Source organism: Polaribacter reichenbachii (assembly GCF_001975665.1).
GTDB classification, from domain to species: domain Bacteria; phylum Bacteroidota; class Bacteroidia; order Flavobacteriales; family Flavobacteriaceae; genus Polaribacter; species Polaribacter reichenbachii.
Window position 1 is genome coordinate 1,787,373 of the sequence record NZ_CP019419.1, and the last position, 57,671, is coordinate 1,845,043.

Sequence of the window (57,671 nt, forward strand, 5' to 3'; positions counted from 1 at the left end):
CTTTTAAAATATAATAGAGAGTTTGGTAAGCATAGCCTTAATTCAGTTGCTGGTTTTGAGTATATGGAGTCACATAACTACAGACAAGAATCAGAAGCAGTTGGTTATACTAACGATTTTAATGATAATATAGCTCTTGCAGATGGTGGAACAACATACACAGATAATGCAAGCGAAAAATTGGTTTCTTATTTTGGTAGATTAGATTATAGTTATGATGATAAATACTTATTCCAATTATCATTACGTAGCGATTCAAGTACAAGATTTGGACCTAATACTAGAACAGGATTTTTCCCTGCTGCTTCTTTAGGTTGGATTTTATCAAACGAAAAATTCTTAGAATCTAACGATTTAATTTCTTTCTTAAAAGTAAGAGCAAGTTATGGTGTGTCTGGATCTAATAATATTTCTAATAATATTTTTGAGTCTTTATATAGATTCGAAGAAACGTATAGTACAATTAGTTATAATGGACAAACAGGTGTTAAAGGAACAACTTTAGCAAACCAAATTTTAGGTTGGGAAAAGTTAATAGAATTTAATCCTGGTTTAGATGTTACATTTGGTAGAGGTCTTGTAAATTTTACAGCAGATTACTATATTAGAACAAGCGAAGATTTACTGCTTTTAGCACCAGTTTCTGCTACTTATGGTACAGATAGTTGGCTACAAAACCTTGGTGAAGTTCAAAACGAAGGTGTTGAGCTAGAGTTAACTGCTCGTATTATGAGAAAAGATAACTTTAGATGGAGTGCTTCTGGTCAATTCTCATTAAATAGAAATACTGTAAAAAGTCTAGGTAACAATGAGCAAATTATTTCTAGAATAGATCAAGATACAAGACCAACAGAATTTATTGCAAAAGTAGGTCAGCCAATTACATCTTTCTATGGTTGGGTTTACGATAGAGAAATTCCTTTAGAGTGGGTAGATAATCCTTTCAATAGATTTAATAATGATTTTGCTGATGTTTATGTAAAAGATTTAAATGGTGATGGTATTATTGATGATGATGATAGAACAGAATTAGGTAGTCCTTATCCAGATTTCGAATGGGGTTTTAACTCAGATTTCTCAATATATGATTTCGATGTTTCTTTTCAATTCCAAGGATCTCATGGAGCAGAAGTAAGAGTAGCAGATTTAGATCAGTTGTATTATGCAAGTGAATCTGCAGTAAATGAAGTATCTAATTTTCCAGATAGAGATTTAACTGTTCATAGAAGATTTACAGACGATCATATTCAAGATGCATCTTTTGTAGCATTAAGAAACTTAACAGTAGGTTATACTTTTCCAGAAGCAATAACAGATAAGTTAAATTGTAATAAACTTAGATTGTATTTAACAGGAGAAAATTTATTGTTCTTTACTGCTAAAGGTTATGAAGGCTTTAATCCAGAAGCACAAGGGCAAACATCTAACAATGCTAACACGCCTTTAACAGCTGGTTATCAAAGAGGAGATGGTCCTGTAGTTAAAACAGTTTCAGCAGGTATTAACTTTCAATTTTAATTAATTATGAAAAATATATATAAAAATATAATAGTTTGTTTTTCTTTTATGACTTTATTGACAAGTTGTGAAACAGAATTAGACCTAAGCAACCCTACTGCACTTTCATTAGAAGAGTTGTTACAAACAGACGATGGTTTTATAGCATTATCAAATGGTGTTTTAGATGCATATCAAAAAGTACCAGCAAATGAATTCTATTTAACAGAATTAAGATCAGACAATTCAAGAGCAAATTCAGAAAACGGAAACTTTCCTTTAATTAGTTCTTATAATGTAGATCCTAATAACGGTGATGTTGCTACATATTATTCAAATAATATGCACACAATTAAACACGCAAATACAATTATAGACAATCGTTTCTTAGCTTCAGAAAGTCAGCAATACACAGTTGGTGAAGCTTATTTTATGAGAGCTTTATGTCATTTTAATTTAGTAAGAGCGTATCAAAATGTACCTTATATCGATAAAGTTTTAGATGTTACAACAGAAGAAGCTTTAGATTACCCTCAATTGCCAGAAGCAGAGGTTTATGCAAAAATTATTGATGATTTTAAAACTTCAATTGCTTATTTAGATGGAGCTGCGCAAAACAAATATCGCCCATCAAAAGGTGCAGCAATTTCTTTAGCAGCAAAAGCATATTTAAGTCAGCCAAGTCCTAATTATACAGAAGCAGAACTTTTATTAGCATCAGTTGTGCAAAATAATTCTGCTTATAATTACGAATTATTATATACTGATAGAGCAAACGCAGAAGATTTTGATGGAGATGGAATTGTTTCTGATAGTGAGTATTATGCAACTTTAGCAATTGATTTTGGTAATGTTTTTGGAAATGATTTTTCAGGCGGATATCAAGAAGGAGAAATAGTTTTAGATGCAGATTGGTTTAATAGTTCAGGTTTAGAATTAAATGATGAGGTAATCTTTTCAATTGCTTATGATTTAGTAAGTAGCGATAATTATGCAACTAGTGATAGTGGTTTAGACGATCAAGTAGAAACAGATTCAGAATCTCATAGTTTTTCTATGACTTTACAAGGGCCATCAAATGGTGTTAACATTGCAACTTTAGAACTTTTAGATGTAATGACACCTGTATTACAGCCTGTAAGATTTCCTGTTACTTTAGATGCAATTTCTTACAACCCAGCAGATATTACAAACGATACTTTTAATGCTAAGTTTCCTACGGATGGTGAAATAGGAGATAACGACTGGATTGTTTTAAGATATGCAGATGTGCTATTATTATATGCAGAAGCAATTTTAGCAGGTGCAGACTCAACAACAGATATTAGAGCAATCGATGCTTTTAATCAAGTAAGAGCAAGAGCAGGTTTAGAAGAAGTAGCAAACTTAACTAAAGCAGGATTGTTAGAAGAAAGAAGAGCAGAGTTTGTTTATGAAAACCAACGTTTATACGATTTAGTTAGGTTTGGAGAAGCAGATAATGTTCTTGGAGCTTTTTCAACAGCTAATAGTTTAAATTATACAAGTGGTAAAAAATACCTTCCTTTTCCTCAAAGAGAGATGGATAATTTACCAAATTTTTATTCACAGAATAATGGATATTAAAATCGCATAATTATGAAAAAATATTTAAACAATTTAAAATGTATAGTTTTAGGGATCTTTATATCTCTAACCTCTTGTGTCGATGATACTTTGCCAGATGTTGGCGATTTACCAGATTTAACAAGTCCAACACCTTTTTACAGTGTTGCAGATGTTTCTTCTTCTGAATTTGATTGTAGCGATGTTGAGTTATCAGCAAATTACGATTTTAATTTTCAGGCAGGTTCTAATTTAGCTGTAAATGGTACACAATATTTATGGTCAGTTACACCATCAGAGGGTTTAACATTAATCAATAAAGATTTACCAGTTTTAGAACAATCAATAGATGCTCAATTATCTGCAGTAGTAGCAATTGAAAGCGAAATTGAAAAGTTAGAATTTAAAATACCTTGTGAATCTAATCCTGATAAAGTTACAGTAATGGAAGCACAAATTGCAGAGCTAGAAGTAGCTTTACAAGAAGCAGAAGATGCTGTTACAGATGAGGTAAAAGAAAATGTTGCAGCTTTAGAAGCACAAATTTTGAGTTTACCTGCTGCAACTTTACAAGATCAAGAATTAATATTTTCTTTTCCTGGACCTGGTGTTTATACTGTTGGTTTAACAGTAACAGATGAATTAGGTAAATCAGAATACACAGAAAAAATAGTAACGGTTAACCAAGCAGTACCAACAATTCCTGTTCCAGAAATTAGTGAGCCTGGTTTCGAAGACAATAGTTTATTCGATGGTACAGGAGATGGTAGAGCATCTTGGAATGTGCCAAGCCCAAGAGCAGATTGGAATCCATTTGGTCAAGATTCATTCTCTGGAATCCAAATAAATACCAAAGTAGAAGGTGTATTACCAGAAGGTACACAAGCTGCTAAATTTCCATCTGATGGAGGTAGAGTTGCATATCAAGAAATTGAAGTTACACCAGGAGCAACATACGTGTTAACGTATTTTACTGGATTTAATGTAGATGCTTATGGTACAATGACGGTTTCAGTATTAACTCCAGAAACTTCTTCATATACAGAAGCTAAACAAGAAGCTAATATTTTAGGATCTAGAACAGATACAAATGTGGGTAGAGTTGCAGATGTTTTCAAAAAACATGCAATTACTTTTGAAGCTGGAGAAAATGAATCTGTTATAATTTTTGCAACCAATACAGGTGTAGAAACTAGATTAGATTTATTTGATATAGTTGTTAAACAATAAATAGTTTTTAAAATTTTATATTATGTTTTATAAATTAAATAAAAAAATAAATAAAAGTATTGCGCTAATACTTTTAATGTCTGTTGCTTTCGTGTCTTGTTATGATGATGGATATGAGGAGTTTGTGCCGCCAACAGGTAACATTAACGATATTCAGCCAACAACACTGTTTACTTCTAGTACAAGTGCAGACTCTAATTTAGAGTTAGTATTTAGAAGTTACTCTACAGATGCTGTTTCTTATGCTTGGGATTTTGGTGATGGAGGAACATCTTCAGAACCTAATCCAGATTATACATACACAACAGGTGGTTTGTATCAAGTTAATCTAACAACAACCAGTTCAGATGGTTTAGTGGCTCAAGATTCTGCTAAAGTAGCACCAATTTATGCTGATTTTAGTTTTTCTATTATAGACTCTCAAGTTACTTTCGATAATATGAGTACTGGAGCAAGTTCTTTAGTTTGGGATTTTGGTGATGGTACAACAATTTCTTGGGATGCAGCAGATGGAGTTACAGATCCAGATTTTAGTCCTGTACATACCTATGCTACTGCAGAAACTTTTGATGTAACTTTAACAGCAACAACATTTTTAGGTAAAGAAGTAACTGTTACTAAAAAGGTAGAAGGTTTAGTTTTAGCGGCAATTCCAGATTTTAGTTTTACTACAAGTTCTTTAACTGTTACATTTACAGATGCATCTCTTTTAGCTACATCTTACAGTTGGGATTTTGGTGATGGCAACACATCTGCAGATCAAAACCCTGTACACACATTTGCAACAAGAGGCACCTATAATGTTACCTTAACCATAACAAATAGTGCCAATGTACCTAGAAGTATTACAAAAGCTGTACCTGTAGGTGGTGTAGAGCCAACCTTTAAAGCAATTGTTTTAAATGGAACTGCAGACGTACATACATCAGATACAGGAGACAACGCAGATGCTTGGGATATGACACCAAATTCAACTGTAAAAGATGATGTTTTAGGAACTATAGATAGCCCTTATAGAGCTTTATGGTATAACTCAGATTTAGATAGCTGGTTAGAATCTGCCTTTGGCGATAATAGCGAGCAACCAGGATCTTCTAGTGATGGAAATAAGTTTGCAGGTTTAGGAGATAGAGGTGTTAAATTAAACGAAGCTAGTCGTAGATTATATCAAGTGGTAGAGGTAGAAGTAGGTGTAGAATATACATTTACTATCGATTCTCGTTCAGAAGCAGAAGGTGTAAATACTGAAGTTTTTATTTTAAATAACGAAATTACAAGCGAAGATGCAATTAACACAGAAGACGAAAGAAATAAAAATGCAGATGCTTACTTTTTAATTGATAATGATTTTAATTCATCTAAAGCTTCTTCTAGTAATGATACGTTTACAACTAATACATTTACATTTAAGCCCTCAACAACTAAAGTTGTAATTTATGTTAGAGCGCTTAATGCTGTAGATAGTTCTAACGAGGTTTTTTATGATAATATAGACATTATTACACCTGGTTTTTAATTTTTTCAAATCAAATAAAAAATGCTAATCAAAAATTCTAATTATCTTTGTACATTTTTTAATATAATTTTTTAACTATGAAGTTAGACATACTTACAAAATCGGAAAACTCTAATATTCAAAAGGATATTATTTCTAAAATTAAAGATTTAATAAACTTTAAAAATTTAGAGCCTGGTGATAAACTTCCCTCAGAAAGAATGTTATCAGAAAAATTTGAAGTAAGTAGAAGTAACATTAGAGAAGCGATTCAGAAATTAGAATTTTATGGACTATTAAAATCGATTCCTCAAAGTGGAACGTTTGTAGCAAATATTGGTGTTATTGCTATGAATGGTATGATTGAGGATATCCTTAGGTTAGATGAACCAGATTTTAAATCTTTAGTTGAAACTAGAATTTTATTGGAGTTAAAAACTGTTAGGTTAGCTGCAATGAGAAGAACAGACGAAGGTTTGTTAATGTTAGAAGATGCTTTAAATGCCTACAGTGATAAAGTAATTAACGGAGAAGATGCAGTGCAAGAAGATTTATTATTTCATTTAGCAATTGCTAAAGCAAGTGGTAATAGTACTATGAATACTTTTATGTTAATTATAACTCCAGAGATAATTACCAATTTTCAAAAGCATCACGTATGTGATGCTGGGTTATCTCAGAGAGGTATTACAGACCATCAAGCAATTTTTGATGCAATTAAAGCACAAGATCCACAATTAGCAAAACAAAAAATGAAAGATCATTTTAAAGAACTATACAACTATTGTTATAACGTAGAATAGTGCTTATTTAGCCTTTAAAAACAGCATATTTATTTTTTACCAAAATAAATCTAAAAAAAATATTTTTTTAGATAGTAGAATTTAATTTAAAAATGTTAAATTTGGTAAACCAAACTGGTAAACCAAATAATATATAAATCTTTAGATAATAATAATATGAAAGTTAAAGGATTAAGATGGTTTATTATAGGGCTAATTTTTATAGCCACTGTAATTAATTACATCGATAGAAGTGCCCTAGCAATTATGTGGGGAAGTAATGATCAACCTAATTCAATATCAGGTTCATTAGACCTTACAAAAAGTGACTATGGTTTAATCTTAAATATCTTTATGGTATTTTATGCACTAGGTCAATTATTTTCGGGTAAATTATTTGATAAAGTTGGTACTAGAATTGGTTATGTAATAAGTATTGGTGTATGGGGTTTATCTTCTTTTTTACACTCTACAGTTCGTGGTTTAGTAGGTCTTACCTTTTTTAGAAGTACACTTGGTCTTTCTGAGGCTGGTAACTGGCCAGGAGGTGTTAAAAGTAATGCAGAGTGGTTTCCTATTAAAGAACGTGCAATAGCGCAAGGTTTATTTAATGCAGGTGCTTCTATTGGTTCTGTAATTGCACCACCATTTATTGCTACACTTTTTGTAGCTTATGGATGGAGAACTACTTTTATGGTAGTTGGTTCTTTCGGAATCGTTTGGATAATTCCTTGGTTATTAATTAACAAAGCAGGGCCAAAAAAACACCCGTGGATTACACCAGAAGAACAAAAATACATTATAGAGGGTCAAAGTAAAGCAGATCAAGAAGCTACTGAAGATTCTAAAGGATTAACGCTTAAATCAATTTTATCTCATAAAGAATCTTGGGCTATTGTTGTTGGACGATTTTTCTTAGAGCCAATTTGGTGGCTATTTGTAGGTTGGATGCCACTTTATTTAGCTGATGTTTATGGTTTTAACGTAAAAGAGGTTGGTATGTTTGCTTGGGTGCCTTATGTAGGTGCAGCATTAGGTAGTATTGCTGGAGGATTTGTTTCTGGTAGAATAATTGCAAAAACAAACTCTATTGATAGAGGTAGAAAATTAACAATATTAATAGGTGGTGTAATTATGTTTTTAGGTTTAGTTGCCACAGTAATGTTTGGTGATTCTCCAGAGCGTTTTGTTGCCATTGTATTCTTTGTACTATTTGGTTTCCAGTTTGCTATTGGAAATGTACAAACACTACCAAGTGATTTATTTAGCGGTAAATCTGTAGGTTCATTAGCTGGTTTAGCAGGTATGGTTGGGGTTTTCTCTGTAATACTTATGAACTTTTTAGTGCCTATTATTCAAGACAAGTTTTCATATACACCAATTTTTGTTGCCATTGCAGCTTTTGTTCCATTAGGTTTAGGAGCTATCTATTATTTCGCAAGAGAAATTAAATCAGTAGAAGAATAAAAAACTAACAAATACTAATATATAAAAATAAGTAAAAATGAGTACATTAAAAGATAAAGTAGCTGTAGTAACAGGAGCAACAGGTGGTATTGGCTTCGAAGTAGCTAAAAGATTAGGAAAAGACGGTTATACTGTTATTTTAAATGGTATTGAAGATGAAGCAGGAGCAAAAAGAGTAGAAGAATTAACTGCAGAAGGTATTACTTCAGAGTATTATGGTTTTGATGTTACTAAAGATGAAGAGGTGACAGAAAACATCACTAAAATTGGTGAAAAGTACGGTCAAATAGATGTGTTAGTAAATAACGCTGGTGGTTTAGGTGGTAGATCTAGATTCGAAGAAATGACTACTGAGTTTTATAGATTTGTTATGGCTTTAAATCTTGATTCTGTATTTTTTGCATCAAGAGCAGCAATCCCTTTTCTTAAGAAAAGTGATAACCCATCAATTATAAATTATACATCTAATGCAGCATGGAATGCAGGTGGACCAGGAGCTGGTATCTATGGTACATCTAAAGCAGGTGTTCATGCAATTACAAGAGCATTAGCTAAAGATTTAGCTGAATATAGTATTAGAGTAAATGCAGTATCTCCAGGTACTATTGATACTCCTTTCCATGCACAGATCAAATCAACTAAACCAGAAGTTTTTGCTTCTTGGGCTAACAATATTATGTTAGGTAGATTAGGTCAGCCAGAAGATGTAGCAGGTGTAGTATCTTTTTTAGCTAGTAAAGATGCAGCATTTATTACTGCAGAAACAATTCAAATTGGAGGAGGACAAGCCTTAGGAATTTAGAGTTTTTTATTTTTTTATTATCATATAGCCATTCTGTATTAATACAGAATGGCTTTTTTATTTCTAGTATTTTACACATAACATTTTTTGGTTTAAGAAATTTCTTTGTCTTTAAATCTGTATGGTCTTTTCCTTTTTATAATTGATTAGATTTTAAGCATAAATCTATTTTTACTACCATTTTATTTACTCCTAATTACCAAATCCTCTTTAATATGCCCTTATTTTACTAAGTCGCCACAATGAATCTTAATATTTTATGAAATAATTAACAAAATGCTTTTTTATTATAAAATATGTATTTATATTTGGTAAACCAAACTGGTAAACCAAAATGGATAACCAGTATGGAAAACCAATTTAACTTAAAAAATATTCCTGCGTATGATGAAAAATATTTAATTAACTATAAACAAAAAAACAATAAACAATTAGGGTAAGTTTAACGAACCCGAAAAAAAAACTTAATCTTAAATAAAAGATTCAAAAACACTTAGTAATCAATTGCAGAATTTAGTTAAACTTCTTTCAGTATTTTATTACTCTGTAAACAAGGTTCATTCAAAACTTTGAATGAATTACATTTTTAAACATAAAATAATATTATGAAATTAAAATTTAAAATAGCATTATTGCTTATAATGTTGGTAAACATCTGCTCTTATGCACAAGATGGTTATACTGTAAAAGGTACTGTAACTTCTCAGGCAGATAACGAGGTTTTACCTGGGGTTACTGTTATTATACAAGGTACTACAAGAGGTACAGAGACAGATTTTGATGGAAATTTTTCTATTGAAGTAAAAAGCGGAGACGTTTTATCCTTTTCTTATTTAGGATATGCTCAAAAAAACGTTACAATTACTGATCAAAAAGTATTAAATGTAAGTTTAGCAGAAGATGCTAGTGAGTTAGATGAAATCGTTGTAGTAGGTTATGGTACACGTAAAAGATCTCAAATTTCTGGAGCCGTTGCAAAAATCGGTGGAGAAGATGTTGCTGCTGTGCAAGTAGCACGTGTAGATGACGCGTTAGCTGGTAAATTATCTGGGGTATTAATTCAGAATCAAGATGGTTCACCTGGTGCTGCTCCAAAAATTCAAATTAGAGCTGCTTCATCTATTTCAGGTGCTTCTAACCCTTTAATCGTTGTTGATGGTTATCCTATTTCAGGTGGTTTAGAAACTATTAATCCAAATGATATCGAAAGTTTAGAGATTTTAAAAGATGCGGCTTCTGCTGCTATTTATGGTTCTAGAGGTGCAAATGGGGTTGTTTTAGTAACAACTAAGAAAGGTAAAACAGGTGCGCCTAAATTTAGTTACAATACTTATTTTAGTGCGTCAAGTAAATATCGCGATAACATTTTAATGTCTGGGCCAGAATGGGCTTCTTATGCCAGATCAGAAATTGCTGCTGGTAATTGGGCCGCAACCGCAGATAATGATGCTACATTTTTAGAATATAGATTAAGCGCTTACGAAGATTCTCCAGGAGCAATAAGTCCAGAAGATTGGTTGTTTCAAACAGGTACAACTCAAAATCATGACTTTAGTGTAAGTGGTGGTACAGAAGATACTAAATATTTTGCTTCTGTTGGTTATCAAAATGCAGAAGGTGTAGTAATTACTCAAGGTTTTGAGAGAATGAATGCACGTCTTAATGTTGATGCTAATTTAGGTGATAAATTTAAAGCTGGTTTAAGCTTTAATGGTTTTGTGTCTGATAGAGATATTTTAGCACATGATATGAGAGATTTATTAAGATCTTATGGTGTGCACTCTATTTATCACACAGAAGAATCTATTGCATTTGTTCAACAATTAGATCAACAAGCACAAGCTTTAGGTTTAGAAGCTTTTGATGTTGGTTATAGAGGGTCTACTTACGAGGCTAGTAGTATTTATGAATTAGAGCCAGGTATGGCTGCACAAGATTGGCATTATGGTAGAAATAATAATGGTATTGGTGGTTCTGGTGATGCAGGTCCTGCTGCTAAACTAGATAATGTTGATAGCTGGCAAAAAACATTTTTTGGAAATGTAAGTGGTTATTTACAATACCAAATTATTGAAGGTTTAAATGTTAAAACTGTTTTAGGTGGAGATATGAAAGATACTCAAACCTATGCACACAGATTATTAGGTTATGATTCAAGAGCAAGAGATTCTCAAACTTTTATGGATCAAATAGATTTAAAAGTTTCTTCAGTATTAAGTGAAACAACATTAAGTTATGCTACTAAAATTGGTAAACATGATATTTCTGCTGTAGCAGGTGTAGAATTCCAAAATACTAGATTTATTGGTACAAGATTAGATGGTTCTAATGTGCCAGATGAAGCTATCCTTAATTATAACTTATTCGATCCTGCAGATATTATTGTTACAGAAAGAGATGAGACTAGAGTAAGAGAGAGTGTTTTTGGTAGAGTTAATTATGCTTATGATGATCGTTTTTTAGTTTCTGCTTCTTTAAGAAGAGATGGAGATTCAAGATTTGGAGCTAATAAAAGATATGAAACTTTCCCAGCAATTTCTTTAGGTTGGAATTTACATAACGAATCTTTCTTAAAAGAAAACGAATTATTAAGTAGGTTAAAAGTAAGATTTAGTACAGGTTCTTTAGGTACAACATCTTTCTTAGGTTCTTACGATTCTTTAAGTTTATTAGATCCTTCTGCTACTATTTATGGTACAGGATATTTAATTCCTTCAAATTCTAACAACCCAGATTTAACTTGGCAAACGAATACAGAAACTAACTTTGGTGTAGATTTTGGATTCTTAAACAACCGTTTTACTTTAGGTATAGATTATTATACATCTGATATTGAAGATATCTTAATTAATCAAGCACAATCAGAGGTATTAGGTAACCCAACTTCTATTTTAAATGTTGGTGATGTTAAAAGTTCTGGTTTAGAATTTGAAATATCTGGTAGCTTAATGAATACAGAAGATTTCTCTTGGAATATGGGTGCAAACTTATCTACTGTAAATACAGAAATTACTTATTTAGGTGGTTTAGATGAATTACCACAACAAATTTTTGGACAAAGTGGTAGAGGGGCAGTATTTAGAAACTACGTTGGTGGTGGAATTGGTGAAATGTGGGGATTAGAAACTATTGGAGATGTTGAAATGACATATTTAGCTGATGGTACTAGACACCCAAATAGTCAAACTGGAGAATCTTATGTAGTAGATCAAAATGGAGATGGTGTTATTGATAGAACTAGAACTGTAGAAGATGGTGGAGATTTAGTAATGATAGGACAAAACACTCCTGATTTTTACTGGGGTATGTCTCATAACTTTAGATATAAAGATTTTGATATGTCTTTCCAATTACAAGGTTCTCATGGTGCAGAGGTTTATAATATAGATCCTCTTTATTATGGTTCTCAATGGGGTGGTAGATTAGACTATGCTATGTTAGATGCAAATAGCGATGGAATTGCAGATCATAATGGAGAGTATTACGAAAGAAATAGAAACCAAACAGATGCTATGATTCAAGATGCTTCTTATGTAGCTTTAAGAAACTTAACTATTGGTTATACACTTAAATCAGATGTTACAGATAAAATTGGTTTTAGCTCTATTAGATTTTATGGTGCTGCAACAAACTTATTATATTTAATGGGTAGCGATTATACATCATACAACCCAGAAGGTGTAAATACAACAGACCCTACAGTTTATGGTGCTCAAGTTGGTGCTAGTCCAGTAGTAAGAAGTTTCACTATAGGTTTAAATGTTAACTTTTAATTAAAGAAAAATGAAAAAAATATATATATTATTAACGTCGTTGTTTTTGGCAACAGCATGTTCACCAGATTTAGAACAAGCTCCACCTAATTTAGCAAGTGCAGACTCTTTAACTGATTTTGAAGGTGTTTTAAATGCAGCATATTATTATCAATTAGGTAGTGTTACTCCATTAGCAGTAATGGGAGAATTTAGATCAGATAATGCAGAAATGTTCGAAGCTCCATATACAGAGTTTGACGTTTTTACGAATAACTTAACAACTATGGAGGATCAATTTTTTGGGCCTTTATATACTGCAATGTACAAGTCTATTTTAAGTGCAAATAATGTAATAGAAAACTCTTCTAACGCAACTCATATTGCAGAAGCTAAGTTTTTAAGAGCTTTATCTTATTATAAGTTAGTTAAATCTTTTGGTGCAGTAACAGTTAATTTATCAGCAGCACCAAGTTTAACAGATACATCAATTTTAGCTAGAACACCGGCTACAGATGTATATAACAATGTTATTATACCAGATTTAGAAGATGCTATTGCAGGTTTATCTGCAACTATAGATAATGGTAGAGCTTCTAAATATGCAGCACAATCTTTATTAGGTAAAGTATATGCAGCAATGGGTAATTATGCTAGTGCAGAGACTCATCTTGCGGCTGTTGTAAATGGTGCTTCTGGAGCAGGGATTGCTTTAAAAGATAATTTTAGTGAAATCTTTGGTGCAGCTAACGAGATTGAAAATTCAGAAATTATATTTTCTACACAAGTTTCTAGTTCTATTGTAGATGAATATTCTTTTGGTTCTGATTTCTGGAACTGGTTTGTTGGTGATGATTCTAAAGCAAATTTTCCTGTAGATCCAGATTTAGTTGCCGCTTTTGATGCAAGTGATGCAAATGGAGGAGGTACCGATTTAAGAAGAGCAGTTACTTTAAGTGATGTTGGTACAACTGCTATTAAATTCCCAAAAGAGGGAGGTCTTGGAGGAGAACATGATTGGATTGAAATTAGATTAGCTGATGTTATTTTATTATATGCAGAAGCATTAAATGAAAATGGAAATACTGCTGCAGCTGTTACTCAATTAAACAAAATTAGAAACAGAGCTGGGTTAAATAACTCTACAGCATCTACACAAGCTGAAGCAAAAACAGCAATCTTAGCAGAAAGAAGATTAGAATTAGCTTTTGAAGGTAAAAGATGGGATGATTTAGTAAGAACAGGAACTGTTAATGCAGAACTAGGAACTACAGTAAATAGTGATTATTATTTATTTCCAATTCCAATCTCTGAAATATTAGCAACTAATGGAGTAATCACTCAAAATTCAGGATATTAATTTTATTTGATTTGTTTATATTAAAAGTCGTTTTGTAATTTTACAAAACGACTTTTTCCTTTAATAAAAAATTGAAAATGAAAAATAATAAGGCAATTCTCTTTATGGTATTTAGTGTAATTGCATTTGCAGTTATGAATGCAGTTGTAAAATATCTATCAGCATTTAATGTATATCAAATTGTTTTTTTTAGATCTATAGGTACTTTGGTTTTTACTTTACCTTTAATTTTAAAATCTAAAATTCCAGTTTTGGGTACTAATAAAAAGTTATTATTAGCAAGAGCAATTGTAGGTGTTATTTCTTTAACCTGTTTTTTTCAGTCTTTAAATTATTTACCAGTTGGTACTTCAGTTTCATTACGATATACATCACCAATATTTGCAGCTATTCTCGCTTTTTTCCTGTTAAAAGAAAAGATTAAAACCATTCAATGGTTTTTGTTTTTATTAGCTTTTATAGGTGTTTTAATGATAAAAGGATTTGGAGCAGATGTAAATACAATAGGTTTACTATTTGTATTAACTTCAGCTGTGTTTCAAGGTTTAGTTTTTGTATTAATCCGTAAAATTGGTAGCAAAGAGCATCCTTTAGTAATTATAAATTATTTTATGGCTACAGCTTTTGTTTTTGGTGGCTTAATGTCTATAAATCATTGGACAAATCCAACCCCCTCTGAATGGGTTTTACTACTAAGCTTAGGAGTCTTAGGTTATATTGGTCAGTTATACATGACAAAAGCCTTCCAAACCAATGAAACTAATGTTGTAGCCCCGCTTAAAAATTTAGAAGTGATTTTTGCAATTATTATTGGAGCACTTTGGTTTGGAGAAATCTATAATTTATTAACCCTATTAGGAGTTTTCCTAATTTTATTTGGCTTGGTTTATAATATATACATTAAAAGAAAAAAGATTAAGAACTAGTTTTTTAATTTTTTAGCAAACCAATTCTATCAATTTTATTATTCTCTTTTAGTAATGACGATTTTTTACTCGGTATAAATAATTCGTCATTTTCCCATTTTGGGTTTTTATAAAGTATATTCTCTTTTTGAGCTCCTTTACTTAGCTTAACAAAACCATTATTATAGAGTAAAGAATTAGAAATAAAATTGAATTTACCCTTTAAATCAATTGGAGTTTCAGATTTATAACTATTTTCAAAAACAGTGTTGGTAATTTCTACAATTTGAATTCCATTAGTTTTTAAAACTTTACCTTTTTCTTGATTATATACATTGCTAAAAACGCAGTTTGTAACTACTAGTTTCCCTCCAGGAAGATCTTCTAAAGGAGTACTTCTAACATAATTTACAGCAGCTTCCTCAATATCTTTAAATACTGTATTTTTTAATAAGATAACATTCGCGTTATAAAAGCCCATTATATCTTTATCATAAGACAAGTTTAAGCCTCTATAACTATTTTCGAATTTAGAATTGATAAAGCTTAAAGTATCTGCTTTTGTGCCATTGTAGGCCTTAAAAATAGATCCTCCGTCTTTATTTGTGAAGTTTTTAAATACCACATTATCTACAAATAAACTATAAAGACCCTTTTCTTTTTTATCTGGTGATACAATAGCATATTTTACATTAGAAGCTTCACCATCAATAGTAACATTACTTAAGGTTAATTTTGCACCTTCGTTAACTCTAAAGAAATAACTAAGAGGTTTTTCTAAACCATCTTTAGATTTTAAAAGAGTTGTGCCTTCTTTATTACCAATAATCGTAATTTCTTTACCAATTTTTATTGTTTTTTCAGCAACATACTCTCCAGAATTTAAACGAATTGTAGATCCAGGAGCAGCTTTGTCTATGGCTTTTCTTAAATTTTCTGTACCAGGTTTTACTACAATATCAGCAGGTTTAATTATTGGAGCAACAATATCTGGTTTCCAACCTGGCCCAGCTCTTAAACCTAAGGCTTTCGGTAATTTTGTAGCATCTAAATTAAAAGCACCAGCATTAAAAATTTGTCTTACAGCTTTGGTAATATCTCTTTCCGGACTTTTATCATTTTTCGAAACAACCAATAAATCTGGATTTTGTTTTGTAGGAATAGGGAAACTTTTAATTTCTTTCCAATCTATTTTTGTGCTTTTGAATCCTTTTACAGGTGCACCTTTTGCATCAATATAATTGTTATTAAAGTTGATGTTTGCAGTTTCATCTACGAACAATACGTTTTCTGTTGCAGATGTATGATAGAATATATTATTAGAAAAGTTTACATTTTTAGGCGATAATGATTTTTCATCATCTTTACCTTCACCAAAAGCAATAGGCCCAGAATTAATAATTGTGTTGTTTTGAATATCTACATTATTCACTTGATGATATCTGTTTAATGGCGAATTTGGCACACCATTCATTAACACAAGAGAACCTCTATAGCCATCGCCTAACAAACCAACCATTAAATTATTTCTGATGATATGACCTGCATTAATTACTCTAATTCCACCAGTTTTAGAAACTCCATTTCCTAAAAAAACATTTCTTTCTACTAAAGCATTATTTCCATGACGTAGGGTTAAACAACCTTTGCTACCCACAAATAAATTATCTCTAAAAATGTTATCACCAGATTTGTTAGATATAATTTCTATTTCGCCATCGCAATTGGCAAAAACATTTCTTTCTACAATGGTTTTAGAAGATTTCATAGAATTTGCACTTGTACCAATTCTTATAGTTTCTCCTCCATTTGTGCCTAATTCAGGTCTAGATCCGAAGAAATTATTATCTATTTTATGATTATTTTCAATATGCTCTTCACCTTTTAACCAAACCACAACTGTAGTTCCTGGGCTTGTTTTTCCAGTAAAATTATTATGATCTACTCTGTTGTTTTTTCCCCAAATATCTACCCAATGATCTTTAATTCCGTCTGCAACTTTGTAATAAGAAATGGTTGAATTTGCAAAACGACAGTTGTTTGCAAAAGTTTTAGAATCTTTACGAAACTGCACTACAGATTTATAATTAGAATCACCATCCTTAAACCATAAACCACTTACAATAACGTATTCTCCATAAATATTTAGAGTAGAATTACCAGAAATGATAACTTCTCCTGCAGTTTCTGCCTTTACTATAATAGGTTTGTTTTCTTCACCATTTCCGTAAGCATTTAGTTTTACATCTTTCCAAACTCCATTTTTGAGTACAATTGTAGTTCCTGCAACCGCTTTTTTTATAGCAGCATTATACTCGTTAAGGTTAGAAACTGTAACCTCGTTTTGCGAATAACCTAAAACTGAAATGAATAATAAAAGAATAGAAGTGTAAAATGATTTCATAATAACTGGTTTACCAATTTGGTTAACCAAATATACAATTAAAATTATAATTATTTTCTTATCAAACTAAAATTTCCAGTTCTACTTTTTATTTGATTTTGTTGATTAACTAAAATAGCTTTAAACCAGTAATTATTAGAACCTAAAAGGTTCCCATTATAAGTACCATCCCAACCTAAATCATTTATAGAAAAACTAGCAATTTGTTTTCCATATCTGTTAAATATATTAATAGTACCTTCTTTATAATAACTTTTCTTTATTCCTTTTATTTGCCAATAATCATTGTTTCCATCTGAGTTTGGAGTAAAATAATCGGGAAAACTTATCAATGAAATTTCAAAAGGAACACTTCCGCAATTATTCAAATCATTTATTTCTAAAGTATAATTACCTCCTTCTAAATTTTCAAAACTAGGGTTATTTTGATAATCAAATATTACATTTGAATTATCATCTAAAAGTCTAAATTCATAATCACCTAAACCTAAATTAGATGTATTTATTTTTATAAAATTATTTTCTGAATCGTCTTGTACTTCAATGTCATTTATTGTAATTGTTGATACAGAAGATTCTTTTATTATTATTTCTTCTTTATCAGAATCGCATCCATATTTAGAAGTAGCTATAACATTATAAATTCCTCCCTTAAAAACAGTTGTAGAAAATGAATTGCTAACAATATTATTATTTTCATCTCTCCAAGTATAAGAATAATCAGAATTAGGATTATCAACTTTAATTTCTAGTTGAGAATTATTGGTAATACAAATAATATCTTCAGTAATTAAATTAACAGTTGGTTTTTCTCTTACCACAAAATCAATAGTAGTTTCTTCGAAACAAATATCATAAATAGGATTTTCTAAACGAACTCTTATTGTTTGTGAAGCTGTATTAAAAGGATTAGTTAAAGGACTTGGTAGTAAATTATTATTCTCATCAAAATACTTTACAATTAAATTAGTTTGTGTGCCAATTACTGAACTTTCTATGTTTGATGTATCAAAAGCTACAATTCCATCAAAATCATCATCACATTCTTCTTGAATTGATACAATATTTGCAGTTGGTACTGTATTTACAGTAAAATTTATTGTAGTTTCATCATAACATTTTCCATCAAGATCAATAGAATTTGAGTTTTCTATTCTTGCGATAACATTTTGAGTTTTAGTTTTAAATGGATTTTGGAGTGGACTTGACAATTGCACGCCATTTTCATCAAAATAAGTAACAGTAACATCAGTTTGATTACCAATAATAGTGTTATGTATTGTTGATGTATCAAAAGCAAAAAATCCATCTTTATCATTATCACACTCAGGATTTACAGTTACAGGGTTTGCAATAGGAACTTTTTCAACATTTAAAGAAATATGAGCACCTAAACCCAAACAGTCATTATCAACTTTACTATCAACTCTAATGTAAATATTTTGTTGATTAGGGTATCCTATATTTTGATAATTTGTTATATCAGATATCATATTTTCTTCAGCCAAAGCATCTTCTTCATTTCTATAATAATTGATGATTAATTGTTGATTTACAGGAAAAATATTGATAATATCATTGGTAACATCACTAAAATTAAAAGTTGCAATTCCGTCTGTAAGATTAGTTCCATCGTCACATTGATAATAGGATTTTAATAATGCTGCCGGAATTTGAGTTGTAGATACATACAAATTTACTTCACTAACCTCATAACAACCATTTTCATTTTCTATTCTTGCCCAAATTTTATCTATACTAACAGTTTCGTTTTGATAATTGGTAGTGTTAGTTATTTCTGAGCTGCTATTTTCTGCATCAATTTTTTCTTCGTGAAATGTAATGGTATAATTTTCTGGGTTTGTAATGATTTCTTCTTTTACTTCATTTAAATTAAAAAAACTAAAACCGTTAATATCAGAATTATCACATTGTTTTAGAGCTACAGAAGGGTTGATGTTTGGAGTATCAAAAATTTCTATTTCTTTAGGAATTGTATAACTGGTATTATCTATATGAACAACTTCTGCTGTTACATTGTAAATTCCTGCTGATGTAAATTGATGGTCAACATCAATAGAAGTTGCTGTATTATTTGTGCCAGAACTTGGGTCATCAAAATGCCAAACTACAGATTTTATTTCTGATTGGTTGGTTAAGCTAAGATCGTTTGAAAAGTTAATGCAGTTATTGTTATTTGTAATTTCGAAAGGTAAGATTGTTTTTGCTTCTCCATTAACAGTTACAAAGAAATTAGTATTTGCTTTACCTAAATCAGCAGTGTTTTTAAATTCATTAAAAGGAGGGCAACCTCCATTATATGATTTAAACCAAGAAATTCCATTATCTTGTTTTGTACCAGCAGCGAAAGCAACAGCAGAACTAGATAAACTGGAGAGTTGTTTAACTTCAACAAGAATTTTTTTTACATTGGCATCAACTACGATTGGATTATCAAAATAAATAATAGAAATATGAGCGTTTTGAGGGCTTGCAAATTGACTTTTACTTTTACTTTTACCAATCAAATTAGTTTCAGAAAATGAATTTGGAAAGTTATCATCAATTTCATAAATATTAAATTCTACATTTGTATCCCATTCATTAGATTCGACTAAACCAATTTGACCTGATTTTATGATATATTCTTCGTTTTCTGTTATTCCAAAATCTGATAAAGTAAAAGATTTTGACCAACTAACTCCACCCCAACTGCAACCGTAAATACCTGTTTCAAAAACTTCATCAGTGATATTAGAAGATAATGTTAAATTTGATTTTGTATTTATTAAGCTTCTTTTTTCACCAGTAACATTTATAAAAAAATTTGCATTCGGTTTAGGAGAATTTAACTTATCTGTTGTGATGTAAGTATAATGTTCTCTACAACCATAAAACCAAGAAAAATCATTGTCTTGTGCAGTACCAGCAATTAAAACTTTTTTATAATCTGGATTATAAATATCTTCAGATTGTGTTACGGTTACTAATATTTTAGTTGTTTTAGAAGGTATAACTACAGGTCTTGAAAAGGTGATGTCTATAATTTTAGGATTATTACCAATTTCAGGTGCTGTTATCGAACCTCCTCCAAGATAAACTTTGTTAGAATTTGGAAAGTTATCATCAATACTAAATACAGCAAAACTGATTCTTGCTCCATTATAAGAGTTGCTAATTGCTGTTTGGCCAGACTTTATTATTAATTGATCTGATGTAGTAACACCAAAATCTGAAAGGGTAAATGTCCTTGCCCAAGATTCTTCATAATCACACGATTCCCAATCAGTTTTAATAGGAGTATTTCCAACATTGTGGGTTAATGTAATCTGAGATAAAAGATTTAAACAAAATAATAATATAAGGGGTAAAAGTAATTTTTTCATTAAAAATAATATATAAGTTTAACCTAACCAACCTTCACGATCTAAACTTCTGTATTGAATGGCTTCAGCAATATGATCTGGAGAAATTGCATCAGCTTTAGCTAAATCTGCTATGGTTCTGGATACTTTTAAAATACGATCGTAAGCTCTAGCAGAAAGATTTAATTTTTCCATTGCTGTTTTTAAAAGTGATAAGCTTTCTGAGGATAATTTACAGAATTCACGAATTTGTTTTACGCTCATTTGTGCATTATAATGTGTGTTTTCAAACTCTTTAAAACGACTTGATTGTATTTCTCTGGCAGCAGAAACCCGTTTTCTAATTTCTACAGATGATTCTCCTTTTCTTTCTTCGGATAATTTTTCGAAAGGAACAGGAGTAACTTCTATATGAATATCAATTCTGTCTAAAAGTGGCCCAGAAATTTTACTTAAATAACGCTGCATTTCTTGAGGAGAAGAAGTCATTGGTGAATTTGGATCATTAAAAAAACCTGATGGACTTGGATTCATACTTGCAACTAACATAAAAGAACAAGGATACGTAACCGTAAATTTAGCTCTAGAAATGGTAACATCTCTATCTTCTAAAGGCTGACGCATTACTTCTAAAACTTCTCTTTTAAACTCTGGTAATTCATCTAAAAATAAAACACCATTATGTGACAATGATATTTCACCAGGTCTTGGATATTGACCTCCGCCAACTAAAGCAACATTCGAAATTGTGTGATGTGGACTTCTAAATGGACGTGCATATAACAAACCGTTATTTTTTGTTTTACCAACTACAGAATGAATTTTGGTGGTTTCAAGAGCTTCGTGCAAAGTCATTGGTGGTAAAATACTAGGTAATCTTTTTGCTAACATTGTTTTTCCAGAGCCTGGAGGACCAATTAAAATGATGTTATGACCACCAGCTGCGGCAATTTCCATACAACGTTTTATAGATTCTTGTCCTTTTACATCAGAAAAATCAAATTCGGGGAAATCTATGTTTTTATAAAACTCAGCTCTAGTATCAACAATGGTAGGTTCAATTTTAACATCACCATTAAAATGATTGATAACCTCTAAAATATTATCAACCCCTAAAACTTCTAAATCGTTAACAATGGCAGCTTCTTTAGCGTTTTCTTTTGGTAAAATAAAGTGTTTAAACCCTTCTTCTCTAGCTTTTATTGCCATTGGTAAAACTCCTCTTATGGGTTGTAAACTTCCATCCAAAGAAAGTTCGCCCATAATAATATAATCATTAATATTTTCTGATTTTATTTGATGTGAGGCTGCTAAAATACCTACTGCTAAAGTTAAATCATAAGAAGCACCTTCTTTTCTAATATCTGCAGGAGCCATATTTATGATGATTTTTTTACCAGGAAGTTTATAAGAATTGTTATTTAAAGCTGCAGATATTCTGTAAGAACTCTCGCTAACAGCTTTGTCTGGTAAGCCTACAAGATGGTAGCCAATGCCTTTGTCAATATTTACTTCAACTGTAATTGTTGTAGCTTCAATTCCAAAAACAGCAGATCCAAAAACTTTAACGAGCATTTTTTTTCCTTAAAAGTAAATAAAATTAAGGCATAAAAAAAATGCAATCAAAATATTGATTGCATTTTAGTTTGTATTTAAAGAATGGTTTAAGCCGAATTTCTACTCGCATTAATGTTTCCAAATAAAGAACGCATTACCATTTTTTCATAGATTTCAATTTCTACTTCATTACCTTCTTCTTTTTGTAAATCTTGAATTTTCTTTAAAGCATATTGCTGAATAGTTAACAATGGTAAAACAATATTTTCTCTTAATTCTATAGAAGCTTTACCTACAGGGAAATTTTCCATTAATTCTTTATGGCCTGTTAACTTTAATAATAGACGTTTTGTAGTTTTATACTCTTCGAAGATTAGTTTCCAAAATTCTCCAAATACAGGATCATCAGCCATGTAAGCTGTTAAACCAAAGAAAGATTTTGTTAAACTCATCATACTGTTTTCTAATAAAGTTTTAAAGAAATCTGATGCGTTATAGAAATCTACAATTTCATCAAATCTACCTTCATCTTCGTATTTTTTAAATGCAGTACCTACACCAAAAAATCCAGGAACATTTTGTTTTAACTGGCTCCAACTACCAACAAAAGGTATTGCTCTTAAAGCAGAAAAATCTAAAGTATCTGAATTAGAACGCTTACTTGGTCTACTACCAATATTTGTTTTAGCATAGTATTTTAAAGTACTCATTTTTTCTAAGTACGATAAAAACTGAGGATGATTCTTAAAATCTACATAAGCTTGATAACTTGTAGATGCTAAATCTTCTATAATTTCTCTATGATGATCATTTAGCTGATCTTTTGTAAATACTTCGTTTTTAATACCCGAACTTATTAATTGTTCTAAGTTATATTGCGATGAATTTAAGGTTCCAAAATTAGAACTAATTGTTTGGCCTTGAATGGTTAATTGAATTTCTTTGTCTTCGATTGTTGGGCCTAAAGAAGCATAGAATTGGTGTGTTTTTCCTCCTCCACGTGCAGGTGGTCCTCCACGTCCGTCAAAGAAAATTACTTCAATATCAAATTCTCTAGAAATTCTAGTTAAGGCTTCTTTTGCTTTAAAAATTCCCCAATTTGCCATTAAATAACCACCATCTTTTGTTCCATCAGAAAAACCTAACATTATGGTTTGTTTGTCTTTTCTTTTAGATAAATGATATCTATAGGTTTTATTGTTATATAAAATACGCATTACTTCTTCTGCATTTTCTAAATCTTCTACAGTTTCAAAAAGCGGAATTACATCTACAGGTAACTCATTTTCGAACCCACATAAATTAAGCATTGCAAAAGTTTCCATAACGTTTAATGCAGTTTGGTTGTTACTAATTATGTAACGATTTGCACCACGTTCTCCATTTCTTTGCTGAATTTCTTTTAAAGCATAAATAGATTCTATTGTTTTTACTGATGTTTCATCAGACAAAATACTTGGGTCTATATTACCTTTAATTACAGATAAAATGTTTATTTGTTCTTCTGCTGTTAAGTTTAAATAATTGTCTGGGAAAGTAGTATCGCCTTGTTCTTGTAAATCTTTTACAATTTGTACAAATGCTTTATGATGTACTCTACTATCTTGTCTAATATCTAAAGTAGCAAAATGAAAACCAAAGATTCTTACTTTGTTAATAAAATCGTTTAGTTCTTCTACAAATAGAGATTGATGTTTATCAACAATAATTTGTCTAGCATTATAAAGCTCTTCTAAAAGAATTTTCTGAGAGAAATTAACTTTAGAATAACTTCTAACTACGTGTTTGTAAAGTCTTTTTTCAATTCTTGCTAAAATGTCTTGTACGCCATCAAAAGTAAAACGTCTTTTAAGGCGTCTTACATCTCTATAATAACTTCTTAAAATTGTTTGACGCAATTTTTCTGCAACATCTAAAGTGATTTTTGTAGTTACAAAAGGATTACCATCTCTATCTCCTCCTGGCCAAAAACCAAGATCAATAATTTCGTTATCTATAGGTTTACCATCATAAATATGATGTTGAATATAGTTGTATATTTTAGGTACTGAATGATAAAAAACGTGCTCTAAGTACCAAACTAAACTTACAGCTTCATCAAAAGGAGTAGGTTTTTCTTTTTTATAAAAAGGTGTTTTACCTAATTGAGCTAATAATTTTTTGATTAAAAGTAAATCGTCATTTTGTATGGCTTTATCTAAATCTGTAATTATCCCTAAAATTGTACCAGGATAAAACTGAGTTGGATGTGCAGTTAATACAATACGTACCTTAAAATCTTCTAAATGCGCTTTTAATTCGTCTTTTTTATTGCTAAGAAATGCAGTTTCTTTAGAGTTTCTTAGTGTTCCAAAACCATCCATATTATTTACAATAGGGAAAGCTGCATCTTCAATAGCATCGAATAAAACTACTTGACGCTCAATAAATTGAATGAAGCGAAAAAGCAAATCTGATTTTTCTTTTTCTGTTGGATTTTCTTGGTATTTTTTAAAAAAATGTTCTACTATTTCAGTAGGGTTCTTTTCTAGTTTAAAACCAGATTCACAGACTTTATGTAGTAAAGGAAGTAATACTCCTGTATCATCAATCGTGTCAAAAGGAAGTGTTGTAAAAATACTGTTATAAATTTGGTATTTAGATAACACATTATCGTTAAATCTTGTCAATTTGGGTAATGCAGACATATTCTTTCGTTTTAGTGCTGTGAATTTACAAAAAACCAAAAATAAAGAACATAGATTTTTATTAAAAATGTATTCAAAAATTACGAATACGATAGAAATTCTATTTAATTTTTCTAAAATGTTTAATTTCTGATGAAGTCTCTTGATTTTGTTATTTTTCAATCAAGATTTGTGATTAAAGCCAGCATAAAGATTTTAGTTTTTGCTTACTTTTTCTTTAAAGTTTTCTAATCCTTCTTTTAACCAAGAATAATAAGTATCTCTATCTGTATATTGTTGAGATGTGTTTAAAATTTCTAAATCCGGACTTAATAAAACATAATAAGGTTGCGATGCATTTTTAAAATTGATCACTTGAAATGTAGACCATTTATCACCAACTGTTTCTATCTTTTTAATTTTTCCATTTGCTTTTAAAAAGTCGAATTGTTGTACTTCTGGCAATGCTTTTTCATTATCATCTACATACAAAGAAATTAAAATGTAATCATCTTTTAATGTTTGATAAATATCTGGCTCGCTCCAAACATTTTCTTCCATTTTTCTACAATTTACACAAGCCCAACCTGTAAAGTCTAATAAAATGGGTTTGTTAACTTTTGTAGCTTTTGCTAAACCTTCATCAAAATCTTTATAACAGTCTAAACCTAAAGGGCAATCACTTTCTTGCTCATAAATACTATAAAATTGTGGAGGTGGAAAACCGCTTAATAAACTTAAATTCCAAGTAGGATTTTTTAAAACTCCAGGCGAAATATAAATGATAAAAGAGATTACTAAAACTCCAAAAGAAATTCTTGAAAATGATAGTTTTTTGATAGGTGAATCGTGTGGGAATTTAATTTTAGCAAATAAATACAATGCTAAACCTATAAAAATAACAATCCAAATGGCGATAAAAACTTCACGTTTTAAGATATCCCAATGTGCAACTAAATCAGCATTAGATAAGAATTTAAAAGCCAATGCTAATTCTAAAAATCCTAAAACAACTTTGGTTGTGTTTAACCATCCACCAGATTTTGGTAAAGAATTTAACCAATTTGGGAACAAAGCAAACAGGGCAAAAGGCAAAGCCAAAGCCAATCCAAAGCCAGTCATACCTGCAGTTAATTGTGTTGCTCCACCATCCGAAGTTAAAGAACCTGCTAACAAAGAACCTAAAATTGGTCCTGTACAAGAAAAGGAAACTATGGCTAATGTTAAAGCCATAAAAAAGATTCCTATAATTCCGCCAACAGAAGAAGCAGAGTCCATTTTATTTCCCCAAGAACTTGGTAAGGTTATTTCGTAAAATCCGAAGAAAGAAAAAGCAAAAAACACCAAAACTGCAAAGAAGAAGATATTCAACCAAACATTAGTAGAAATTGTATTTAATATTTCTGGGTCTAAATTGTCTAAAAAGTGAAAAGGTAAGCTTAATAATATGTAAATTAAAATGATAAAAAAACCATATAAAATGGCATTAAAAACACCTTTCTTTTTGTTTTGAGATTGTTTTGTGAAAAAAGAAACCGTTAAAGGAATCATAGGAAAAACACAAGGTGTTAAAAGCGCTAATAAACCACCAGCAAAACCTAAGAAAAAGATGCTAAATAATCCGTTTGAACTCTCTGAATTTGTATCTGAAGAATTGATTAAAAGCGCTGTGTTTTTTAAATCTAACTTTAATTGTTTGGTTAATGCAGCACTTCTTTCATCAACAGTATTCGAAATTTTAATAGGATTATTGGTAAGTGAAACAGTAAAATTTTCATCGATATTTATACAAGCAGTTTCACAAACTTGACCAAAGAAATTTAGCTTTACTTGGGTAATTTTTTTGTTTGTTAATTGAATTCTTTGCGTAATTTTTGCTTTTTCTTTAAAAACAACTTCTTCTACTAACCAAACATCAGAATATTTTTTAAAAGTGTCTTCTTCTTTTGCTTTACCAATTAATTGATAACCAGTTTCGCCTTCTGGAATTGTGATTTCTAAAGGCAAAGAAGCATCATCTGGGTTGTATTGAGAATACAAATACCAACCTTTATATAATTTAGCATCAAAAATAATATCGTATTCGGTTTCTGATATTTTTTTTACAGAAGTTTCAATTTTTATGGGCTCATTTTCTGTTTGTGCTTTTAGAGCAAAAGCAGATAAAAAGATAAATAACGTGATGAATTTCTTCATTATATGCTGGTAATTTTTAAATGATTTTTAGTTGTTTTTGTTGGTGAAAAACGTCGATCTTGTCTGTGGTTTATCACCCAAATAATTTCGTTATCAACCGTACAAAGCAACCAAGTGTTTTCTTTTTCTAAGAGCGAAAATTTTTCGTCTTTAAAATATTTACTCAGTTTCTTTTTTCCTTGCATTCCTGTTGGATAAAGATAGTCTCCATTTTTCCATTTTCTAACAAGTAAAGGGTATTTTAACAAATCTTTATCAATGTAAATGGTCTCTTTATTTTCTTCTGATTTTTCAACAATATCTTCTAAAACTAAAGGAATTGGATTTGTTATTGCTGATTGATTTCTATGTATTTCAAATGTCTTTTCGAGCGCAGTCGAGAAATCTCTTCCAGATAAAATTAAAAATTCTCTATCTTTTAATAATCTGTGTGTTTTAGAAAAAACTTGTTTACCAGATTGTGCTGATAATAAGTTGTAAATATCATTCCATTCTGTAAAATTATAATCCTTTAAAAGCTGATATAAATAGGCTTTTGGATTAGAAAGTTTATTAATTTCAGAAATTGTAAATTTTGTAGTTTCTAAAGTTGATGATGAATCTTTTTTAATAATTGTTGATGAAACATCTTGAATCCTATCCTTAATTATTTGCTGAGATTCTTCTAAATTATCTAAAGATTTTGCAAAAGTTTCTAACAAACTCGGATTGATTTCCTTTAAAAAAGGCACAACTTGATGCCTAATTTTATTACGCACATATTTGGTTGATGCATTACTTGCATCTTCTCTCCAAACAATATTGTTTTTTGTGGCATACTTCAGAATTTCATCCCTAGAAAAAGGTAAAAGCGTGCGAACAATATTTCCATTCTTTTTTGGGATGCCTGTAAAACCATCTAAACCAGAACCTCTTGTTAGGTTAATTAGAAAAGTTTCTAAATTATCATCTGAATGATGTGCTGTTAAAACATAATTGAAATGATGTTTTTTTACCAATTCTTGAAACCAATTGTAACGTAATTCTCTTGCTGCAATTTGAGTAGAAATCTTATTTTCTTTAGCATAAATAGTAGTTTCAAAACTTATTGTAAAGATTGGTTTGTTTGTTTCTTTGGCTAAGTTATTTATAAAATCTTCATCTTTATCACTTTCAACTTCACGTAACTTAAAATTACAGTGAGCTAAAGAAATTTCTGCAAATTTTATAGAATTAAATAAATGTGTTAAAACTACAGAATCTACACCTCCAGAAATGGCAATGAGCAATTTTTTATCCTTTAAAAAAGGAAAATTTTTATTGATATGTTCTTTGAATTTCTGAAGCATTTACGCATCAAAAATACGCAATTCTTGTCATTTAAATTTTAGAATTCAACCAGTTTACAACATCTTGTAGCATTTCTTCTTTACAAAGATCATTATGCAATTCATGGTAACCACCATTATATAATTTTAAAGTGGCAAATTCTGTATTATTTGCAAATTCTTGGGTGCCTTTATAGTCGATAATTTTGTCATCTGTTCCATGTAAAAGATACATTGGTGTTTGCAATTTGTTTGCATTTTCAATTGCCCACTTTCCAGTTTCTATAAACGTTAGCGAAAAATTCGGACTAATTTTATCGTGTACTAAAGGATCATTGATGTATTTGTCAACTTCAGTTTGATCTCTAGAAATATGATTTACATTTAATTCATTACCCAAGGTAATTGATGGCGCTATTTTTTGTAAAATTTTACCAGCTGCTAATTTTATTTTTGGTGGCTGAAAAGCTAATTTTAAAAACGGACTAGTTGCAATAACTCCTTTTAATTGCTGCTTTTTTCTTAAAGTATAATTGATTACAGCATTACCACCCATAGAATGTCCGTATAAAAAAACAGGTTGGTTTGGGTATAATTCTTTTGCTTTATCAATGGTTTTAGATATGCTTTCTAAGACAGCTTCAAAACTCGGATTGTGACCTCTTTTTCCTTTTGTTTTTCCATGGCCAAAATGATCAAAAGCAACCACAGAAAAATCATTTTCGGTTAATTTTTGTGCTACATGTATATAACGATTAGAATGTTCGCCCATTCCATGTGCTAAAACTATAACAGCTTTGGTTGCTGCTCCTTGCCAATATCGACCGTAAAATTCAGTGTTGTAGATATTAAAATTGAATTCTTTTTGAGTCATTATTGTGCTATTAATTTGTTGTTTTAATGTCGTCAGAAGTATTTGGTTTCTGGTCTTTACCAATAGAAATGAGTTGGTAATTTAAGGAATCTTTTGATATTTTATAAATAAAATCATTTCCCCAATAATCTTTGGTGATATTTTTATGCAAAGGATTATTTCTAATAATATCTTTTAATTCTTTAGGGTAAAATCCGAATTGCTTTTTTTCAGAAGAAAGTAAAGTTTGAATTTTAGCAATTTTAGCATTTGTATTTTCTAAAGGTTTGTTTTTAAGACTGAAATAGGAAATTAATGCAAAAGTTATTATAAATATTGGAAAAGCAATTAAAAGTGGCTTGGTCATTGGATGCCAAACAATACTTTTAGGAAGATTATTTTCTTTTTCAAACTTTCTTCTTTTCTTGTGTTTAATCCAATATTGTATTTCTAAATACAATTCTAATATTCCAGAAATTAAATCAGCCAATTTATCTGTTTTTTAACCAAACACGAATTTCCTTTTTTAAAGATTGTTCAGGTTTTGGTAAAGGAATGGTTTTTCCAAATTGTTTACTTCTGTTAAATTTACTAAAATTTATTTTGAGTTGTTTCCATTCATCAGGATACATTTTTAAAAAACCACCAAACATATTAATTTCATTCGGTTTTTCTGTAATAGTTGCTAAAACTGCTTGGAATTTTTCTTCTTTATTTAGTATCATAATTATTTAGAATTCAACAATACATAACGCATTGCTTTTGCTTTAAGTAAACATTCTTCGTACTCTTTTTCTGGGATTGATTTTGCTGTAATTGCACCGCCAACAGAATAAGAAATATACTTTTTTTCTTCGTTATACAAAATACTTCTAATCACTACATTAAAATCGAAATCGCCTTCAGGAGTTATGTAACCAACTGTTCCAGAATACAAACCACGTTTGGTTTCTTCTAATTTTTCTATGATTTTCATTGCAGCAAATTTTGGAGCTCCTGTCATACTTCCCATAGGAAAAGTATCTTTTAAAATAGTTACAGGGTGTGTAGTTTCCTCAATTTCTGCAACCACTGTAGATATCATTTGATGCACTTGTTTAAAAGAATACACCTTGCATAATTCCTCTACTTTTACGCTTCCTTTTTTTGCGGATTTTGATAAATCGTTTCTCACCAAATCTACAATCATTACATTTTCTGATCGTTCTTTAATGTCTCTAGATAAATCTGATGCTATTTTTTCATCATCAATTTTGCTTCGTAAACGTTTTGCTGTGCCTTTTATAGGCTGAGAAATTATTTTATTGCCTTCTTTTTTAATGTATCTTTCTGGTGATGCAGACAATAAATATTGATGTTCCATTTTTAGAAAAACAGCAAATGGTGGTTCAGAAATTTTATTTAAATCTTTGTAAACTTCTAAAGGATTTATGGTTGAGTTTTCAGCATAAAATTCTTGGCAAAAGTTAGCTTCATATAAATCGCCAATTTTAATATGATGTAATAGTTTGTTTACTTTTTGATGGTATTCGTCTTTATGAATTCGTAATTTTATTTTAATGTCATTTTCAGATTTTTTGATAGTTAGATTTTCAGATTTTTGAATCGCTTCAAAATCACTTTCTATTTCATCATCTACCATTCTTAAATAATGGAATTCAACAGTATTTCCTTTGATAAAAAACAATTTTTGAGGCTGAAAAAAATACAAGTCAGCAAAGTCTAAACCATCAAAATTATTAGAAGAAAGTTGTTCAACATCATTTTTAACATCATAAGAAATATAACCAAATATGTAATCTTTTGTAGTGCTTTGATATTCTTCTAATTTATCAAAAGCATTAAAATAGTCGGTTTTTATCGAAGTAAATTCTTCAACAGCCAAAATACAATCAAAGCTAGAATATTGTTGTTTGTAATTGTTAGAATCTAACCAAATTGCAGTTTCAAATTGTTGTGCCCACAACAACAGTTGTTCTTTAAAATTCTCAATATTATCAACAGTAAAAGATTGTTTGGTTCTCTGCATATTTTGGCAAAAATACTTGAAAGTTGTTGGAAACAAAAAAACCTCACCAAAAAGTGAGGTTTCTATATTAAATTTAAATTTTATGCATTTAAAGGTTTACCATCCCAAGCAGCTTTTGCAGCTTCTTTTACAGCCTCAGAATAGGTTGGATGACCGTGACAAATTCTTGCTAAATCTTCTGCAGATGCTCTATATTCCATTGCAACAGCTGCTTCCATAATTAAATCTGCAACTCTTGCACCTACCATATGAACTCCTAAAATTTCATCGGTATTTTTATCTGCTAAAACTTTTACAAAACCATCAATGTCTCCACTTGCTCTAGATCTACCTAAAGCTCTCATAGAAAATTTACCAGATTTATAATCAATTTTTGCATCTTTTAATTCTTGCTCAGTTTTACCAACAGCAGCAACTTCTGGCCAAGTGTATACAATACCAGGAATTAAATTATAATCTATATGTGGTTTTTCACCAGCTAAATATTCTGCAACTACAACACCTTCTTCTTCTGCTTTATGTGCTAACATTGCACCTTTTACAACATCACCAATTGCATAAATATTAGAAATATTAGTTTGTAAATGATCGTTAACATCTACTTGACCTCTTTCATTTACTTTTACGCCAGCTTTTTCTAAACCTAAACCTTCTGTATACGCTTTTCTACCTACAGCAACTAAGCAATAGTCACCAGTAAAAGTTACTTCTTCTCCTTTTTTATTGTTTGCTTTTACAACAACTTCATCACCATTTCTTTCAACAGAAGTTACACCAGTACTTACGTTAAACTTCATACCTTGTTTCTTTAAAACTTTGGTAAGTTCTTTAGAAACATCAGCATCCATAGTTGGTGTAATTTTTGGTGCATATTCAATAACCGTAACATCTGCACCTAATCTTTTGTAAACAGAACCTAACTCTAAACCAATAACTCCACCACCAATAACTAATAAATGTTTTGGTACTTCTTTTAATTTTAAAGCTTCTGTAGATGTTATTACTCTTTCTTTATCTAAGCTGATAAAAGGTAAAGTAGATGGTTTTGAACCAGTTGCAATAATGGTATTTGTACCTTCAATTACTTCTGATGAACCATCACTTTTAGTAATTTTTACGTGTGTAGCATCTTCAAAAGAACCTAAACCTTCGTAAACATCGATGTTATTTTTATCCATAAGATATTTAATACCACCAGTTGTAGTTGTAACAACGTTTTCTTTTCTTTCAACCATTTTAGAAAAATCAAAAGAAGGCTTTTCTACAGAAATTCCATGCTCTTCAAAATGATGTACAGCATCATAATAATGGTGGGAAGAATCTAATAAAGCTTTAGAAGGAATACAACCCACATTTAAACAAGTACCTCCTAAAGTGCTATATTTTTCTATAATAGCTACTTTTTTTCCTAATTGTGATGCTCTAACTGCAGATATATATCCTCCAGGACCAGAACCAATAACGATAATATCGTATTTCATTGTTGATTTTTTTTATGTATTCTATAACCTAATAGGTTGTTTTTTAATAATAGTAGACAAAAATACGGATATTTTCACAGAATAAAGTTAGAATTTAGTAGTTTTACTGAGTAATATATTTAAAGTAATTTCAGATGAAAATCATAAAAAAAATAATTTTAGCGCTTTTATTAATTTTTATTGTTGCTCAATTTTTTGGGCCTGAAAAAAATGAAGGAAATATAGATACTGTAAATGCATTTGTTGCAGAAACTAATCCGCCAGAAAATGTTTTAGATATTTTAAAAACTAGCTGTTTCGATTGTCACTCTGCAAAAACAAACTACCCTTGGTACAATAATATTACGCCCGTTAATTATTGGTTAGCAGAACATGTAAAAGATGGTAAAAAACATTTAGATTTTTCGAATTGGAGTTCTTACTCTTTAAAAAGAAAAGAACATAAAATGGATGAATTATATGAAGAGGTAGAAAAAGGAGAAATGCCTTTAGATTCTTATACTTGGACACATTCTGAAGCTAATTTAACACAAGAACAAATTGATGCCATTGTTACTTGGGGTAAAAAAGTACAAGCAGATTATAAAAAACAAATGACTGCAGAGTAATTGGAAAATAAATCTATTTTAATTATTGGTACTGTTTGGGTTGAACCCAATTCTTCTGCTGCAGGTAGTAGAATGTTGCAATTGATTACCCTTTTTTTAAAACAAAATTTTAAAATAACTTTTGCATCTGCTGCTCAAAAAAATGATAATGCTTTTGATTTAAATTCTTTAGGAATTAATACTGTTTCTATTGAATTAAATAATGCATCTTTTGATGTTTTTATAGATAAATTACAACCTACAATTGTACTCTTTGATCGTTTTATGACAGAAGAACAATTTGGTTGGCGAGTTGCAGAAAACTGCCCAAACGCTTTACGAATTTTAGATACTGAAGATTTACATTTTTTAAGAAAAGTAAGACATCAACAATTAAAAAAAGGAGAAAAATTTACAAACGAAGCTTTATTGAAAGCTGATGAAACAAAAAGAGAAATCGCTTCGATTTTACGTTGCGATTTGTCTTTAATTATATCAAGTTACGAAATGGATTTACTAAAATCTGTTTTTAAGATTGATGAAAGAATACTTTATTACTTACCGTTTTTATTAGATAAGGTTGATGAACATCAAATAAAAAAATGGAAATCTTTTGAAGAAAGAAAGCATTTTGTTTTTATAGGTAACTTTTTTCATAAACCAAATGTTGATGCAGTTATTACTTTAAAAAATGCAATTTGGAATGAAATTCGTGAGTACCTTCCAGATGCAGAAATTCATATTTATGGGGCTTATGTTAATCAGCAAATACAAGAATTACACAATAAGAAAGAAGGCTTTATTATTAAAGGTTTCGCAGAAAATTCAAGAAAAGTTGTTGAAAATGCGAGATTAGTATTAGCACCTTTACGTTTTGGAGCAGGTATAAAAGGCAAATTAACAGAAGCAATGATTTGCGGAACTCCAAGTGTAACCACAAGTATTGGAGCAGAAGGTATGCAAAACTCTTTGCCTTGGAATGGTTTTGTTGAAGATGATTTTAAGGAATTTGCCAAACAAGCAGTTTTGTTATATTCTGATGAAAATTTGTGGTTAGCATCACAAAAAAAAGGTATAGATATCATCAATCAAATTTATGATAAAGAAAAATTAGAAGCTCCTTTTATCAACCAAATAAAAGAAATTCAACAAAATTTAGAACAACATAGAACTCATAATTTTTTAGGGAATTTGTTGCAACATCAAACGTTACAAGCTACTAAATTTATGAGTAAATGGATAGAAGTTAAAAATAGGCTTCAGTAAAAAGAGTGATTCAGTTTATGTTTTTCAGTCATAAGTTGTCTTCCAATAGTATTATTTCAGTTACCAGCTTACTGAATACAGCCAACTGAATACAGCCAACTGAATTACTGCTTATTGAGAACTGATTCGTAATCTAAAGGTAAAGAATTTGCAAATTTTTCATAAGACCAATATTCTTCGTAAAATACATCTAAAGGATGAATTAATAATCCGTTTTTATCTACAATAATTCCTTTTTTTAGAGGAATTAAACTCGAAGTTTGTGGCAAAGGTTCTCTTAATTTACTGAAAGTGTTTCTAGTAATGTAAGCCAATTCTTCTTTTTCTTTTGTGTAAACAATACTTAAATTATCATCAAAAGAAAGATAAAGTAAACCATTTTTTTGAGTGATTATATCATTTTGAGATAGTTTCGATTTGTATAAATAATCTTCAAATTTTGGTAATCTTGCTTTTTTGATAACAATAAAAGCAGAGTCTAAAGCATTTTTTGGTTGATCTATATTTTGTGGATATACTTTAACATTATTTAAACGAATTAATTCTCTTGCTTTTTTAATTGTGTTTTCTGATGGTCTTTTTGGGTTAGGAACTCTTTTAAATTGATTCACAATAAAACCCTCTTCAGTAAAAGTATTGTTCATAACCGATTTAAAAAAATGAATTACAGATCCATTATAGGCTTTTAATCTATTTTTTTGCCAACGTTTTTTTTTGCGTTTGCCTCCTTTAAGCTCTTTGTATCTTGAGTAACCTAAATAAGATACGTAATTTTTTTTTCGGATAAAACTTTCTAATTCGTATGTAATTAAATATCCTAAGCCTTTATTTTTTATTTGTAAAGGCTTTCTGGCGTAAGCCGTTAAAATATTTTCTCTTCCGTTAAAATCGAAATGTAAAACTTCTGGATTTAAAATTTGACAATCTTTTGAGAGTTCTGTAAGTCCAATAAATTCTTTTTTAAAAAGTTCTAAATTATAATGCCATTCCTCATCATAAACTGTTTTTTGAATGATAATTTCATCCAAAATATTTTGGTCTTCTTCTAAAACAAAAACTAAGGGTTTGGTATAGGTTGATGTGTTTAAAGGATAAATAATTTTTTTATATCCTAAATAAGAAACAATTAACTCATACTGACCTTCTTTTATTGGCAATGAAAAAGTTCCGTCTATATTTGTAGTTGTGCCCAACATTGTGTTGTTTAAATAGATGGCAACGTTTTCTAAAGGAGTGTTTTTTTCGTACACAGTTCCTTTAATTTCTATTTGACAAAAAGACGAAATGGTAAATAATACCAATAAAATAAAAAAAATGTTTCTCATTCTATTTACATAACGAATAAGAAACAATTTTATAACAAATTTTATGTTTTAATTTTATGCTTCTAACAAGCCAGCTCTTCTTAATAAAGCTTCTGGCTTAGGTTCTTGCCCTCTAAAACGTTTGTACAATTCCATAGGTTTTACGGTACCTCCTTTAGAAAGTACATTTTCTTTAAATTTTGTAGCTACTTCTTTGTTAAAAATTCCTTCTTCTAAGAAGTATTCAAAAGCATCAGCATCTAAAACTTCTGCCCATTTGTAAGAGTAGTATCCAGCAGAATATCCACCTTGAAAAATATGAGAAAATGCAGTACTCATACAGTTTTCTGCAACATCTGGGTATAATTTGGTTTCAGAAAAAGCATCAATTTCAAAATCTTTTACAGAGGTAATTTCTGACGGATTTTCAGAGTGCCATTTCATATCTAAAAGTCCGAAACTTAACTGACGTAAAGTTTGCATCCCTTCATGGAAACTTGCAGATTCTTTTATCTTTTCTACATATTTCATAGGTATAACTTCACCTGTTTCATAATGTTTTGCAAACAATTCTAAAGCTTCTTTTTCGTAACACCAATTTTCTAAAACCTGACTTGGCAATTCAACAAAATCCCAAGAAACAGAAGTACCAGATAAACTGTTGTAAGTAGTATTTGCTAACATTCCATGTAAAGCGTGGCCAAACTCGTGAAACAAAGTGGTAACCTCATTAAACGTTAATAAAGATGGTTTAGTAGCTGTTGGTTTGGTAAAATTACACACAATAGAAACGTGAGGTCTTTCGTTAACTCCGTTTTTAATCTGTTGCGATTTGTAACTCGTCATCCAAGCTCCATTTCTTTTTCCTTTTCTAGGATGATAATCCGCATAAAAAACAGAAATAAAGTTACCTTCATTATCAGTAACGTTATATGTTTTTACATCTGGATGATATTTTTCGATAGTAGAAACTTCTTCAAAATTTAAATCATACAAACGATTAGCGATTTCAAAAACACCATTAATTACATTTTCTAATTTAAAATAAGGTTTTAAAACCTCTTGATCTAAATCGAATAATTCTTTCTTTAATTTTTCTGAATAATAAGCCCCATCCCATTTTTGGAGTTGATCAATTCCGTCTAATTTTTTAGCATATTTTTCTAAATTTTCAAACTCTTTTTGAGCAGCAGGTTTTGCTTTTTCTAATAAATTATTCGAAAATTCGATTACCTTTTCAGGAATTTCTGCCATTCTTTCTTCCAACACAAAATGAGCGTGGGTTTTATAACCTAATAAGCTTGCTCTTTGCTGACGTAAGTTTACAATCTCTAAAACAATTTTTTCGTTGTTAAATTCATTGTCTTGAAATGCTTTTTTACCAGCTGCAATTGCCATTTTTTTACGCAATTCTCTATTATCAGTATACGTTAAAAACGGAATATAACTTGGATATTGAAGCGTAAAAATATAACCTTCTTTATCTTGTTCTTTTGCTAATTGACTTGCAGCTTCTTTCACAGAATCTGGTAAGCCAGAAACATCGTCTTCATTAGTTAAATGCATTTCAAAAGCATTGGTTTCTGCCAAAACATTTTCACCAAATTTTAAAGATAATTTAGAAAGTTTTGAGTCAATTTCTCTTAGTTTTGACTTCTTTTCATCATTTAAATTTGCACCATTTCTTGCAAAACCTTTGTATTGCTTGTCTAACAACATCTGTTGTTCTGGTGTTAAATCTAAATTTTTTCTATCATCAAAAACTGATTTTACTCTTGTAAATAAAGCTTCATTCAAAGTGATGTCGTTTCTAAATTCGCTTAACCAAGGCGAAACTTCTTGTGCAATTTTTTGAATATCATCATTAGTTTCTGCAGAATTTAAATTGAAAAAAATAGAAGTAATTCTATTGAGTTTTTCTCCAGTAAAATCTAATGCAACAGTAGTATTTTCAAAAGTTGGAGCATCTGTACTATTTGCAATTGCATCAATTTCTGCTTTTGCGATTTCTATCCCTTTTTTAATAGCAGGTTTATAATCATCAGAAGAAATTTTAGTAAACGGAGCTGTATTAAAATCTTGTAAAAGTGGGTTCATTCTGTTATGTTCAATGTTTAAAATTTAATATTCAATGTTAACTTTGAATTCTGAACTAGGAATTTTGAATTTTTTTAGCGGCTTTTTCTACTTTTAGTTTTAAGCCTTCTTTGTAAGCGATAATTTTATCTAAAACACATTTATCTGAAGCGCCAATAATTTGGGCTGCTAAAATACCAGCGTTTTTTGCTCCATCTAAAGCTACAGTAGCAACTGGTACACCTCCTGGCATTTGTAAGATAGATAAAACTGAATCCCAACCATCAATAGAATTTCTACTTTTTACAGGAACTCCAATTACAGGCAAAGGACTCATACTTGCCACCATTCCTGGTAAATGTGCAGCACCTCCAGCGCCAGCAATAATTGCTTTTATACCTCTGGTATGTGCATTTTTAGAATAGTCAAATAATTTTTCTGGAGTTCTATGAGCAGATACAATATCTACTTCTATTTGAATGTCAAAACTTTCTAAAATGTCTATTGCTTCTTGCATTATTGGAAGATCTGAATCACTTCCCATTATTATTCCTACCATAATTATTTGCTTATTACTCTAATCGTTTCTTTTACTTTTTGTGCTATTTCTCTTGCTGTATCAATATCAGAATTCACAATAGTTACGTGTCCCATTTTGCGAAAAGGACGTGTTTCTTTTTTACCATAAATATGTGGTGTAACTCCATCAATTCTTAGAATATCATTTAAATTCTCGTAAATTACATCACCAGAAAAACCTTCTTCACCAACAAGATTTACCATAATTCCTGCAACTTTACTTTCTGTGTTTCCTAAAGGTAAATTTAAAATGGACCGTAAATGTTGTTCAAATTGATTGGTATAACTCGCTTCTATAGAATAATGACCAGAATTATGTGGTCTTGGAGCAACTTCATTTACCAATATTTTATCATCTACAGTTTGAAACATTTCTACAGCCAATAAACCTACAAAATCTAATTTGCTAACAACATTTAAGGCAACTTCTCTAGCTTTTTCTGCAACTTTAAAATCTATTCTTGCTGGGCAAATTACATATTCAACTTGATTTGCTTCTGGATGAAATTCCATTTCTACAACAGGATAAGTAGCTATTTCACCATCTGCATTTCTAGCTACAATTACAGCCAATTCATTTTTAAACGGAATTAACTTTTCTGTAATACATTCTACATTTGGCAAACTTTGTAAATCATCGATATTTCTTACAATTTTTACTCCATTACCATCGTAACCAAAACGTGCAGCTTTCCAAACAAAAGGGAAATCGATAATATTGTTCTCAAAAGAATGCTTTAATTCTTCTAAATATGCATAATGAGAAAATTCTGCAGTTGGTATTTGATGATCTATATAAAAATTTTTCTGCCTAGCTTTACTTTGAATTATTCTTAAGTCTTGAGGTTTAGGATAAATGGTTAAGCCTTCATCTTCTAATTTATCTAAAGCATCTAAATTTACGTTTTCAATTTCTATGGTTAGTAAATCTACTGTTTTACCAAAATTGTAAACGGCATCAAAATCTAATAAATCTCCAAGAACAAACGTGTTGCAAATTTCTGCACATGGTGCAGTTGCATTGCTATCTAAAATTGAAGTATGAATGTCGAATTTTTGAGTTTCTGTTAATAACATTCTACCTAGCTGACCACCACCTAAAACGCCTAATTTAAAGTCTGAAGAAAAATAATTTTTCACGATAATTGTAATTGTGTTTTAGCAAAAATAAGCATCTAAAAGCTAAGAAACTATTAAAAATTACTGATTCGAATTGTAGAACCATTTCTAGTTACATTATACTCAATTGCAGGGCATTGAAAACCTTCAGTTTGTGGTGCACCACCAAAATCTACACTGTAAGTACTATCATCGCAAGTACATTTTAAAAGTCTGTTTTCAAATATCATTGGTGCTGTACAATTATTTGCAGGGCATAATCTATCAAAAGCAACAAAATCACTTCCGTTTTTATTAAATAAAAGAATTCCTTTACTTAAACCACCTGCACTTGGTAGCTCTGCATAACCACCAGGAGTTTGTGCATTTATAAGTCCAGGATTGTTTAAATCTGTAGCTGTACTTAAGCTAAAAGATCTAATACAGTTTTCTAAATTAGTTGTGTCTGAGCAGTTTATAAAAGAGATGAAACAAGTAAAAATTACTAATTTTTTAAACATATTTGATTTCTGTTTTATTAAAAACGCTGGCAATTTACAAATATTTTGTACATTTGTAGAACAATCTCATTCCTGTGAAGGCAATGAGATTTTTAAATTTAACCCTTATTGGGTTTTTAAGAAATAATAGTATTATCTCTTTTTTGATAAATTATATGTTTTGCAAAGAAAAGGATAAGTTTTAAAACAAAAGAAAATGAGCGAAATTTCATATTATTCTCCTGAAGGATTAAAGAAGTTAAAAGAAGAATTGCATCAATTAGAGCAAGTAGAAAGACCAAGAGTTACACAAGAAATTGCAGATGCTAGAGATAAAGGTGATTTAAGTGAAAATGCAGAATACCATGCAGCAAAAGAAGAACAATCTCATTTAGAAACTAAAATTGCCAAATTAAAAAATATAGTTGCAAACGCGCGTATTTTAGATGAAAGTCAGTTAGATACTTCTAAAATATTGATTCATTCTAATGTTAAAATTAAAAATACATCTAATGGAATGGAGTTTTCTTACAGATTAGTTGCAGATTCTGAAACGGATGTTAGAAATGGAAAACTATCTGTAAACTCGCCAATTGGTAAAGGTTTATTAGGTAAAAAAGTAGGTGAACTTGCCGAAATTAAAGTGCCTAATGGAATTATGAAATTTGAAATTGTAGAGATTTCAAGATAAGATTAGATTAAGAAGAAACTGTTTGTCTTTTTGAAAGAAATGATAATTCAATACATAAATTCGGGTTTTGGTATTATCAAAACCCGAATTCTTTTTTATATTTACTCATCATCAAAAATTAACTTTTAAAATTACACAATGAGCATATTTACAAAAATAATTAATGGCGATTTACCAAGTTATAAAGTAGCAGAAGATGATAATTTTATTGCTTTTTTAGATATTAATCCAAATGCAAAGGGACATACTTTAGTAGTGCCTAAAAAAGAAGAAAATAAGATTTTTGATTTATCAAAAGAAGAGTACATTAGTTTAATGGATTTCTCTTATAGAGTTGCAAAAGCACTAGAAAAAGCTGTGCCTTGTAATAGAATAGGAATGAGTGTAATTGGCCTAGAAGTACCTCACGTTCACGTACATTTAATCCCTACAAATATAATGGCAGATATGCAGTTTACTAAAAAAGTAGAACTAACAAACCAAGAGTTTGTTGCTTTAGCAGAAAGTATTGCTAGTAATTTTTCTTGATTATAATTTATTCAACAAAACCTGAAAGGTAGTTCCTTTATCAATTTCAGATTTTTTTACAAATATTTTTCCATTATGGTAATCTTCTACAATTCGTTTAGAGAGTGATAAACCTAAGCCCCAACCACGTTTTTTGGTTGTAAAACCAGGTTTAAATATTTGTTTGAATAACTTTTTAGGCATTCCTTTACCAGTGTCAGAAACCGTAATTTTTACTTTCTTTTGTTTGCTTTCAATTTTTAGGTTAAGTTCTCCTTTACCCAACATCGCATCAATAGCATTTTTAATCAGGTTTTCGATTACCCAGCCAAATAGTTCCGTATTTAATTCCGTAAAAATTTCATCTTCTGTGGATGAAAACGAAAACGAAATTTGCTTAGAACTTCTAGATTCTAAATAATCAAAAGCTTGTTTTGTAATGTTAACAATGTTTTCTTTTTTCAATTCTGGCACAGAGCCAATTTTAGAAAAGCGATTGGCAATTGTATTTAAACGATGTACGTCTTTTTCAATTTCTTGGATATAAGTTTCATCTACTTTTTCCATTTTTAAAATCGAAATCCAACCTAAAAGAGAAGACAAAGGCGTACCAATTTGATGCGCAGTTTCTTTAGCCATTCCTGTCCATAATTTATTGGTTTCTGCAGCTTTATTAGAACTATAAAACAAGTAAATAACTGCTAAAAATAAGACTAAAATTAAAATTAATGCTAAAGGATAATAGGTTAATTTGTTTAATAAATCTGAATCTCGGTAATAAATAAAGTCAGTTTTTCCAAGATAATCAACCTGAATTGGCTGATTTTGATCCTTCATAATTTCCAACTGTTCCTTTAAATATTTGGGGTCGTTTTCTTTTTTAGGATCTAAGTTATTAGAACCTTTTATTTCACCATTTGCATCAACCAAAATAAAAGGAATATCTTTTGTTCTGCTGATGACACTTAAAGGAAGTTCAGAAATATTTTTCTCTAAATCTTCTAAATTTTCGGTATTTAATTCTTTTATGGCTTCTCCATGAATTTCCATTTTTGCTCTTTCAGCTTGCTTAAATTTCTGAAAGAAAGTATAGGTATTCCAGAGAATTAACGTAACAATTACTAAAGAAACTAGCATTGTAATACGTTTTAATAAAAGTGTATTTGAGAAAAATTTCATTAAAAACAAATATAAAGGTTTCTTGTATATAACTCATTTAAGGATTTGATAGTATCTTTACATAAGTAAAAATTTAACCTATTGTCTCCTTGAGCGAAGTCGAAAGGTTTTTAGTTCTCGACTACGCTCGAACTGACATCCTAAGTTTAGAAATATGTTAAGTATCAATCCAAAAGAAATACCAACAGGAAAATTTCACGGCTATTTATTAGGTGCAATTGCACCAAGACCAATTGCATTTGCAAGTACAATAGATATTGATGGCAATCCTAATTTATCACCTTTTTCTTTCTTTAATGTATTTGGCTCAAATCCGCCAATATTAATATTTTCTCCTGCAAGAAGAGTAAGAGATAATACCACAAAACATACTTTAAATAATGTCTTAGAAACCAAAGAAGTAGTAATTAATGTTGTAAATTATGCTATTGTTCAGCAAATGTCTTTGAGCTCTACAGAATACCCTGATGGTGTAAATGAGTTCGAAAAAACTGGTTTAACAATGTTAAAATCCGAAGAAATAAAACCATTTAGAGTTGCTGAATCTCCTGTGCAATTTGAGTGTAAAGTAAATGATGTTATTTTTACTGGTGATGAAGGTGGAGCAGGAAATTTAATTGTTTGCGAAGTTGTTAAAATGCACATAAACGATAATGTTTTAGATGATAATGGAGCAATAGACCAACATAAAATTGATTTGGTAGCTAGAGCAGGAGGTAGTTATTACACAAGAGCTAGAGATGGTTTTTTCGAAATTCCGAAACCAATATCAACTTTAGGAATTGGAGTTGACAATATTCCATCAGAAATTAGAAACAGCACTGTTTTAACAGGTAATAATTTGGGTATGTTAGGTAATATTGAACAATTGCCAACTGCTGACACTGTTAATAACTTTGGTAAAGAACACCCAAATTTTATTGGGTTAGAATCTACAAAAAAACATACATTTGCGCAAGATTTTTTAAGTAAGAATGATGTAGAAAGTGCTTGGAAAGTACTTTTATTAAAATAAATATTATGGAAGTTATTGGTAAAGTAAAAATTATTGGAGAAGTACAAACTTTTGGTGCTAACGGATTTAGAAAAAGAGATGTAGTTGTAACTACAGATGATCAATACCCACAAATGATTAGCGTAGAATTTCATCAAGACAAAACAGATTTGTTAAACAACTATAAAGTTGGTCAAGATGTTAAAATTTCAATTAATTTAAGAGGTAGAGAGTGGATTAACCCACAAGGAGAAGCAAAATACTTTAACTCAATTGTTGGTTGGAGAATAGAAAACTTAGGTCAGTCTGCAGCACCTAGCAACTTGCCTCCAGTAGATCAGTTTGAGCCAGCATCTAAAGTTTCTGATGATGAGCCAGATGATTTACCATTCTAAATTATTAGATATTTAGAGGGTTTTATTTTTTGATTTTAAAGAATCAAGAATCAAGAATCAAGAATCAAGAATCAAGAATCAAGAATCAAGATAAAAAAAGAGAGAATTCATTTAATGAATTCTCTCTTTTTTTTGTTTAATATATTTTAGTCTTGGTTTTTGTCTCTAAAAATCTAACAGACTAAGAATCTAAAAAAAATCTACGATTTTTTAGGCATTGGCCCTCGCAAGTGAATAATTAATCCGTTTAAAAAATTACGAAGAAATTGATCTCCACATTCTACATATTTAGGATGATCTTCTTTTCTGAAAATTGCACCTAACTCGCCTTTTGTAACTTTAAAATCTACCAAAGCACAAATATCTATAATATCTGTATCACGTAATTTGTGTGCTACTCTTAATTTTTTGAAAATATCGTTATTTGTTAATCCCATATTGCAAAGATAATTGTTTTAATGTACTACTTTAAAAATTGCCCAAGCATAAATTGCAAATCTTGCAAAACGAAATAATCCGAAGAAAAATACATTTTTAAAAGGATATTTTATCATACCAGCAGCCATACAAGCAATAGAAAAGGGTAAAGGCAATAATGCACCAACTAAAACTAAAATTCCTCCCCATTTACGAGTATTGGCCAAGTTTTTAGCCATTTTAACCTCTAAATATTCTTTTACAGATTCTATTTTAAGCGCCATTCTTCCTATAAAATATGATATTAAACCACCTGAATAAGATAATGTGGCTAGAATAGCTAAGTTTAAAATAGGAGCATCAGTTTTCTTTGTCCAAGCAATAAAAATTTCTGGCGGAATTAATCCTAGAATAGTTTCTGATAGAAAAAATACAGATAAAACTGTAAGTCTAGAAAATGTTTCTGTAAAATGATGCAAACCATCATTAATGTTATAAACGTATTTGTTAAACAAGAAGATAGCTACTATAATTCCTAAAATAGGTAAAATTGCACTTTTTAGATTTTTACCTACAAAAGAATAAAAGCCAGTAATTTTATAATACTTATGTACAAGTTTAAATTTTTTACCTTGAGATTTTTTAGGTTTTTTTCTTTTTAGCATTGGGTTGTTTTATTCATAAAACGATTTGCAAAAATACTGACAAAATTTTGATAATTTTGAGTAAACTTTTAAATAATTCGTTTTTAAGATTTTAATAATTTAGCATAAAATAGAAAATTTGATTTGGCTCACTGAAAAAATAGAATTTCCTGATTATAAATACGCTACAGTTGATGGTATTTTAGCTTTAGGTGGCGATTTGTCTGAAAATCGTTTAATTTACGCTTACAAAAACGGAATTTTCCCTTGGTTTTCTGAAGATGATCCTATTGTTTGGTATTGTCCACCAGAAAGAATGGTTTTATTTCCTGCGGATGTGAAAGTGTCTAAATCGATGCGAAAAATCATTAATAAAAATGAATTTATAATTACAGAAAATCAAGCTTTTGAAGAGGTAATTTATAACTGTAAAAGCATCAACAGAAAAGATGGTTTTGGTAATTGGATTACTGATGATATGGAGCAGGCTTACATCAATTTACATAAAAGAGGTGTTGCAAAATCTATAGAGGTTTGGAAACCTTTAGGCTCCACTCAAAGTAACAGTAAAATGGAACTTGTTGGTGGTTTATACGGATTAGAAATTAATACTGTTTTTTGCGGAGAAAGTATGTTTAGTAAAGTTTCTAATGCTTCTAAATTGGCATTTATTCATTTGGCTAAAAACAAAAATTATAAGTTGATAGATTGCCAAATTTATAATGAACATTTAGCAAGTTTAGGTGCAAAAGAAATTGATAGAGATTTGTTTTTAGAGATTTTGAAAGGTTAGGTGAGTTATTTTTTTTAGATTTAATAATTACATTTTTGGCTTAAAAACTCGAAACCAATCTACTTTCATCGTATTTTTGTCTGTATTTGCTAAATCTGCATCAGTTGGAGTTCTGTCTGCTTTTACGTGCCAATCTTGTGATTCTAAATTTATAATTATGTTTAATGGTTTTGTAAAACCTTTACCACCTTGAAATTTAAAAGGATCTATAATACTAACAGAAGAAGTATTGCTTGCTTTTTCTAATTCAGAAAATGAATATGTGTCTTTTGTACTGTAAAGTGTAATTTTTTGCTTTCCCCATTCTTTGTCTAGCTTGCCATCTGTCATTGTTGGGTAACCAAATTCCCATTTTCCATTTAATTTTGTAGCTACAGCTTTATCATATAAAACACGTACCAATTCACCATCTATATAGTATTCAAAATGTACAGGACTTTTCCAATAAACACCCGTTCTTACGTATTTTCTATCGCCATTATTCCAACAATATTCTCCCCAACCAGAAACACCTTCTCTGTTATACCAAGCACCTTTATCTCTAGGTTGATAATCTGTAAACGGTTTTCTGATAAAAGAATGATGACTAACGTGAATGGATTTTGCAAAATGAGAATTACCTGGTTCTTTACCACCATAACACTCCATAATATCTATTTCTTGAGTAGCATCTGGGCTTAATAACCACACATCAGAAGCCAAAACAATATTAGCAACACTTGCTTTAGATTCTATAAAAACAGGATATAAAACTTGCTTGTTAGATGTAATACAGCCAGCACTTATTCCACCTTTAGGCTTATTCATTTTATTTCTTCGAAATGCTTTTGGGGCTGCTTCACCATCACCTTTCCAGCGTGAAGATTTAATTAATAAATCATTTCCATCAACTTCTACGTGATTGTATTTCCAATAAGTTGTGCCAGGACCATCCCATTTACTTTGATAAAAATTGTACCATTTACCATCTCCAAAATCTGTTTTTTGGTTTGATGGTGCAAAAGTGTAGTTAAAATCATCAGATAAATCCTCTTGAAACTCCCATTCAGTACCATCGTTTAAATGATTGGGTAAGGCTAAGGTTTTAATGTTTTCTTTTTCTTGTAAAATATGGTTGTTATCATTTTTACTGATAAAACTGAAGGATAAAAGACCAATACAAAATAGAACTACTGTAATTTTTTTAAGCATCATAAAATTATTTGTTATGACTCAAAAATATTTTAATAGTAGGGAATTAAGGGCAATAGAAATTCTAAAAACTACAACAGTTTGCAATTGTTAGTTTTAGTTAAGTAGATTTTTTACAATTTTAAGATCTTTTTGGTAACGATGTTGCCATTATTGAATTCGGTTTTTAAGAAATAAACCCCTTTAGAGAATTGAGAAACATCAATAGTTTGTATTTTATTTTCATCAAAATTTAAATTTTCGATTTCTATTACTTTGGATGAAATAATGTTAATGATTTCTGTTTTTTTAATTTTAATATCATCAGCTATTTGAATGTTAATTTTATTTTTAACAGGATTAGGATAAACAACCATTAAAGATTCTGAATCTAAGTTTTCAAATTCTGATGATAATATAGTTTTCGGATCTAAATTTTCAATTTTAAAATAATCGATAACCATTGTGTGATTTCCTGTCCATTTAAAATCGCCAGCCCAAGGTAAATTTCTGTAACCAATTATCACTTCAGATCTACCAGTTGCAACAGTTGTGTTAAAAGATTCTTGTAAAACCCCATCAATAAAAAAATCTACTTCATCAGATTTCCAGTCAATGGTATAAGTATGAAAATCATCATCTATTAAAGATATTTTATTGTTATTAGCATCTACAACAGGTTTTTGTGAACCCGTAAAAGGGACTTCTGTTATTTCGTTTGCATTTCTCCAAGTATTAAATCTTGCGTCTGTCCATCCATTTGGTGGTAAAATTTCGTGAGATGGAATACCAGACTGTAAATCTTGTGCAACGATTTCTATATCTACTTCATTAAAAATAGCACCAGTTTGCGTGTAAGTAAAAAGAAAGGCAACCAAACCACCATCTACAGCAGCACCTTTCATTCTTACTTCTAGTCTATGGTTTTCGCCAACACCACCAAAAACTAAAGCTTGGTAAGGATAGGTTAAATCTGTATCGTTCCAAATATCTGAATCTACAGTTATGTAAGCATTTCCATCTCCAGGTATAAATGCATCCCAATTGGTTTGTGTTGGGTAAATATCATTATAAAACATCCAATAACTTTCAGTTGGTAAGTTTTGTGGATAACCTTTTGAATCAAAATTTTCTATGTAGGTAGTTTGTCCAATTACAATAGAAGAACACAAAACAGCGAGCAACAGAAATCTTAATTTCAATTCGAATAATTTTAATTTTTAGTTTACAATTATAATCAAAATAAATGAATTGCTATGTTTTTAATTTATTACAAATCAATTGAGTATGACTTTTATCGTGTTTTTTTGATAAAAAAAAGCAGCCATTTCTAAAGTGAAATGACTGCAAAATCAGTTTAAAATAGTAATTAAATTTTACGCAAATAAATATCTCCGCTAATGGTATTTAGCTTTAAAAAAGCAGTTCCTTTATTTATGGTTGTTACAATTTTAGAACCAAAACCTTTCTTTTTATGTTTGTCAAAATCAATTTCTAAATCAGAATAAACACCACCAGTTAGGGTTTTTGCTTCTAGTTTTGCATCAGCTATATAAATATCAATATCTCCACTAATGGTTTTTAATTGCATTTCGTTAGAATGCTTTTTTACTGTAATATTTCCACTAATTAAATCTAAGTTTAAATCGCCTTGAAAGTTTTCGGTTTCTACATCACCAGAAATACTTTTAACTTTCAATTTTATGTTTTTGGGTACATGTATTACGTAATTAACAATATTCTGATATTTAGAAGTTGAGTTAGAATCATCATTACAGTTTATATAACTTCTGTGTTTTTTAAAGTATTCTCCATAATCTGATGCAATTTTATATGTGTCACCAATATTTTCTGCTTTAAAAGAGAAGTAATCATTGTGTTTGTTATCATCTAAATTAACAGTTGCTTCAACAGAAATTTCATCTTTATTCCAGTTTTTTACAATAATATTATTTGCGAATTTTAAATGTACATAAACATCATTTATATGATTACTAGATGTGTTTTCTGTTACTTTTTTTTGAGCTGATAGGTTGTTAATGGTCAATAACAATCCTATGAATAAGTATAAACTTTTCATTTTTAGTGTTTTAAATTATATGTTTAGAATTTGATAATTTCTACTTGATCACAGGTGAGAAGTCTATAAATTTTATAAAGATTTCTTCACAAGGTAGAAATGACAAATGTTTTATTTTTTACGTAAATAAATATTACCCATAGAAGATTTAATGTAGATTTTTACGCCACCATTATTTAGTTTAGAAACAATAGTTTTTCTACCACTAACATTTGGCATTCCTTTTTTCTTAGGCATATCAAAATCGAAATTTGTATAAACTGTTCCTTGTGTTTTTAACTCTAAATTTGCCTGTGTGTTTGCAGGTATAGCAACATCAATTTCAGATACAGAAGTACTAATTGTTATTGGTGATTTCTGGCTAACTTTATCAAAATCTATATCAATTTTACCAACACTTGTATTTGCTGTAATTGGACCCGTAATATTTTTCATTTCAATTCTACCAACGTTCGTTTCAGCTTCAACTTCGCCTGTAAAACCTTCCATATAAATAGAACCAAGATTACCAGCATCTACAGCAATATTAATATTTTTTGGTAACTTTAAATTTAAACCATGACGTTGTAAATAAGATTTTAAGTCAGAAACAAATAAGGTTGTACCTTCCTTTGAAATTGAAAACCCATAACCATTTGTATCATCTTTCCCTCCAGGATAAACAGCAGTTAATCCTTTTCTTTTATCTTCTTTTGTTTTTTTTCTTTCATCTTTATCATTTTGGATACTCCAGTGAACGTTATCCTTTTCTCTTTCAGAACTTTTTTCTGAAATGATTAACTCATTAGTAGAACCAACTTCAATTTTAATAGTGGTATCTGAAGATAATACTACTTTTTGAATACCAGTTAAAGCATATTTGAACTCCTTTTTTTGTGCTGATATTATTGTGCTAACAAATAATACTAAGATGTATATTTTTTTCATGTTTTCTTAATTTTCTTATAAAAATGTTGATAAATTTAACTTGATTTGTTGTTTTACATATTGAGGTGTTTCCTCGTTTTCGAGCATTTTTCCCATGGGTTTTATGGCTCTTTTTTCTTGGATTTTAGATAAAATGGATATCACTTCTATTTGTACAGATGTGTTTTTATCGGTTTCCAAACTTTTAATTAACGCATCTCTTACTAGTTCTTCTGATGAAAACTTAGACAACGCTTCTGCTGCAGCTAAACGTACGTTTGTATTTTTATCAAAAAACAATCTGTTAATTAATGCTTTAATAATTTTTGTGTTTTTACTTGTAAATTCTTCTGCATTGTTTACGGCTAAAATTCGTTTACTTGCAGAATTGTCTTCTAATAAAGTTAACACTTGTGCTGTGTTTTTTTCCACGGATGATTTATTCTTTGATTGATATTTTCCTAACAAAAAAGCACTGATTACAATTAAAACACTAGCAGCAACTCTTAAATAAGATTTCCAATCTGGTTTTGGTTTTAACTGTACTACTTTAGGTTGATTTTTCGCTATTTCTAGCGCCAACATTTTATCGAAATTTAACTTTAAATTGGCAGAAGGTGTTTCCATTTTATCATTTTTTAATACTGATAAAAACGATTTTAATTCTGCTAATTCTTGCTGGCAATTTGCGCAAGTTTTTAGGTGTTTCTCTACTTCAGTTTTTTCTATTGCTGGTAAAGAACCTTCTAAATAATCAGTCAATTTATTTTCTATATCTCTACACTCCATTAGTTCTTTTTTTGAAAATAGATTTCTTTTAATTTTTTTAAAGCTCTATGCACTTTTACTTTTACAGCATTTTCTGTGCTGCCAATAATTTGTGCAATTTGCTCGTATTTTATTTCTTGAAAACGATGCATAACTATTAATTCTCTATCAGAATTCGATAATTTTAGCAACGCTTTTTGTAAATGTTCTAACTCTTCTTTGTTGCTTTCAGAAACTAACGTTTCATTGTTAGCTAACTTATCATCATCAATAATATTTGAACGTTCTTTTTTTGTTTTTTGATAATGACTAGAAAATATATTGCGCGCAATTGTGTATAACCAAGCTGCAAAATTTCCGTTTTTGTAAGATGTTCTGTACTTAATTACTTTTATAAAAACATCTTGAGTTAAATCTTCACTAACCATCTTATTACAAATCATTTTATTGAAATAATTATATATACGTACATTGTACCTATCAAAAAGAATCGATAACAATTCTAATTTTCCAGTAGCAATTGCTAACATAATTTCTTCGTCAGTTAATTGTTTCAAGGTTGGTTTTGGTTGGTTTCTATAGTTATAACCATCAATTTACAAAAAGGTTACATTTTTAATATTTTTTTTCTGAAAATAAAGAAGAGTAAATGTTTAAAAAGTAGTTTTTTAAAATTTTAAACATAAAAAAAACCTGAGCAATGCTCAGGTTTTAAAGTATTTTAAAAAGAAAATAATTTATTTTTGTTTCGCTAATAAATCTCTAATTTCAGCTAATAAATCTTCTTGACTTGGTCCTGCAGGAGCTGGTTCTGGAGCTGGCTCTTCTTTCTTTTTAGTTGCGTTTATCCCTTTTATCATCATAAACATTACAAAAGCTACTATTATAAAATCGATAACATTGGTAATAAACTCACCATATAAAATTGCTACTTCTCCAGTAACTTTACCAGTTGCATCTACAACACCTTCTTTAGCAATATATTTTAATTCTTTAAAATCGGCTTTAAATATTAAGCCAATTAAAGGAGAAACAATACCTCCTGTAAAAGAAGTAACTACTTGTTTAAAAGCAGCACCCATAACAAAACCAACTGCAATATCAACAAGGTTTCCCTTCATTGCAAATTCTTTAAATTCTTTAAGCATTCCCATTTGTGTATAATTTTGAATAAAATGTTAGATTACAAAAATAGCAAAAATAAATTAATTTAACACTTTTTTAACACGTTGCGAAATCGCTGTTAATGTTTCATATACAATTGTTTCAGAAACATCAGCTATATGTTGTATCATTTTTTGGTTGTTAAAAATGATAACTTCATCACCCTCTTTACAGTCAATTTTTGTAACATCAACCATAATCATATCCATACAAACATTACCAATAATTTTAGCTTTCTGATTATTGATTAATACATAACCTTTTTTATTACCTAATTTTCTTGATAAACCATCTGCATGGCCTACTGGTATTGTTGCTGATTTGGTTGGGCTTTTAGCTACAAATGCTCTGTTGTAACCCACGGTTTCACCAGGCTGAATTAAATGAATTTGAGAAATAATAGATTTTAAATTATGTGTATTTTTTAATTGAGCAGTTTCTTTTTCATCATTGCCAAAACCATATAAACCAATACCAACTCTAACCATATCAAATTGTGCTTTCACATAATTTACTACTCCAGATGTATTTAAGATATGCAACAAAGGTTCGTAACCTAAATGTTTGTAAAATTGTTGAGCTATGTAAGCAAAATTATTCAACTGATTTATAGAGAATTCTTTTTCTTCTAAATCTTCACTAGCAGCCAAGTGAGAGAAAATAGATTGTACTTTTACGTGATTAAATCCGTTTAAATCTGTTAAGATTTTAGGAATATCTGTGTGCCAAAAACCTAATCTGTTTAAGCCTGTATTAAATTTTAAATGAATTGGGTAATTCATTAAAGGCATTTCGTCTGCTAATGTTAAAAAAGCATTAAAGATTTTAAAATTGTATAAATTAGGCTCTAATCTATAATCTACAATCGTTTGTAAATTAGGTATTTGCGGATGTAAAACTAAAATTGGAGTTTTAATTTTTGATTGTCGTAAAGCAACACCTTCTTGTGTGTAAGCAACAGCAAAATAATCTACTTTATCTTCTAAAAATTGAGCAACTTGTACACCATCACTACCATAGCCAAAAGCTTTAACAACCGCTAGAATTTTGGTTTCAGGCTTTATTTTTTGTTTAAAATAGTTCAAGTTATGCAGTAAAGCATTACTATCAATTTCCAAAACTGTAACGTGATTATTCATAATGTTATATGCTAAATTAGAATCAGCAGTATTAATTTATTGTAGTGTCATCAATATTTATTTCAGAATCTTCAATTTGGTCAACATTATTTAATTGCTGATTGTTAGTTTCAATAGTTGGATTTGGCTAAGTTTCTTCTTGCTTCTTTTTAACAGCTTTATAATAAGCAGCTCTACTTAAAGGTTCGTATTCTTGAGTTTCTCCAAGCATTACTAATTTGTCGTTTTGCGCTTTTCTAAAGCTATAATGGGCTAAATTTCCTGTATGTGTACAAACAGCGTGTACTTTAGTTACATATTCTGCTGTTGCCATTAATGCAGGCATTGGCCCAAAAGGATTTCCTTTAAAATCCATATCTAAACCTGCAACAATTACACGTATACCTCTGTTTGCTAAATCGTTACAAACAGCTACTATTTCATCATCAAAAAACTGAGCCTCATCAATACCAACAACATCTACATTGTTTGCTAAAAGCCTTATGTTCGATGAAACGGGTACAGGTGTAGATCTTATTCTAGAATCGTTATGAGAAACTACTTCCTCATCATCATATCTAGTATCAACTTCGGGTTTAAAAATCTCTACTTTTTGCTTAGCAAATTGGGCACGTTTTAAACGTCTGATTAACTCTTCTGTCTTGCCAGAAAACATAGAACCACAAATTACTTCTATCCAGCCAAATTGTTCAGTATGATTTACTGTATTTTCAAGAAACATTTTGTAATTTTAAGCGTTATAATTTTATTTATTTTTAAGCAATTACAAATCTATAAATATTTAATAGCAAAAAATAATTTATGCTGAAATGATTTCAGCAACTCAAAGATAAGATATGCACAAAAAATTGGAGGCTGATTTAATCAGTTTAGCGCACAACATTTTAAAAATGAAAAACAGAGAAGATGTTTTTGCATTAAAAGAAAAATCTAAAGAAGTTTACGAAAAGCTTTCTTTATTGGCCTTTGTGGAAGAATATATTAATGAAACGCCGAATTTAGAAACTACAAAAGAAGATTTATTAGATAGGGTTGAGCAAGCAATAGATGCTAAAGAAAATGTGGTTACAGCAACTTTTAATGCTGATAAAGAAATTATTCTTGAAGAAAAAATTGTTTATAATTTAGTTGATGAACTTAAAGAAACTCCAGAAGATAAGATAGAAGACGAATTTATTGAGATAGAAGTAAAAGAGGTTGATGAAGAAATTATTGAACCTAACAATTTAATAGTACAACCCATACAAACCCAAAAAGTAGAAGAAATTATAGAGCAACCTTTTGATGAGTTAGAAGAAATACTTTTTCCTAAAGATGAAGTTGAAGAAAAACCAAAAGAAAAGGAAATAGAAAAGGCTGAAGACGAAATTATAAATGATGTTATAAAAGTAGAAGAACGCAAAACAATGTCTTTAGAAGAAGAATTACAAGATGTTATTTCTGTTGATGTTATGGCTGATTTATTCGAAAATGCACAGCCAATATCTCTAAACGATAAGTTGGCAAAAAATATTCAAATTGGTTTAAATGATAGAATTGCTTTTGTAAAAAACTTATTTAACAATCAGCAAGAAGACTATAATAGAGTAGTTTCGCAATTAAATACTTTTCGATCAGAAAGTGAAGCCAAAAACTTTATCAATACAATGGTAAAACCCGATTATAATTGGAATAATCAAGAGGAATTAGAAACGCGTTTTATGGAAATTATAGAACGTAAATTTGCTTAAAAGTTCGAAATTTTGAGTTTAATATTCAAAATAATTATAAATATTTTAGACTTTATTCACTGAAACCGATTTTAATTCATACCCACTTTCACAAACGTAAAACAGGCGTTACAAGAAGCATAGAAAATGTGCTTTCTTTTTTTTCTGATGAATTTGAAACCTATGTTTATGGTTCAAATATTTCTGGAAATCATCTTTCAACAAAAAAACTGAAATCAATTTTATTTTCTGATGCAAAAGCAGTAGTGCATTGCCATAGAAACAATGAAATAATGCGAATGCTATTTTATCGTTTTTTAGGCGCAAAATTCACTTTAGTAGCAACAAGACATGCAGAAACTAAACCATCTGGTTTAACCTTGTACTTACTAAAAAAAGCAGATAAAATTATTACACTTATAAAAAGTATGAGCGAGAATTTAGGAATAAAAAACACCATAGTTGGTCATGGAGTTCGAGTTGATGATTTTAAACCAGATGCCAGTAAAAAGTTAGAAAACATTCCTCAAGAGAACATTATTCTAAACGCAGGTAGAGTCAGAAAAGCGAAAGGACAATTGGTCTTGTTAGAAGCAGCTAAAGTTTTAAAAAATCATAAAAATTGGACATTAGTTATTGTTGGACAAGTAGATAAACCTGAATTTAAAGAGGAATTAAAGCAATTAGCTCAACAACATAAAATCGAAAATCAAGTTTATTTTATTGATGAAACTAGAGCTATTATTTCTTATTATCAAGCAGCAAAAATAGTAGTAGCTCCAAGTTTTACAGAAGGTTTTTCTTTGGTAACAGCAGAGGCTATGAGTTGCGAATGTTCTGTAATTGCTACAAAAAATGTAGGTGTACATTCAGATTTAATCAGCAATAATAAAAACGGATATTTATTTGAAGCAGGCAATAGTACTGAACTAGAAAAGCTTTTATCAAAATCTATAAAAGGCGAAATTCCGCATTTAGGTAAAGAAGCTAGACAAGAAATTCTAAAAAATTGGAGTGCTCAAAATGAAGCAGAAGGTTTAATGGAGGTTTATAAATCTTAGCTCTAAAAAAACAATTTTAAAAATATAATTGTAACAAAATACTTTGGTAGTCGTCTGAAAAGAAAACCAAGTATTATGAAACAAATCACAACCATTTTATGCGCACTTTTTATGATAAGTGCTGTTGCACAAGAAACTACCTTTAAAAACTTTTACAAAAAGCACAAAGAACAATCTGCTTTTTCTATTAATTTATCAGCCTCTTTTGCAGGTTCTTTTTTAGATGAAGGAGATAATGACGATTTACAAAAACTACTAAAAAAATCGGGCGATTTTAAATTAATGATCTTTAATAACGAAGACGCATCAGTATCTAAAGACTTTAAAAAGTATATCAGAAAAAATAATTTAAAAACTATGGCACGTGTAAAAGGTGACGAAGGTAAAGCCGCTTTTTACATTTTAGAAAAAAATGATATTGTAAAAGAAATCGTTTTACAAGCCAATAGCGATAATGATAAAGTAATTTTATTTGGTTTAAAAACCAATTTAACCATGGATGAATTAGCAGAAATAATGTCTAATTCAGATATAAAATTTTCATCAAAATAAAATAAAGAATTAGCTTGTCATTTCTACAAAAGTTAGAAATGACATTTGCTTTTAAAGAATATTCTTTAAACTTTCAATTACCTTTTTACTGTTTCCAATAAATATTTTATCATCAACAATAAAAACTGGGCGTTTTAAAAACGTATATTCATCTAACAAAAATTGTCTGTAATCAGCTTCAGACAATTCCTGGTTTTTTAAATCCATAGCTTTATACAACTTTGCACGCTTGTTAAATAAAGCCTCGTAACTGCCAGAAAGCGCGTACATTTCTTCCAATTGTTCAACAGAAATGTTATTTGCTTTTATTTCTTGTCGTTCAAAACCATCCGTATTTACTTCTTTTAAAATTCTTCTACAGGTATCACAAGTTTGTAAAAAATAGACTTTCTTCATTTTTATTAAATTATATTTACATCATCAAAATTATACATAAAAAATGAATATACAATTTGATGTTTTAAGAAAATCGAGAGAACTCGTTTTAAAAGAATTAGAAGGTTTAACCTTAGATCAAATTCACAAAATTCCAGAAGGTTTTAAAAACAATATTGCTTGGAATGTGGCTCACTTAGTAGTTACTCAACAATTGTTGCATTATAAATTATCAGGTTTAAATCCTTTGTGTCCAGACGATTTAATAGAAGCGCATAGAAAAGGAACCTCGCCAACAAAAATATTTACAGAAGAAGAATTCGAAGAAGTAAAAGATTTGCTAATGGCCTTGCCAGATACGTTACAAGAAGATTTCGAAGCAGGTATTTTTGAGAATTATACTGAATATCCTACAAGTACTGGCTATGTTTTATCAAGTATAGAAAATGCAATTTCATTCAATAATTTTCACGAGGGTATTCATTACGGAATTATAAGATCTATTAAGAAATTCTTATAATTTTAGAAGCTATTTCCAGCTTTCAGCACTCGCTTTTTTTGGCAGAAAAAGCCAAAAAAGAGCTCAAACAAATGCTTCAATCTGGGCTAAACTAGTTTGCCAACTTTTAGAAAATGTAAGAAATGAAGTTTAATACAAAAACAATTCACGGAGGTCAGAAACACGAAGAAGCAACTGGAGCAGTAATGCCACCAATTTTTCAAACATCAACTTTTGCTCAATCTAGTCCTGGAGAGCATAAAGGTTATGGTTATGCAAGAGGTTCTAACCCAACAAGAACTGCATTAGAAAATAGTTTTGCAGCTATAGAAAATGGTACAAATGGTTTTGCATTTGCATCTGGAATGGCTGCCATAGATTGTGTTTTAAGATTATTAAAACCAGGAGATGAGGTTGTTGCAGGAGACGATTTATATGGAGGTACATATAGAATGTTTACCCAATTATTTCATAAATATGGTTTAG

The 57,671-nt window shown here is 29.9% G+C and carries 51 protein-coding genes (2 of these 51 cut by a window edge); 22 read left to right on the forward strand and 29 right to left on the reverse strand.

What is annotated here, in order from left to right; genetic code table 11:
- The 10 genes from BW723_RS07365 to BW723_RS07410 all read left to right on the forward strand — a co-directional run.
- Positions 1 to 1,518 carry the final stretch of a SusC/RagA family TonB-linked outer membrane protein gene (locus tag BW723_RS07365; RefSeq protein ID WP_068356723.1) on the forward strand. Its footprint begins 1,713 nt before the window's first position, so the window shows 1,518 of its 3,231 coding nt (coding positions 1,714-3,231); its start codon lies off the left edge, out of view; its stop codon occupies positions 1,516 to 1,518.
- Positions 1,519 to 1,524: 6 nt separating this feature from the next.
- On the forward strand, positions 1,525 to 3,102 hold the full coding sequence (locus BW723_RS07370; RefSeq protein WP_068356721.1) for a RagB/SusD family nutrient uptake outer membrane protein: 1,578 nt from the start codon (positions 1,525 to 1,527) through the stop codon (positions 3,100 to 3,102).
- Positions 3,103 to 3,114: 12 nt separating this feature from the next.
- Positions 3,115 to 4,311: a PKD domain-containing protein gene (locus BW723_RS07375; protein ID WP_068356719.1), complete on the forward strand. Its 1,197-nt coding sequence runs from the start codon at positions 3,115 to 3,117 to the stop codon at positions 4,309 to 4,311.
- A gap of 22 nt (positions 4,312 to 4,333) precedes the next feature.
- Entirely contained in the window at positions 4,334 to 5,827 is a 1,494-nt protein-coding gene (locus BW723_RS07380) for a PKD domain-containing protein (protein WP_068356715.1), read from the forward strand.
- A gap of 77 nt (positions 5,828 to 5,904) precedes the next feature.
- Positions 5,905 to 6,609 (forward strand): FadR/GntR family transcriptional regulator, encoded by a 705-nt coding sequence (locus BW723_RS07385; protein ID WP_068356712.1) that lies wholly within the window; start codon positions 5,905 to 5,907, stop codon positions 6,607 to 6,609.
- A gap of 156 nt (positions 6,610 to 6,765) precedes the next feature.
- Positions 6,766 to 8,055, forward strand: a complete 1,290-nt coding sequence (locus BW723_RS07390; RefSeq protein ID WP_068356709.1) for an MFS transporter — start codon at positions 6,766 to 6,768, stop codon at positions 8,053 to 8,055.
- A 37-nt stretch (positions 8,056 to 8,092) separates the two neighbouring features.
- Entirely contained in the window at positions 8,093 to 8,857 is a 765-nt protein-coding gene (locus BW723_RS07395; RefSeq protein WP_068356705.1) for an SDR family NAD(P)-dependent oxidoreductase, read from the forward strand.
- Between the two features lie 605 nt (positions 8,858 to 9,462).
- Positions 9,463 to 12,630 carry a SusC/RagA family TonB-linked outer membrane protein gene (locus BW723_RS07400; protein ID WP_068356702.1) on the forward strand — a complete coding sequence of 1,056 codons (3,168 nt, stop codon included), beginning with the start codon at positions 9,463 to 9,465 and terminating at the stop codon, positions 12,628 to 12,630.
- Between the two features lie 10 nt (positions 12,631 to 12,640).
- Positions 12,641 to 13,969: a RagB/SusD family nutrient uptake outer membrane protein gene (locus tag BW723_RS07405; protein WP_068356699.1), complete on the forward strand. Its 1,329-nt coding sequence runs from the start codon at positions 12,641 to 12,643 to the stop codon at positions 13,967 to 13,969.
- 77 nt (positions 13,970 to 14,046) lie between these two features.
- Entirely contained in the window at positions 14,047 to 14,895 is an 849-nt protein-coding gene (locus BW723_RS07410) for a DMT family transporter (protein WP_226789236.1), read from the forward strand.
- A 4-nt stretch (positions 14,896 to 14,899) separates the two neighbouring features.
- Here BW723_RS07410 and BW723_RS07415 read toward each other — a convergent pair whose 3' ends face one another.
- The 11 genes from BW723_RS07415 to lpdA all read right to left on the reverse strand — a co-directional run bounded on the left by BW723_RS07415 (position 14,900) and on the right by lpdA (position 32,732).
- Entirely contained in the window at positions 14,900 to 17,278 is a 2,379-nt protein-coding gene (locus BW723_RS07415) for a polysaccharide lyase 6 family protein (protein WP_068356958.1), read from the reverse strand.
- Between the two features lie 50 nt (positions 17,279 to 17,328).
- A complete protein-coding gene (locus tag BW723_RS07420) occupies positions 17,329 to 20,664 on the reverse strand; it encodes a T9SS type B sorting domain-containing protein (protein ID WP_068356696.1) in 3,336 nt (1,111 codons plus the stop codon).
- Between the two features lie 18 nt (positions 20,665 to 20,682).
- Positions 20,683 to 22,218: a YifB family Mg chelatase-like AAA ATPase gene (locus tag BW723_RS07425; protein WP_068356693.1), complete on the reverse strand. Its 1,536-nt coding sequence runs from the start codon at positions 22,216 to 22,218 to the stop codon at positions 20,683 to 20,685.
- A gap of 89 nt (positions 22,219 to 22,307) precedes the next feature.
- Positions 22,308 to 24,887 (reverse strand): phosphoenolpyruvate carboxylase, encoded by a 2,580-nt coding sequence (locus BW723_RS07430; RefSeq protein ID WP_068356689.1) that lies wholly within the window; start codon positions 24,885 to 24,887, stop codon positions 22,308 to 22,310.
- Positions 24,888 to 25,082: 195 nt separating this feature from the next.
- Positions 25,083 to 27,062, reverse strand: a complete 1,980-nt coding sequence (locus tag BW723_RS07435) for a protein-disulfide reductase DsbD family protein (RefSeq protein WP_068356686.1) — start codon at positions 27,060 to 27,062, stop codon at positions 25,083 to 25,085.
- Positions 27,062 to 28,390 carry a tRNA lysidine(34) synthetase TilS gene (gene tilS / locus BW723_RS07440; RefSeq protein WP_068356684.1) on the reverse strand — a complete coding sequence of 443 codons (1,329 nt, stop codon included), beginning with the start codon at positions 28,388 to 28,390 and terminating at the stop codon, positions 27,062 to 27,064. Before tilS ends, BW723_RS07435 begins: the two co-directional genes overlap by 1 nt.
- Before the next feature lie 31 nt (positions 28,391 to 28,421).
- Positions 28,422 to 29,243 (reverse strand): alpha/beta hydrolase, encoded by an 822-nt coding sequence (locus tag BW723_RS07445; protein ID WP_068356680.1) that lies wholly within the window; start codon positions 29,241 to 29,243, stop codon positions 28,422 to 28,424.
- A 10-nt stretch (positions 29,244 to 29,253) separates the two neighbouring features.
- Entirely contained in the window at positions 29,254 to 29,712 is a 459-nt protein-coding gene (locus tag BW723_RS07450) for a type II secretion system protein GspG (RefSeq protein ID WP_068356677.1), read from the reverse strand.
- Between the two features lies 1 nt (position 29,713).
- Positions 29,714 to 29,947 (reverse strand): hypothetical protein, encoded by a 234-nt coding sequence (locus tag BW723_RS07455; RefSeq protein ID WP_068356675.1) that lies wholly within the window; start codon positions 29,945 to 29,947, stop codon positions 29,714 to 29,716.
- 2 nt (positions 29,948 to 29,949) lie between these two features.
- Positions 29,950 to 31,251, reverse strand: a complete 1,302-nt coding sequence (locus tag BW723_RS07460; protein ID WP_068356673.1) for an anthranilate synthase component I family protein — start codon at positions 31,249 to 31,251, stop codon at positions 29,950 to 29,952.
- Between the two features lie 80 nt (positions 31,252 to 31,331).
- Positions 31,332 to 32,732 (reverse strand): dihydrolipoyl dehydrogenase, encoded by a 1,401-nt coding sequence (lpdA, locus tag BW723_RS07465; RefSeq protein ID WP_068356670.1) that lies wholly within the window; start codon positions 32,730 to 32,732, stop codon positions 31,332 to 31,334.
- A 134-nt stretch (positions 32,733 to 32,866) separates the two neighbouring features.
- Between lpdA and BW723_RS07470 the strand changes: the two genes are divergently transcribed.
- The gene (locus BW723_RS07470; RefSeq protein ID WP_068356667.1) at positions 32,867 to 33,340 is read left to right on the forward strand and encodes a heme-binding domain-containing protein; all 474 of its coding nucleotides are present in this window, start codon (positions 32,867 to 32,869) and stop codon (positions 33,338 to 33,340) included.
- Positions 33,341 to 34,585, forward strand: coding sequence for a glycosyltransferase (locus BW723_RS07475; protein ID WP_068356664.1), 1,245 nt, complete (start codon positions 33,341 to 33,343; stop codon positions 34,583 to 34,585).
- 104 nt (positions 34,586 to 34,689) lie between these two features.
- Here the strand turns inward: BW723_RS07475 and BW723_RS07480 are convergent, their stop codons facing one another.
- The 5 genes from BW723_RS07480 to BW723_RS07500 are packed head-to-tail and all read right to left on the reverse strand — an operon-like array spanning position 34,690 to position 40,163.
- Positions 34,690 to 35,910 (reverse strand): carboxypeptidase-like regulatory domain-containing protein, encoded by a 1,221-nt coding sequence (locus tag BW723_RS07480; RefSeq protein ID WP_068356662.1) that lies wholly within the window; start codon positions 35,908 to 35,910, stop codon positions 34,690 to 34,692.
- 54 nt (positions 35,911 to 35,964) lie between these two features.
- The gene (locus tag BW723_RS07485) at positions 35,965 to 37,986 is read right to left on the reverse strand and encodes a M3 family metallopeptidase (protein ID WP_068356658.1); all 2,022 of its coding nucleotides are present in this window, start codon (positions 37,984 to 37,986) and stop codon (positions 35,965 to 35,967) included.
- 55 nt (positions 37,987 to 38,041) lie between these two features.
- A complete protein-coding gene (gene purE, locus BW723_RS07490) occupies positions 38,042 to 38,524 on the reverse strand; it encodes a 5-(carboxyamino)imidazole ribonucleotide mutase (protein WP_068356656.1) in 483 nt (160 codons plus the stop codon).
- Between the two features lie 2 nt (positions 38,525 to 38,526).
- On the reverse strand, positions 38,527 to 39,684 hold the full coding sequence (locus tag BW723_RS07495) for a 5-(carboxyamino)imidazole ribonucleotide synthase (RefSeq protein WP_068356654.1): 1,158 nt from the start codon (positions 39,682 to 39,684) through the stop codon (positions 38,527 to 38,529).
- Between the two features lie 53 nt (positions 39,685 to 39,737).
- Positions 39,738 to 40,163, reverse strand: coding sequence for a hypothetical protein (locus BW723_RS07500; RefSeq protein WP_068356650.1), 426 nt, complete (start codon positions 40,161 to 40,163; stop codon positions 39,738 to 39,740).
- Positions 40,164 to 40,359: 196 nt separating this feature from the next.
- On the opposite strand from BW723_RS07500, the gene greA reads away from it, so the two are divergent.
- Both greA and BW723_RS07510 read left to right on the forward strand, forming a co-directional pair.
- The gene (gene greA, locus BW723_RS07505) at positions 40,360 to 40,833 is read left to right on the forward strand and encodes a transcription elongation factor GreA (RefSeq protein ID WP_068356647.1); all 474 of its coding nucleotides are present in this window, start codon (positions 40,360 to 40,362) and stop codon (positions 40,831 to 40,833) included.
- 138 nt (positions 40,834 to 40,971) lie between these two features.
- Positions 40,972 to 41,361, forward strand: coding sequence for an HIT family protein (locus BW723_RS07510; RefSeq protein ID WP_068356645.1), 390 nt, complete (start codon positions 40,972 to 40,974; stop codon positions 41,359 to 41,361).
- Here the strand turns inward: BW723_RS07510 and BW723_RS07515 are convergent, their stop codons facing one another.
- Positions 41,362 to 42,519 carry a sensor histidine kinase gene (locus BW723_RS07515; RefSeq protein WP_068356642.1) on the reverse strand — a complete coding sequence of 386 codons (1,158 nt, stop codon included), beginning with the start codon at positions 42,517 to 42,519 and terminating at the stop codon, positions 41,362 to 41,364.
- 154 nt (positions 42,520 to 42,673) lie between these two features.
- Here BW723_RS07515 and BW723_RS07520 point away from each other — a divergent pair, with 154 nt between their 5' ends.
- Positions 42,674 to 43,534, forward strand: coding sequence for a flavin reductase family protein (locus BW723_RS07520; RefSeq protein WP_068356639.1), 861 nt, complete (start codon positions 42,674 to 42,676; stop codon positions 43,532 to 43,534).
- A gap of 5 nt (positions 43,535 to 43,539) precedes the next feature.
- On the forward strand, positions 43,540 to 43,908 hold the full coding sequence (locus tag BW723_RS07525) for a DUF3127 domain-containing protein (protein WP_068356955.1): 369 nt from the start codon (positions 43,540 to 43,542) through the stop codon (positions 43,906 to 43,908).
- A 200-nt stretch (positions 43,909 to 44,108) separates the two neighbouring features.
- Here BW723_RS07525 and BW723_RS07530 read toward each other — a convergent pair whose 3' ends face one another.
- The gene (locus BW723_RS07530; RefSeq protein WP_068356636.1) at positions 44,109 to 44,345 is read right to left on the reverse strand and encodes a DUF1456 family protein; all 237 of its coding nucleotides are present in this window, start codon (positions 44,343 to 44,345) and stop codon (positions 44,109 to 44,111) included.
- An 18-nt stretch (positions 44,346 to 44,363) separates the two neighbouring features.
- Positions 44,364 to 44,990 (reverse strand): YqaA family protein, encoded by a 627-nt coding sequence (locus BW723_RS07535; protein ID WP_068356634.1) that lies wholly within the window; start codon positions 44,988 to 44,990, stop codon positions 44,364 to 44,366.
- A gap of 118 nt (positions 44,991 to 45,108) precedes the next feature.
- Between BW723_RS07535 and aat the strand changes: the two genes are divergently transcribed.
- Positions 45,109 to 45,762 carry a leucyl/phenylalanyl-tRNA--protein transferase gene (aat, locus tag BW723_RS07540; RefSeq protein WP_068356631.1) on the forward strand — a complete coding sequence of 218 codons (654 nt, stop codon included), beginning with the start codon at positions 45,109 to 45,111 and terminating at the stop codon, positions 45,760 to 45,762.
- Between the two features lie 27 nt (positions 45,763 to 45,789).
- Here aat and BW723_RS07545 read toward each other — a convergent pair whose 3' ends face one another.
- The 9 genes from BW723_RS07545 to BW723_RS07585 form a co-directional block, all read right to left on the reverse strand.
- A complete protein-coding gene (locus tag BW723_RS07545) occupies positions 45,790 to 46,956 on the reverse strand; it encodes a LamG domain-containing protein (protein ID WP_068356629.1) in 1,167 nt (388 codons plus the stop codon).
- A 110-nt stretch (positions 46,957 to 47,066) separates the two neighbouring features.
- A complete protein-coding gene (locus BW723_RS07550) occupies positions 47,067 to 48,134 on the reverse strand; it encodes a T9SS type A sorting domain-containing protein (protein ID WP_139059053.1) in 1,068 nt (355 codons plus the stop codon).
- Between the two features lie 167 nt (positions 48,135 to 48,301).
- Positions 48,302 to 49,012 (reverse strand): DUF4097 family beta strand repeat-containing protein, encoded by a 711-nt coding sequence (locus BW723_RS07555; RefSeq protein WP_083139552.1) that lies wholly within the window; start codon positions 49,010 to 49,012, stop codon positions 48,302 to 48,304.
- 111 nt (positions 49,013 to 49,123) lie between these two features.
- Positions 49,124 to 49,939: a DUF4097 family beta strand repeat-containing protein gene (locus BW723_RS07560; protein WP_068356620.1), complete on the reverse strand. Its 816-nt coding sequence runs from the start codon at positions 49,937 to 49,939 to the stop codon at positions 49,124 to 49,126.
- Positions 49,940 to 49,954: 15 nt separating this feature from the next.
- Positions 49,955 to 50,707 carry a HEAT repeat domain-containing protein gene (locus BW723_RS07565; protein ID WP_068356617.1) on the reverse strand — a complete coding sequence of 251 codons (753 nt, stop codon included), beginning with the start codon at positions 50,705 to 50,707 and terminating at the stop codon, positions 49,955 to 49,957.
- Complete coding sequence (locus BW723_RS07570) at positions 50,707 to 51,243, reverse strand: RNA polymerase sigma factor (RefSeq protein ID WP_083139549.1); 537 nt, start codon at positions 51,241 to 51,243, stop codon at positions 50,707 to 50,709. The genes BW723_RS07565 and BW723_RS07570 overlap by 1 nt, the downstream gene beginning before the upstream one ends.
- Positions 51,244 to 51,423: 180 nt before the next feature.
- Positions 51,424 to 51,834 carry a large-conductance mechanosensitive channel protein MscL gene (mscL, locus tag BW723_RS07575; protein WP_068356950.1) on the reverse strand — a complete coding sequence of 137 codons (411 nt, stop codon included), beginning with the start codon at positions 51,832 to 51,834 and terminating at the stop codon, positions 51,424 to 51,426.
- Between the two features lie 57 nt (positions 51,835 to 51,891).
- Complete coding sequence (alr, locus tag BW723_RS07580; RefSeq protein WP_068356613.1) at positions 51,892 to 52,989, reverse strand: alanine racemase; 1,098 nt, start codon at positions 52,987 to 52,989, stop codon at positions 51,892 to 51,894.
- A 127-nt stretch (positions 52,990 to 53,116) separates the two neighbouring features.
- A complete protein-coding gene (locus BW723_RS07585) occupies positions 53,117 to 53,710 on the reverse strand; it encodes a thymidine kinase (protein WP_068356610.1) in 594 nt (197 codons plus the stop codon).
- A 169-nt stretch (positions 53,711 to 53,879) separates the two neighbouring features.
- On the opposite strand from BW723_RS07585, the gene BW723_RS07590 reads away from it, so the two are divergent.
- The 3 genes from BW723_RS07590 to BW723_RS07600 all read left to right on the forward strand — a co-directional run bounded on the left by BW723_RS07590 (position 53,880) and on the right by BW723_RS07600 (position 56,311).
- Positions 53,880 to 54,719 carry a hypothetical protein gene (locus tag BW723_RS07590; RefSeq protein ID WP_226789237.1) on the forward strand — a complete coding sequence of 280 codons (840 nt, stop codon included), beginning with the start codon at positions 53,880 to 53,882 and terminating at the stop codon, positions 54,717 to 54,719.
- Between the two features lie 128 nt (positions 54,720 to 54,847).
- Positions 54,848 to 55,759, forward strand: coding sequence for a glycosyltransferase family 4 protein (locus tag BW723_RS07595; RefSeq protein ID WP_226789238.1), 912 nt, complete (start codon positions 54,848 to 54,850; stop codon positions 55,757 to 55,759).
- Between the two features lie 75 nt (positions 55,760 to 55,834).
- Positions 55,835 to 56,311: a DUF4252 domain-containing protein gene (locus BW723_RS07600; RefSeq protein WP_068356599.1), complete on the forward strand. Its 477-nt coding sequence runs from the start codon at positions 55,835 to 55,837 to the stop codon at positions 56,309 to 56,311.
- Positions 56,312 to 56,362: 51 nt separating this feature from the next.
- On the opposite strand, the gene BW723_RS07605 is transcribed toward BW723_RS07600, so the two are convergent.
- Positions 56,363 to 56,707 (reverse strand): arsenate reductase family protein, encoded by a 345-nt coding sequence (locus BW723_RS07605; protein ID WP_068356591.1) that lies wholly within the window; start codon positions 56,705 to 56,707, stop codon positions 56,363 to 56,365.
- Between the two features lie 43 nt (positions 56,708 to 56,750).
- Between BW723_RS07605 and BW723_RS07610 the strand changes: the two genes are divergently transcribed.
- Both BW723_RS07610 and BW723_RS07615 read left to right on the forward strand, forming a co-directional pair.
- Positions 56,751 to 57,206: a DinB family protein gene (locus BW723_RS07610; RefSeq protein WP_068356588.1), complete on the forward strand. Its 456-nt coding sequence runs from the start codon at positions 56,751 to 56,753 to the stop codon at positions 57,204 to 57,206.
- A gap of 122 nt (positions 57,207 to 57,328) precedes the next feature.
- Positions 57,329 to 57,671: the beginning of a cystathionine gamma-synthase gene (locus BW723_RS07615; protein WP_068356584.1), read on the forward strand. It continues 806 nt past the right edge of the window; the window shows 343 of its 1,149 coding nt (coding positions 1-343); its start codon is at positions 57,329 to 57,331; the stop codon falls past the right edge of the window.

Bases quoted from the DNA above. Each gene is read 5' to 3' on its own strand.
- BW723_RS07370 (WP_068356721.1), top strand. From the start codon at position 1,525: ATGAAAAATATATATAAAAATATAATAGTTTGTTTTTCTTTTATGACT.
- BW723_RS07375 (WP_068356719.1), top strand. From the start codon at position 3,115: ATGAAAAAATATTTAAACAATTTAAAATGTATAGTTTTAGGGATCTTT.
- BW723_RS07380 (WP_068356715.1), top strand. From the start codon at position 4,334: ATGTTTTATAAATTAAATAAAAAAATAAATAAAAGTATTGCGCTAATA.
- BW723_RS07385 (WP_068356712.1), top strand. From the start codon at position 5,905: ATGAAGTTAGACATACTTACAAAATCGGAAAACTCTAATATTCAAAAG.
- BW723_RS07390 (WP_068356709.1), top strand. From the start codon at position 6,766: ATGAAAGTTAAAGGATTAAGATGGTTTATTATAGGGCTAATTTTTATA.
- BW723_RS07395 (WP_068356705.1), top strand. From the start codon at position 8,093: ATGAGTACATTAAAAGATAAAGTAGCTGTAGTAACAGGAGCAACAGGT.
- BW723_RS07400 (WP_068356702.1), top strand. From the start codon at position 9,463: ATGAAATTAAAATTTAAAATAGCATTATTGCTTATAATGTTGGTAAAC.
- BW723_RS07405 (WP_068356699.1), top strand. From the start codon at position 12,641: ATGAAAAAAATATATATATTATTAACGTCGTTGTTTTTGGCAACAGCA.
- BW723_RS07410 (WP_226789236.1), top strand. From the start codon at position 14,047: ATGAAAAATAATAAGGCAATTCTCTTTATGGTATTTAGTGTAATTGCA.
- BW723_RS07415 (WP_068356958.1), bottom strand. From the start codon at position 17,278: ATGAAATCATTTTACACTTCTATTCTTTTATTATTCATTTCAGTTTTA.
- BW723_RS07420 (WP_068356696.1), bottom strand. From the start codon at position 20,664: ATGAAAAAATTACTTTTACCCCTTATATTATTATTTTGTTTAAATCTT.
- BW723_RS07425 (WP_068356693.1), bottom strand. From the start codon at position 22,218: ATGCTCGTTAAAGTTTTTGGATCTGCTGTTTTTGGAATTGAAGCTACA.
- BW723_RS07430 (WP_068356689.1), bottom strand. From the start codon at position 24,887: ATGTCTGCATTACCCAAATTGACAAGATTTAACGATAATGTGTTATCT.
- BW723_RS07435 (WP_068356686.1), bottom strand. From the start codon at position 27,062: ATGAAGAAATTCATCACGTTATTTATCTTTTTATCTGCTTTTGCTCTA.
- tilS (WP_068356684.1), bottom strand. From the start codon at position 28,390: ATGCTTCAGAAATTCAAAGAACATATCAATAAAAATTTTCCTTTTTTA.
- BW723_RS07445 (WP_068356680.1), bottom strand. From the start codon at position 29,243: ATGACTCAAAAAGAATTCAATTTTAATATCTACAACACTGAATTTTAC.
- BW723_RS07455 (WP_068356675.1), bottom strand. From the start codon at position 29,947: ATGATACTAAATAAAGAAGAAAAATTCCAAGCAGTTTTAGCAACTATT.
- BW723_RS07460 (WP_068356673.1), bottom strand. From the start codon at position 31,251: ATGCAGAGAACCAAACAATCTTTTACTGTTGATAATATTGAGAATTTT.
- lpdA (WP_068356670.1), bottom strand. From the start codon at position 32,732: ATGAAATACGATATTATCGTTATTGGTTCTGGTCCTGGAGGATATATA.
- BW723_RS07470 (WP_068356667.1), top strand. From the start codon at position 32,867: ATGAAAATCATAAAAAAAATAATTTTAGCGCTTTTATTAATTTTTATT.
- BW723_RS07480 (WP_068356662.1), bottom strand. From the start codon at position 35,910: ATGAGAAACATTTTTTTTATTTTATTGGTATTATTTACCATTTCGTCT.
- BW723_RS07485 (WP_068356658.1), bottom strand. From the start codon at position 37,986: ATGAACCCACTTTTACAAGATTTTAATACAGCTCCGTTTACTAAAATT.
- purE (WP_068356656.1), bottom strand. From the start codon at position 38,524: ATGGTAGGAATAATAATGGGAAGTGATTCAGATCTTCCAATAATGCAA.
- BW723_RS07500 (WP_068356650.1), bottom strand. From the start codon at position 40,163: ATGTTTAAAAAATTAGTAATTTTTACTTGTTTCATCTCTTTTATAAAC.
- greA (WP_068356647.1), top strand. From the start codon at position 40,360: ATGAGCGAAATTTCATATTATTCTCCTGAAGGATTAAAGAAGTTAAAA.
- BW723_RS07510 (WP_068356645.1), top strand. From the start codon at position 40,972: ATGAGCATATTTACAAAAATAATTAATGGCGATTTACCAAGTTATAAA.
- BW723_RS07515 (WP_068356642.1), bottom strand. From the start codon at position 42,519: ATGAAATTTTTCTCAAATACACTTTTATTAAAACGTATTACAATGCTA.
- BW723_RS07520 (WP_068356639.1), top strand. From the start codon at position 42,674: ATGTTAAGTATCAATCCAAAAGAAATACCAACAGGAAAATTTCACGGC.
- BW723_RS07525 (WP_068356955.1), top strand. From the start codon at position 43,540: ATGGAAGTTATTGGTAAAGTAAAAATTATTGGAGAAGTACAAACTTTT.
- BW723_RS07530 (WP_068356636.1), bottom strand. From the start codon at position 44,345: ATGGGATTAACAAATAACGATATTTTCAAAAAATTAAGAGTAGCACAC.
- BW723_RS07535 (WP_068356634.1), bottom strand. From the start codon at position 44,990: ATGCTAAAAAGAAAAAAACCTAAAAAATCTCAAGGTAAAAAATTTAAA.
- BW723_RS07545 (WP_068356629.1), bottom strand. From the start codon at position 46,956: ATGATGCTTAAAAAAATTACAGTAGTTCTATTTTGTATTGGTCTTTTA.
- BW723_RS07555 (WP_083139552.1), bottom strand. From the start codon at position 49,012: ATGAAAAGTTTATACTTATTCATAGGATTGTTATTGACCATTAACAAC.
- BW723_RS07560 (WP_068356620.1), bottom strand. From the start codon at position 49,939: ATGAAAAAAATATACATCTTAGTATTATTTGTTAGCACAATAATATCA.
- BW723_RS07565 (WP_068356617.1), bottom strand. From the start codon at position 50,707: ATGGAGTGTAGAGATATAGAAAATAAATTGACTGATTATTTAGAAGGT.
- mscL (WP_068356950.1), bottom strand. From the start codon at position 51,834: ATGCTTAAAGAATTTAAAGAATTTGCAATGAAGGGAAACCTTGTTGAT.
- alr (WP_068356613.1), bottom strand. From the start codon at position 52,989: ATGAATAATCACGTTACAGTTTTGGAAATTGATAGTAATGCTTTACTG.
- BW723_RS07585 (WP_068356610.1), bottom strand. From the start codon at position 53,710: ATGTTTCTTGAAAATACAGTAAATCATACTGAACAATTTGGCTGGATA.
- BW723_RS07590 (WP_226789237.1), top strand. From the start codon at position 53,880: ATGAAAAACAGAGAAGATGTTTTTGCATTAAAAGAAAAATCTAAAGAA.
- BW723_RS07600 (WP_068356599.1), top strand. From the start codon at position 55,835: ATGAAACAAATCACAACCATTTTATGCGCACTTTTTATGATAAGTGCT.
- BW723_RS07605 (WP_068356591.1), bottom strand. From the start codon at position 56,707: ATGAAGAAAGTCTATTTTTTACAAACTTGTGATACCTGTAGAAGAATT.
- BW723_RS07610 (WP_068356588.1), top strand. From the start codon at position 56,751: ATGAATATACAATTTGATGTTTTAAGAAAATCGAGAGAACTCGTTTTA.